The organism is Enhygromyxa salina (genome assembly GCF_000737335.2).
Lineage (GTDB): Bacteria > Myxococcota_A > Polyangia > Nannocystales > Nannocystaceae > Plesiocystis > Plesiocystis salina_C.
On sequence record NZ_JMCC02000002.1, the window covers coordinates 57,672 to 115,342 of the forward strand.

General features: G+C 67.5%; 40 protein-coding genes (2 of these 40 cut by a window edge). 22 read left to right on the forward strand and 18 right to left on the reverse strand.

All coding sequences use genetic code 11. The annotated features are described in order from the left end of the window. Both DB30_RS41155 and DB30_RS01095 read right to left on the reverse strand, forming a co-directional pair. Positions 1 to 702, reverse strand: the 5' portion of a protein-coding gene (locus DB30_RS41155) for a DUF4266 domain-containing protein (protein WP_205632878.1). 249 nt of this gene lie to the left of the window's left edge; the window shows 702 of its 951 coding nt (coding positions 1-702); it begins with the start codon at positions 700 to 702; its stop codon lies off the left edge, out of view. Then, entirely contained in the window at positions 699 to 1,175 is a 477-nt protein-coding gene (locus tag DB30_RS01095) for a hypothetical protein (RefSeq protein WP_146657783.1), read from the reverse strand. Before DB30_RS01095 ends, DB30_RS41155 begins: the two co-directional genes overlap by 4 nt. A 295-nt stretch (positions 1,176 to 1,470) precedes the next feature. Between DB30_RS01095 and DB30_RS01100 the strand changes: the two genes are divergently transcribed. Continuing rightward, on the forward strand, positions 1,471 to 2,433 hold the full coding sequence (locus tag DB30_RS01100; RefSeq protein WP_052546065.1) for a DUF3570 domain-containing protein: 963 nt from the start codon (positions 1,471 to 1,473) through the stop codon (positions 2,431 to 2,433). A gap of 120 nt (positions 2,434 to 2,553) precedes the next feature. Next, entirely contained in the window at positions 2,554 to 2,991 is a 438-nt protein-coding gene (locus tag DB30_RS01105) for a TlpA family protein disulfide reductase (RefSeq protein WP_052546066.1), read from the forward strand. Here DB30_RS01105 and DB30_RS01110 read toward each other — a convergent pair. Continuing rightward, positions 2,968 to 3,882 carry a sulfotransferase family protein gene (locus tag DB30_RS01110; protein ID WP_052546067.1) on the reverse strand — a complete coding sequence of 305 codons (915 nt, stop codon included), beginning with the start codon at positions 3,880 to 3,882 and terminating at the stop codon, positions 2,968 to 2,970. The two genes, DB30_RS01105 and DB30_RS01110, sit on opposite strands and share 24 nt — an antisense overlap. Positions 3,883 to 3,995: 113 nt before the next feature. Continuing rightward, positions 3,996 to 4,454 (reverse strand): hypothetical protein, encoded by a 459-nt coding sequence (locus DB30_RS01115; protein WP_052546068.1) that lies wholly within the window; start codon positions 4,452 to 4,454, stop codon positions 3,996 to 3,998. 127 nt (positions 4,455 to 4,581) lie between these two features. Here DB30_RS01115 and DB30_RS01120 point away from each other — a divergent pair, with 127 nt between their 5' ends. After that, a complete protein-coding gene (locus DB30_RS01120; RefSeq protein WP_052546069.1) occupies positions 4,582 to 5,448 on the forward strand; it encodes a pirin family protein in 867 nt (288 codons plus the stop codon). Between the two features lie 138 nt (positions 5,449 to 5,586). On the opposite strand, the gene DB30_RS01125 is transcribed toward DB30_RS01120, so the two are convergent. Continuing rightward, positions 5,587 to 6,033, reverse strand: coding sequence for a hypothetical protein (locus DB30_RS01125; RefSeq protein WP_165703579.1), 447 nt, complete (start codon positions 6,031 to 6,033; stop codon positions 5,587 to 5,589). 152 nt (positions 6,034 to 6,185) lie between these two features. Between DB30_RS01125 and DB30_RS01130 the strand changes: the two genes are divergently transcribed. After that, positions 6,186 to 6,611 (forward strand): hypothetical protein, encoded by a 426-nt coding sequence (locus tag DB30_RS01130; protein WP_146657789.1) that lies wholly within the window; start codon positions 6,186 to 6,188, stop codon positions 6,609 to 6,611. 39 nt (positions 6,612 to 6,650) lie between these two features. Continuing rightward, complete coding sequence (locus tag DB30_RS01135) at positions 6,651 to 7,967, forward strand: coiled-coil domain-containing protein (RefSeq protein ID WP_146657790.1); 1,317 nt, start codon at positions 6,651 to 6,653, stop codon at positions 7,965 to 7,967. 296 nt (positions 7,968 to 8,263) lie between these two features. Here DB30_RS01135 and DB30_RS01140 read toward each other — a convergent pair whose 3' ends face one another. Further along, the gene (locus DB30_RS01140) at positions 8,264 to 8,572 is read right to left on the reverse strand and encodes a hypothetical protein (RefSeq protein WP_052546073.1); all 309 of its coding nucleotides are present in this window, start codon (positions 8,570 to 8,572) and stop codon (positions 8,264 to 8,266) included. A 539-nt stretch (positions 8,573 to 9,111) separates the two neighbouring features. On the opposite strand from DB30_RS01140, the gene DB30_RS01145 reads away from it, so the two are divergent. Genes DB30_RS01145 through DB30_RS01170 form a run of 6 tightly spaced genes read left to right on the forward strand, consistent with a single transcriptional unit; the run spans position 9,112 to position 15,022 of the window. Beyond that, positions 9,112 to 10,494 carry a TIGR02270 family protein gene (locus DB30_RS01145; RefSeq protein ID WP_146657791.1) on the forward strand — a complete coding sequence of 461 codons (1,383 nt, stop codon included), beginning with the start codon at positions 9,112 to 9,114 and terminating at the stop codon, positions 10,492 to 10,494. 53 nt (positions 10,495 to 10,547) lie between these two features. Continuing rightward, on the forward strand, positions 10,548 to 11,498 hold the full coding sequence (locus tag DB30_RS01150; RefSeq protein ID WP_240480135.1) for a DUF2169 family type VI secretion system accessory protein: 951 nt from the start codon (positions 10,548 to 10,550) through the stop codon (positions 11,496 to 11,498). A 7-nt stretch (positions 11,499 to 11,505) separates the two neighbouring features. Next, positions 11,506 to 12,555 carry a hypothetical protein gene (locus DB30_RS01155; RefSeq protein ID WP_052546078.1) on the forward strand — a complete coding sequence of 350 codons (1,050 nt, stop codon included), beginning with the start codon at positions 11,506 to 11,508 and terminating at the stop codon, positions 12,553 to 12,555. Between the two features lie 18 nt (positions 12,556 to 12,573). Further along, positions 12,574 to 13,530, forward strand: coding sequence for a PAAR-like domain-containing protein (locus tag DB30_RS01160; RefSeq protein ID WP_146657792.1), 957 nt, complete (start codon positions 12,574 to 12,576; stop codon positions 13,528 to 13,530). A 4-nt stretch (positions 13,531 to 13,534) separates the two neighbouring features. Continuing rightward, positions 13,535 to 14,215 carry a hypothetical protein gene (locus DB30_RS01165; RefSeq protein ID WP_146657793.1) on the forward strand — a complete coding sequence of 227 codons (681 nt, stop codon included), beginning with the start codon at positions 13,535 to 13,537 and terminating at the stop codon, positions 14,213 to 14,215. Positions 14,216 to 14,251: 36 nt separating this feature from the next. Further along, complete coding sequence (locus DB30_RS01170) at positions 14,252 to 15,022, forward strand: hypothetical protein (RefSeq protein WP_146657794.1); 771 nt, start codon at positions 14,252 to 14,254, stop codon at positions 15,020 to 15,022. A gap of 117 nt (positions 15,023 to 15,139) precedes the next feature. Here the strand turns inward: DB30_RS01170 and DB30_RS01175 are convergent, their stop codons facing one another. Next, positions 15,140 to 16,402 carry a cytochrome P450 gene (locus tag DB30_RS01175; RefSeq protein WP_052546082.1) on the reverse strand — a complete coding sequence of 421 codons (1,263 nt, stop codon included), beginning with the start codon at positions 16,400 to 16,402 and terminating at the stop codon, positions 15,140 to 15,142. Between the two features lie 177 nt (positions 16,403 to 16,579). On the opposite strand from DB30_RS01175, the gene DB30_RS42985 reads away from it, so the two are divergent. The 4 genes from DB30_RS42985 (at position 16,580) to DB30_RS01190 (ending at position 18,506) form a co-directional block, all read left to right on the forward strand. Further along, complete coding sequence (locus DB30_RS42985; RefSeq protein ID WP_420870621.1) at positions 16,580 to 16,807, forward strand: polyketide synthase dehydratase domain-containing protein; 228 nt, start codon at positions 16,580 to 16,582, stop codon at positions 16,805 to 16,807. 156 nt (positions 16,808 to 16,963) lie between these two features. Then, positions 16,964 to 17,191 (forward strand): hypothetical protein, encoded by a 228-nt coding sequence (locus tag DB30_RS01180; protein WP_052546083.1) that lies wholly within the window; start codon positions 16,964 to 16,966, stop codon positions 17,189 to 17,191. After that, the gene (locus DB30_RS01185) at positions 17,188 to 18,003 is read left to right on the forward strand and encodes a hypothetical protein (RefSeq protein WP_052546084.1); all 816 of its coding nucleotides are present in this window, start codon (positions 17,188 to 17,190) and stop codon (positions 18,001 to 18,003) included. Before DB30_RS01180 ends, DB30_RS01185 begins: the two co-directional genes overlap by 4 nt. A 2-nt stretch (positions 18,004 to 18,005) precedes the next feature. Then, on the forward strand, positions 18,006 to 18,506 hold the full coding sequence (locus tag DB30_RS01190) for a thioesterase II family protein (RefSeq protein ID WP_052546085.1): 501 nt from the start codon (positions 18,006 to 18,008) through the stop codon (positions 18,504 to 18,506). A gap of 5 nt (positions 18,507 to 18,511) precedes the next feature. On the opposite strand, the gene DB30_RS01195 is transcribed toward DB30_RS01190, so the two are convergent. From DB30_RS01195 to DB30_RS01240, 10 genes are all read right to left on the reverse strand, one after another. Then, a complete protein-coding gene (locus DB30_RS01195; RefSeq protein ID WP_052546086.1) occupies positions 18,512 to 19,585 on the reverse strand; it encodes an AI-2E family transporter in 1,074 nt (357 codons plus the stop codon). 146 nt (positions 19,586 to 19,731) lie between these two features. After that, positions 19,732 to 19,914, reverse strand: a complete 183-nt coding sequence (locus DB30_RS01200) for a hypothetical protein (RefSeq protein ID WP_146657795.1) — start codon at positions 19,912 to 19,914, stop codon at positions 19,732 to 19,734. Positions 19,915 to 20,879: 965 nt separating this feature from the next. Then, positions 20,880 to 21,902, reverse strand: coding sequence for a formylglycine-generating enzyme family protein (locus tag DB30_RS01205; RefSeq protein ID WP_165703580.1), 1,023 nt, complete (start codon positions 21,900 to 21,902; stop codon positions 20,880 to 20,882). A gap of 265 nt (positions 21,903 to 22,167) precedes the next feature. After that, positions 22,168 to 22,998, reverse strand: coding sequence for a hypothetical protein (locus tag DB30_RS01210; RefSeq protein ID WP_052546089.1), 831 nt, complete (start codon positions 22,996 to 22,998; stop codon positions 22,168 to 22,170). A 70-nt stretch (positions 22,999 to 23,068) separates the two neighbouring features. Further along, complete coding sequence (locus DB30_RS01215; RefSeq protein ID WP_052546090.1) at positions 23,069 to 24,535, reverse strand: sulfotransferase family protein; 1,467 nt, start codon at positions 24,533 to 24,535, stop codon at positions 23,069 to 23,071. After that, entirely contained in the window at positions 24,532 to 26,475 is a 1,944-nt protein-coding gene (gene fabD, locus DB30_RS01220; protein ID WP_052546091.1) for an ACP S-malonyltransferase, read from the reverse strand. Before fabD ends, DB30_RS01215 begins: the two co-directional genes overlap by 4 nt. Positions 26,476 to 26,501: 26 nt before the next feature. Then, positions 26,502 to 40,916 (reverse strand): SDR family NAD(P)-dependent oxidoreductase, encoded by a 14,415-nt coding sequence (locus DB30_RS01225; RefSeq protein ID WP_052546092.1) that lies wholly within the window; start codon positions 40,914 to 40,916, stop codon positions 26,502 to 26,504. 181 nt (positions 40,917 to 41,097) lie between these two features. Continuing rightward, positions 41,098 to 42,246 (reverse strand): MaoC family dehydratase, encoded by a 1,149-nt coding sequence (locus DB30_RS01230; RefSeq protein WP_276204318.1) that lies wholly within the window; start codon positions 42,244 to 42,246, stop codon positions 41,098 to 41,100. A 157-nt stretch (positions 42,247 to 42,403) separates the two neighbouring features. Further along, complete coding sequence (locus tag DB30_RS01235) at positions 42,404 to 43,150, reverse strand: peroxiredoxin family protein (protein ID WP_052546094.1); 747 nt, start codon at positions 43,148 to 43,150, stop codon at positions 42,404 to 42,406. A 411-nt stretch (positions 43,151 to 43,561) separates the two neighbouring features. Beyond that, a complete protein-coding gene (locus tag DB30_RS01240; protein ID WP_165703581.1) occupies positions 43,562 to 44,059 on the reverse strand; it encodes a DUF309 domain-containing protein in 498 nt (165 codons plus the stop codon). Positions 44,060 to 44,114: 55 nt separating this feature from the next. Here DB30_RS01240 and DB30_RS01245 point away from each other — a divergent pair, with 55 nt between their 5' ends. Together DB30_RS01245 and DB30_RS01250 are read left to right on the forward strand one after the other, a co-directional pair. Further along, entirely contained in the window at positions 44,115 to 45,071 is a 957-nt protein-coding gene (locus DB30_RS01245) for a hypothetical protein (RefSeq protein ID WP_146657800.1), read from the forward strand. Between the two features lie 57 nt (positions 45,072 to 45,128). Beyond that, complete coding sequence (locus DB30_RS01250) at positions 45,129 to 46,136, forward strand: hypothetical protein (protein ID WP_052546097.1); 1,008 nt, start codon at positions 45,129 to 45,131, stop codon at positions 46,134 to 46,136. A gap of 1 nt (position 46,137) precedes the next feature. Here the strand turns inward: DB30_RS01250 and DB30_RS01255 are convergent, their stop codons facing one another. After that, positions 46,138 to 46,869 (reverse strand): hypothetical protein, encoded by a 732-nt coding sequence (locus tag DB30_RS01255; protein WP_052546098.1) that lies wholly within the window; start codon positions 46,867 to 46,869, stop codon positions 46,138 to 46,140. A gap of 201 nt (positions 46,870 to 47,070) precedes the next feature. On the opposite strand from DB30_RS01255, the gene DB30_RS01260 reads away from it, so the two are divergent. From DB30_RS01260 to DB30_RS01275, 5 genes are all read left to right on the forward strand, one after another. After that, entirely contained in the window at positions 47,071 to 48,480 is a 1,410-nt protein-coding gene (locus DB30_RS01260; RefSeq protein WP_052546099.1) for an MATE family efflux transporter, read from the forward strand. Between the two features lie 116 nt (positions 48,481 to 48,596). Next, entirely contained in the window at positions 48,597 to 49,406 is an 810-nt protein-coding gene (locus DB30_RS01265; RefSeq protein WP_146657801.1) for a hypothetical protein, read from the forward strand. 84 nt (positions 49,407 to 49,490) lie between these two features. Continuing rightward, positions 49,491 to 49,619 (forward strand): hypothetical protein, encoded by a 129-nt coding sequence (locus DB30_RS42675; RefSeq protein WP_276204316.1) that lies wholly within the window; start codon positions 49,491 to 49,493, stop codon positions 49,617 to 49,619. A 390-nt stretch (positions 49,620 to 50,009) separates the two neighbouring features. After that, positions 50,010 to 52,802: a hypothetical protein gene (locus DB30_RS01270; protein ID WP_052546102.1), complete on the forward strand. Its 2,793-nt coding sequence runs from the start codon at positions 50,010 to 50,012 to the stop codon at positions 52,800 to 52,802. 32 nt (positions 52,803 to 52,834) lie between these two features. Continuing rightward, positions 52,835 to 57,671: the 5' portion of a HEAT repeat domain-containing protein gene (locus tag DB30_RS01275; protein WP_146657802.1), read on the forward strand. Its footprint extends 1,862 nt past the window's final position; only the first 4,837 of its 6,699 coding nucleotides appear in the window; the start codon lies at positions 52,835 to 52,837; the stop codon falls past the right edge of the window.

Sequence of the window (57,671 nt, forward strand, 5' to 3'; positions counted from 1 at the left end):
CACCATCGCTATCAGCAGCATGATCACTCCGCCAAGCCCGAGCTTCCCAGCGTCGAGCCTGCCGATCTGGCACCCGCTCGCCGTCGCGCCGAACGGCTCGAGCGCCCGCACGTCCAGCACCGGGCCGTCGCCAGTCGCGTCGCCCGAGCCATCGCCCCGGACACCCGCGAGGTGCAACCACACGGTCCCCGCCGCCGGGTCTTCGGGCGCGCGCCACTGCATGCGCAGGCGGTGCGCACCGCAGTCGCCAATTGCGATCACCTGTCGCCCGTCGTCGGGCTCGAACGCAGCCGCCGCAACTGTTCCGCTGGTGCAGTGATCCTCTGCGGCAAGCAGCTGCTTGGGCGCGAGCGTGAGCTCACCGATCGCAACACCGGACGCGTCGCTGAGCTCGGCGAGCACCGCCGCCTGCTCGACGCTTGGCGACCACGCGACATCGAAGACATAGGTGACACCGGGCTCCCAGCCGGCGCTGGGCAGCCCCGAGACCTCGAGCGCGAGCGCTTCGCCGCCGCCGTGGCAAGCGTCGCAGCTCAGTCCGTCTAACCGCGAACCCGTGAAGTAGCGGCCTGCGCCGCCGCCTTCGTGGGCTGGCGCGGCGAACAGCTTGGGGCTGGAGTAGGCGTGGCTGGTCGCGGGCGCGACCGCCACGGCCAGACTGATCGCCAGCCCGATCACCAGACCGATCGCGCGCGAGCTCATGACCCGATCTCCTCGAGCGGAACGCCAGCGGCCCACACGACGAGCATGCGCCAGCGCGGATCTTCACGGGTCCACAGGTTGTGCCCCCAGCGATCTTGCCCGGCGTGGTCGTGACCTTCTAGCGGCTTGCGCAGCAGCGGCGCGTCGAGCAGCTGTTTGGAGATGAGTTGCCCGCCCGGCGCTCGATCGTGGGTCAGCGCCGCGCGGGTTCGCTGGTAGCTGAGCCACACCTCATCTTCGGTGGGTGGATCGAGGGGCTCGTCAAACTCGGGCGCGAGCCGCTGGCGACCGGGGCCCCAGACTGCGAAGAAGCGATCCGCGTCCCCGTGACAGCGGCTCAGCCCACAATCGCGGAGCAGCAGCGGGTAGATGGTCGCGCGGAAGTCATCAAAGTCGGGCGCAGGCAGCTCGGCCTCGCTTGGCATACAGCCGACGGCTAGCGTGATCAGCGACGCAGCAACGAGGCTTCGCATGTGTCTGGATTAGCACGAAATAATTTTATTATGAACAATCAATTTTAATACTATAAGGCCACTGAGGCTGATGCGAGGGACCTGGCTTGACAGCGTGGTACGGCGCAATCGCGTGATCTTCGCGATGTTCGTGGGTGCCATTTTATCCATACAGTCGATCTCCACGGCTGCGCCCGGCGAATCACCAGATTCCGATCCAAAGACCGAGTCAGAATCATCACAGTTGTCATCCAATGTCGCGTCATCGTTATATGTCCGTTCGGACAGTGATGGCACCACGGTCGTCGCCCCGCGGGTGCGCTTTCGCCAGGACTTTGGCCGGACCGGGATCGACTTCACCCACACCGCCGACGTGTGGACCAGCGCTTCGGTCGACATTCGCACGGCGGCGTCGGCTTCGGTGACCGAGGTTCGCAACGAGCTTGGCGTTGCGGTTGATCACGAGCGGGGCGCGTGGACCTTCGCGGGCGCGTATCGGTTCTCGCGCGAGTCCGACTACCTTGCCCACGGCCCGAGCCTGAGTGCCGCGTGGGAGGGGCTGGCCCGCAATGTACGGCTCGAGGGCCGCGCGTCGCTGAGCGACGATCGGGTTGGTCGCGCGGGGGATCCGGGCTTTGTCCGCCCGCTCCGCAGCGTCGCGCTGTGGCTGGGTTACACGCAGGTGCTGGGTCGTGGCACGCTGATACAGATCGCGGCCGAGCAGCGCGCAAGCGTGGGCTATCACGCGAGCCCGTATCGCTGGGTTGGGCTTGGGGGGCCGGTGACCTGCGCCGGTCAAGCCCCGCTGTGTGTGCCCGAGGTGGTACCGGGTCGGCGCATTCGCTACGCCGTGGCCGCGCGCGCCCGGCAGTCGCTGGCCCGGTGGGTGTCGCTGGGTGTCGACTATCGCTACTATATTGACACTTGGCGACTGCAGTCGCACACGCTCACCGGTAATCTGCGGTTTGTCCCGCGCGCGGGGGTGTTGCTCGATCTCGACTATCGCGCGTACCTTCAAGGGAAGGCGTGGTTCTATCAATCATCCTATTCGGCGGATCCTCCAACCGGGTTCGTGACCCGTGATCGCGAGCTGTCGCCCATGTTCGATCACGAGGTCGCAGCGCTGGCTCGCTGGACCCACATGTTCCCCAAGCGGCGGGTCGAGCTTGGCGTTGGCCTGCGCGCCGCGGCGATTGTGTACGGCTATCACGACTTCCCCGGGCTCGACCGGGTCCTTGCTGGGGAAGGCACCCTCAACCTACAGATCAACATCCACTGACGTCTAGGAGTTCCCATGATGAAAGCTCGCCACCCACATCTCTCGCTCTCCCTGCTCGTCTGCCTTGCGCTCGCGCCTGTTGGTTGTGAACGACCGCGCGCCGCGACGTCGAGCCCTGCCATGTCCACAGGCCAAGCTGCGCCAGCGCTCGCCGGCTTCGACGTCAACGGGCAACCCGTCGATCTGGCCGCGTTGGCCGGCAAGATGGTGATTATCGACTTCTGGGCCTCGTGGTGCGAGCCGTGTCAGGAGGCGATGCCTGGCCTCGATGAGCTGGCGGGGGACTACGCGGATCGGCTCGTCGTCATTGGTGTGTCCGTGGACGAGGATCCCGAGCAGGCTCGCGCGTTCGTGCAGCGCGTTGGCGTTGGGTTTCCGATCATCCACGACAGCGATCACTCGATCGCCGCCCGCTGGGCGCCGCCGAAGATGCCAACCACCTTCGTTGTCGATCCGGCCGGGGTGATCGTCGACGTTCACGACGGCTACGACGCCGCGACGCTCACGGAGCTCCGCGCCCGGGTTGCAGCGGGCTCAGGTCCCGTCCCAGCCCATTGAGCCCGGCGGCAGGCCGCCCTCGGAGCCCGGGCCAAGCTCGGCTTGGGCACCCGCGTCAGCCCCATCTTTACTCGCCGCGGCCCGTCGCTGGCGACGCGCGACCTGATCTGCCTGCACGGCCTGCTGCGCCGCTTGGATCCGCGGCACCAGCTTTTGATTGGCCTCGTTGAGCTTGCGGATGAAGCTGTGCTCGAGCCCCTTGCTCTCGTGGATTGTGTTGTACAGCTCGTCAAACAGGTCCGCGAACTCGGGCTCGATGCTGTCGGAGGTTGGCCGGGTCTGGGTTCGGTTGCGCGGCTCGACGGCGGCCACGGCCTTGTCGGCGTCGATCTCGGGATCGCCGATCCACGCCAGGGTCTTGCGGATCACCGCTTCGGGATCCGAGAGCAAGCCGTCGTAGCTTTGGACGTGAACTGGGAACCGACGGATCGCAATGTCGCGGACCAACGCGAAATTCTCACTCCACCACTCGAGCACCGGAGAGAAGCGCACCGGGTCGGGCGAGTTGGGGGCCCGCTCGCGCCGGGACTGGTCCTCCATGTTGTACAGGCGCGTCAGCGAGCTCTCGTACTCCCGCCACTCGCGGACCGTGGCGACGACCTTGCTGATATACGCGCGATCGCTGCGGACCAGCCCGGGGATGAACACCTTGACCACGTGGCGGGTGACCTGCTCCGGGAAGAAATACGCGCCCGTGCGCGGGTGCGGGTTGGTCCGCCAGTAGATGCCCTGACGCAGCAGCGACTCGTAGAAGCCCGAGGGGTTGGCGTCGCGGATCGTCTCGCCCCAGTTGGCGGGGAACGCCTCGCCGAAGGGCGGGAACCCGGCCGCGATCAGGATCTGCATCCACATCGAGGTGCCGGAGCGCTTGGTGCCAGTGATGATGATCATGAAGCGAGGACCGGCGCGACGTCCGGTGCGAGGGGAGGGTACCCAAAAAAACAGCCGCCCGGCGCGAGGCCGAGCGGCTGTGTTGGTCCGGTGCTGGTCTGTAGCCTGTAAACTCAGGAGCGGGCGAGCTGCGGAACCGAGCTCGCGGGGGCGCCATGCATTGTGTGCATCAGCGGCGGGCCGCCGATCCGGGCGACGAAGGTTCGCGCTCCAATGATGATGCGGATGCGGGCCCCGTAGGGTAGGGGTAGGCGGGCGCCGCCCACTTGGCGGTCCTCGAGGGCGGGGTCGACCAGCATGTGGGCGACGGTCATGCGGCTGACGCCGATGCGCAGCTCGCCCACCATGCCGGGCAGGACCCGCAAGATCGGCCGGCCGGTCGCGTCGATCTCGAGCAGCGCGAAGTCCTCGCGGCCGCCCAGGATCTCTGGCGGCGTGGTCTTGGGGTCGAGCACGAACCGGCTCGCGCGGTTCTGGCCGCCCAGAACGCGAAAGAGCCAGCCACTTCGCTCACGAAGCTTGGCTGGCTCTGGGGTTGCAGGGGCCCCGTCGATCAGTTCGACGATCTCCACCGGAGGGAGGGGGATTCGCCCTTGCGGTTGTGCGCGTCGTCCCACGTGCCGGCCCAAGACGCACGAGAGAAAATTTTGTTCCCACGCGCGAGATGCGGACACCCGGAGTGCTCTATCGTGGGGCTGCATGCGACGTCGGGAGATCCTCGAAGGCGCGCTGGCGCTTGGTGCGATTGGGCCTGTCAGCCAGGCGATCGGGTGTGTGCAGCCGCCCAGCGGTGCCGCGGGCCAGCAGCAGGCCGCCGCTGCGGGTGCTCGGGCGCCGGCGCGGGTGCTGCAGCGGATCGTCGCACATCCCGCGATCGACGGGGCCGGCGCGACCGTGCAGCGGGTGTTTCCCGGGCCGGATCTGCGGCACCTCGATCCCTTCGTCGTGCTCGATGACTTCGACGTGCGCCGACCCGCCGGCTTTCCTGATCATCCGCACCGTGGGTTCGAGGCGTTCACCTACATGATCGAGGGCGCGTTTCACCACCGCGACTCGATGGGCAACGACTCGGTGATTGGGCCGGGCGGGACCCAGCGGTTCTCGAGCGGTAGCGGAGCGCGGCATTCGGAGATGCCCGGCACCGATGGGGCCAACCGTGGGCTGCAGCTGTGGGTGAACCTCCCACGGCGGCTCAAGCAGATGGCGCCGAGCTACGCGGGCATCGCTGGGGCGGATATGCCTGTGTTCAACGGGGAGGGGCATGTGTTGCGGGAGGTGGTGGGGCCACGCTCGCCTGTGGTGCTGCAGACGGAGGTGGAGTACTTCGACCTCGAGCTGTTCGCGGACGCGAGCTTCGAGCATGAGGTGTTGGTGGGGCGTAATGCGTTGATTTATGTGCTCGAGGGGGAGGTCTCGCTGCTGGGTGAGCGGGTTGGTGCGGGGGAGGCGGTGTTGCCTACTTCGGGGGTGGTGACGATTGGTGGTGTGCGGCGTAGTCGTGTGCTGTGGTTGTCTGGCAAGCCGCATGGGGAGCCGATCAACCAGCGCGGGCCGTATGTAGATTAGGACGTGCGTGGCAAACCGTGGGGAGCTGGGGCAGGCCTCGCACGTGTGTCAGCGGGGGCAGAGGGCTTTTCAGACTCGCGGGACCACCTACAGGGATAGCAGCGCCGCATGACGCTGGCGGGTGTCGAGCATTCGCCGTCAGTCACAGAGCGGACTGTCGCCGCAGAGAACCGGGTCGCCGCTGACCGTCATCGCGCACAGGCAGGCGCACTCCGGCGGGACATCACCTTCTGTCGCGCACTCCGTCCATCCCTGCGGGGTCGCGCAGTCGTAGGGGTAGATCATGAACTCCAGCTGACCTACTTCGGTGCGGTAGTAGGCGTGGGGCTCGGAGGCCTGGCCGACCGGCTGTCCTTCGAGCGCGAAGCAGCGTCCGCTGCCGGCACTGGTCGTACACGCGTTGGCGTCGATCGCCAGGGTGTCGTGCCAGCGGCATCCGAGCGCCTCGCAGCTCGTGACATCCGGCTCGGCGAGACACGCCTCGGCGGTTGGCCCCGGGTCTCCACTCTCCGTACTCTCCCCGCTCTCGGCCTCGGGTTCGTTGTCGCAGGCACTCATGATCACGAGCGCGGTTGCGATGAGCATCACACGTGGGTAGCGATGTCGATGTTGCATGGTCATGTGGTTACATCCTCTCGACGTCGTCGAGGCCCTCGGCTGGCTCTCGGTCCTCCACCGTGGGCGGATGAGGGAGATGTAACTTTGACGTTGTAGGGGTTGCTCATCGAAGCCCAACCGTGCCAGACCGTCGCTGGAACGCAACCCACTTGGTCTGCGAATCGCCGGAAAATGGTATCCAACTCATCGAGTGGTCCGTCGATCAGTCGCTCGAGGGCTCGTCGGGCCTCGTCGAGAAGCCCTCCCAGGCGGCCCCCTCCAAGTTGCTCGAAGAGGGTCCGCACCCAGCCCGTGTGCGCCGCCTCGAAGTCCTGCCGGTCGGGCTGCTCGAGTACGAACATCCGCACCACGTCATGCAGGTCCCACGGGGCGTAGGAATCGGCAGCGAACTCGGCGAGACCGCGCTCATGCAGGTCATCGAGCATCTCGCGGACATCTGTTCGACGTCAATTTGTCATCGATCTGTCATCGCTCGCGTTGTGCATATGTCGGTTCCGGGATCGGCGCAGGAACGGGCTGTTGGTGTCTATGGTAGGATCGACTAGACTAGACCGCGCGTCTGGTCGATGCTAATCTTCCGGGCGATGGAGAAGCTCGCTGCCTATCGGTTGGAACATGACGTCAGCGATGATGCCGCTGCTCGGGCGGTCGAGATCGAGGCGGTTGTTGGCCTACTGAGGAAATGGTTGAAGCAGAAGAGGGCAGACGACCCTGAGGCAAGCCAAGGGGAGTTCAAGTCTGAGCGCAGCGGTGACTCGGGCTACTTCGGATGGCAGCGGGCGGGACACGGAGAGCGTTCCTGGCAGATGTTGCGTCTCGTTGAGGATCTCAGCCGAGGACGTCGCTTCGAGACGTCCGTTTCCGTTACAGACACGGGTCGATCGGTGATCGTATACGCGACCCTGGCAAGCGGGTTGAGTTCCAGCGCGGTGACGCCGGTACCGACTGACGCGAAGTGTCCGCGGCCGGTACGTTGGATTCTGGACATGCACGGCGCCTGGTACCATGGCGCGACCAAGATCCGGGGTATGAACCGCGTCGAAGGGCGCGAGGCAGGACGTCATTTTGCCGAAGAGATCCGCTTCGCCAATCGAACCCTGCCGCTAATCGTCATCTCAGAGGATGAGGGGGAGTTGTCGCTTCCCAAACTCGACCGAGAACTTGGCCGGGCGTTAATGGGGTTGGCGAACGTAACGGTGGTGGATGATGGGGCATCATGGGGTTTGACTGACGTCTTGGGGAAGGAAAACTCGTGTTATTGGGGGGCGGTGCGAGTGTACTGGCCGCGCTATGATGTGAACCGACACCCTTTTTGGCCTGTGAGGCGGTTGCTCGATAGTGCGGCCACGGCAGATCGGTTTGAGGCGCAACTCCGCAACCAGATCATGCGGATATCCGGCCGCAGCGCCGTGCGACCACCGGAGATCGATGACATCCGGCGCGAAGCCGATCGCGCACGAATGCAGAACCTCCAGGCACAGCTGAAGTCCTCCGCGGAGTGGGAGGACTTTGCCGAGACGTATTCGCGCGAGAACGAGGAGCTTCGACGGGAAAAGGAAGATTTGGAGGAGGAGAACGCACGGCTATGCGACGCATTACAGAACGCGGAAGCCCGACTCGGAGCTGAGTCGCCGGGGGATCAGGCAATCGAACCGGAGCCGCCTGACGCCGATTCGGGACCGAAGCCAGGAGATATTCGATACTACAAAAAAGTTGGATATACTCGCAAACTCGACAAAATGGTCGAGACGAGTGCATGCGGTCACTCGGCCTGGCAGGCAGCGAATAAGGCCGACAAGGCCAAAAAGGGGATTGAGCGGTATGTGGGCCGACGCAATTGGGCAATGATTCGGCACTGTGGGTCGTGCACCGGCGGCGGAATGTGGAAAGTTCGCTGGTGAGTGCTTCCTCCAAACAGAACGAGTGAAAGTGACGGGGCGCCGGCGTCATCACGGAAGGGTCACTTGCACCGAGCGCTTCGCAGAGTCTTCGGTGTCTCGCCGAGGCGAGCGAATTCATGGGGCCGAGCAGTCACCAGGGCTTCAACGACCGTCTTGGGATCTTGGGTGAGACAAACGAATTGAACGACATCTGGTGCGGTCACGAGTGCTCTGTCATTGCGGTGACCAAAAGATAGTAGCAATTCCGCATTTCGAGGACGCCGGTCGGCCGTTAGTCACGGAGCGATGCTGAAGCCCTAACAAGCGACACAGATCTTGCCCTCCTTGGGATCATTATCGAGCGCGCGCACGGTCACCAAACCACGCATGCTGTCTTCGCCGAACATGATCTGCTCGAGCAACCCGCTCTCGCCGACCTTGACCATCTCGCGGTCCACGTACAACTCGAGTTCGGCCATCCAGTACGGCAAGACCAGATCGTAGGGCGTCGCCGTTCGCACCTGATAGGTCTCTTTGGTCAAGTTGCTCGGATCGAAGGTCTGCTCGGCCTTGCCCTCGCCCCCGTACCCCGTCTTCTTCGGCTCGGCCGACCGAGCCGCGAGCAAATCCTCGACCGCGGCACCTCGAGTAGATCGCTAACCCGAAACCCGTGCCCCTCGTGGGCGCCATGGTGCTCGGCGTAGGCAACCGGCCCGACGATCCGGGCACGGACCACTGTCTTCTCGACGCTCAGCACCTTCGCCGAAATCAGCTCTTGCCGGGTCTGCGTGTAGTTGGCGACCGGCTCGTTCTCGCTCTCGACCGCGACCACGACTACGTCCTCTTGAGTCATCGCGTTATCGACCGCGTCGTCGGGCGGCTACGAATCCTGGGAACTGCTCGTTGAGCACCGCTTGGAGCTCGGGCGGCAGCTCGCCCGCGCTGAGGAGACGACCGTTAGGGTTCGAGTCTTTCGGCTCTGGCGTGGCAGCTGGACGCGGTGGCCCGCTCGGCACTGGTCCCGGCCGCGCGTCGGGTGAGCTCGACCGCATCCCGTTGTGTTTGTAACACGCACACTTCGGCCCCGGACCTGCCATGTTCAGCTTCCTGTGGAGCGGCGAGCCTGCGTAAGTGGTTGACAAGCTCCGCAGTAGCCCCGAAGATCGTGAACCCAAGCGCAGTCCTCGAGCTCAACTCAAACATCACCACCAAAATGCTGATCGCTGAAGAGAAGCTGTTGTGGGAGATCGAGCAGGAACACCTGCACGAGGCCGAGTTCTTGATCGAGGTCCACGAGGCGGCCCTCGACGCGCCTCAATACACACTCGAAGAGCTCAGCGTGGGCCCCGAACAGCGCCTGCTCGCGCACGTCGACGCCCTGGTGATTGCCGGGCCTGCTGCCGCACAGCGGGTGCTCCTGCCCACGATCGAGCGCGAGGGTGTTGCGTACGAGAAGGTCGTCGCTGCTGCGATGGCGATGCTCGCCGAGTCCGATCAAATCGCGTGTGCACGGGTGCTCGCCGTCGTCGATGATGCAGACGCAGATGAGGATCGCCGAAGAGGCGTTGTCCGAGCGCTGCAGCTCAGCGACCGCGTGGGGATTGACGATTGGCTCATCCGCGGCCTCGCTGACGCACCTGCACCCGGTGTGGCCGCTCGTCTGGAGACGCTCGCCGGTCGCCAGCATGTTCCTGGTCGGTGGCTTGCTACATATCTCACCAGCGACCATCTCCCAACCGCACGGGCGGCTGCCGCACTCGCGCGATTCGCCGCAGCCGAAGAGTCATTCACGGATTTAGACCGCCTGGCGCGATCCGAAGATCCAGCGCTTCGACGGATGACCCTCGAGACCGCCTTGATCCGCGGCGTGCCCGGTGCCTGGGAATCTGCGCTGTACTGGGCGTTCCATCCCGGCGAGTCCCCATTTCGCCGCGCGGCGCTGACGTGGGTTTCGATGCTCGGCGACGCCGACGTGCATGAGCGAGTCGCCGCTTTGGTGGACGACCCGCGCCACCGCGCGGAGGCGCTGTGGGCGTTGAGCTTTGGCGGACGAACCTCCGCTGTCGATCGCTGCATGAACCTGCTCGCCAACGAAGAATACGCACGCCTCGCTGGCGAAGTTGTATGTGCCATCGCCGGACTCCCCACGGACGAGGCTCGATTCTGGCGAGACGACCCTCCGGCCCCCGAAGGACTCCCCCCGCTCGAAGCCGACGACCCGACGGCTGATCTCGTCCCTCCGATCGAGGACAGCCTGCCGCTCCCCGACCCCGACCCGATCATCGCATGGTGGCAGGCGCGACGCGGGCATCTCGATCCCACGCTGCGCCATCTCGGCGGCCGCCCGCTCGGACGTGGTGAGCTGGTCGCCGCGTTGTGGCATGCACCGCTGCGTCGACGGCATGCGCTGGCGCTCGAGCTAGCGATCCGCAGCAGCACCAACATCCTCATCAACACCCGCGGCCTTTGTCGCGTCCAGTACAGGCAGCTGCGCAGCTTGTCCGCGCTCGGCCCCGTCGATTGCCAACGAGGCTTCCCGCTTCGGTGACACCTATGTGGTCCCTCGACAACCGCACCCCCTTTGCCGCCGAACGAACGTGGGTGCGTGATATCAGCGGGCATCACCACTGGATCGTCGCGGTCAAAGCCACGTACACGGTCAACACGCGGGGAGACTTGGTCTTGGCCGATGACCAGATCCCGCCGCTGCACGAACCCGAGTATTACGGCGAGCCGGGCGCCTCCAGTATCCGCTACGAAGCAGACCTCATCGCCGCAAAGCCCGGCACCGACGTGACCCTCAACGCAAACGCGCATACGCCAGGCGGCAAGCCTGCACGCGAGGTCGCCGTGGCGCTGCGGATCAACGGTCGTGCGAAGGTCCTCACGGTATTCGGCGAGCGCAGCTATGACGGCGTCGTACAGTTGGCCACCAGCGCCCCGGCCGAATTCACGTCGTGTCCGCTCCGCTACGAACTCGCGTATGGCGGCTCGGATACCACAGATTCAGACCCCAAGCGACATCGACTCGATCCCAAAAACCCGATCGGCCGAGGCGAGGCCAGCTCCTTGGCAGCCCTGCGGGGCAAGCCGGCCCACCGCATCGAATACCCAGGCGGGAGCCCAGCACGAAGCGGCCCCGCCGGTTTCGGTGCGCTGGCCAGCTATTGGTCGCCACGGCTCGAGCTCGCGGGGACCTACGGCCGACACTGGGAGCAAACCAAGCGCCCGCTGCTGCCCGACGACTATGACCCACGCTGCTTGTCATGTTCCCCCCAAGATCAGCGCCCGCCGGGGCAGTGGCTCATTGGCGGCGAGCGCATCGAATTGGTCAACATGACCCCAAGTGGCGCGATGTCGTTCGAGGTCCCTGGCCACGTATTCACATTCCGCAGTCTATTCGGACGCAGGTCGCGGGAGCATGTTGGGCAGATCGCCAGCGTGGTGGTCGACGCCGAGGACTCGCGGGTGATCGTGGTATGGCAATCCAGCCTCGCCGTCGAACCTGATGAGATCGACTATCTCGACAAGACCATCATCGAGGTCACGTGAGCCGCTCATGACGACAACAGCGCACGTTTGCGCGATCGGAGCCCGAACGCCGGTTGGTCTGTTGGCCGAGACCTCCGCCGCCGCCGTCCGGGCTGGCATCTCGCGTATCACCGAACACCCCGTGCTGCTCGATCGCCACGGCGAACCGGTCCACGGCTGCATCGACGCCCAGCTCGACCCCGCGCTCAATGGCACGCAGCGGCTGCTCGCGCTCAGCCGCTCCGCGCTCACGGAGGTGTTCGACAAGCTCAGCGCGAACACGCAGATCAACGGTTCCGTGGCCGTGTTGCTGGCGCTGCCAGAGCCGCGACCTGGCTGGACCACTGACGATAGCCACGCGGTGGCACATGGCCTCGCCACCACACAAGCGCCGGGCGTAGCAGCGCCTCACGTACAGGTGGTCGGCCAAGGCCACGCGGGCGCCCTGCATGCGCTCGGGCTCGCCACGCAACAGATCGAAGCCGGCGCGCTCGAGCTTTGCATCGTGGGTGGCGTCGACAGCTACTTCGATGGCCCTGTGCTCAACTGGCTCGACAAGCGCAGGCTGCTCGCCGGCAACTCGCGGGCGGGCTTCATTCCTGGTGAAGCGGCCGCGTTCACCGCTGTCGGCAGCGCCATGGCCCTGCGCGCGCTCGGGCTCCCCTCACTCGCCACGGTGCGAGGCTGGCATTCGACGATGGCAGCCGATCGTTCCAACGTCACCCCGCCCACTCCTGGCACCGCCCTCGCCGACGCGATCAACACCGCGACTCGCGGTCTACAGACACCCCACGAGCGGATCAACGATGTATTGTGCGACATCAACGGTGAGCGCTATCGCAGCGAGGAGTGGGCGTTCACGATGTTGCACACCCACGCCCGGCTCGTCGACGGGACCCGCTACATCGCGCCGACCAGCGCGTGGGGGGACACCGGCGCCGCGACGGGCTCCTTGCTGTCGATCCTCGCTGTGCGGGCGTGGGCCCGAGGCTACGCGAGCGGGCCGCTAGCGATGGCCTGGGCCGGATCACTCGGCGGCCTGCGAAGCGCGCTCGTCTTGCAGGCACCATCTAGCTAAACTGGAGCGCACGAACCCATGTCCAGCGTCAGCGTTAATTCTCCCAAGACCCCCGTGACCGCGGGCAGCAACGGCATCGCGGCCGCGACCCTCCCCAACGTCTGCAAGATGCCGGGTCCGCCGGCGCCCTTCGTGCCCACGCCACTGCCCAATATTGCCAAGAGCGGGACGAAGCCAAAGGGCTTCACCAAAGACGTGAAGATCGAGGGCAAGACGATCGCGGTCAAGGGTGCGAGCTTCGGATCCCAAGGCGACGCGGCGTCCAAGGGTACCGGCGGGGGTGTGGTCTCGGCCAACACAGATGGGCCGGCGAAATTTGTTGGCCCGGGTTCGCTGGATGTCAAGGCGGAGGGCAAGAGCATCCAATTGTTGAGTGATCCCATGGTTAACAATTGTGGGCCGAGCGGCAGTCCGCCAAACGCAGCTACGGTCGCAGGTATCATGCAACTCGCACAAGCGATGATGTATCCCGAGCAGGCCGGTAATACTACAACGGAGTGTACCAGCTCATTCAACCACACCTGGGTTCACCGCGAGGCCTGCGGGAAAAAGCGGATGAGCCAGAAGATCGACGAAGCAGCGTCGCACCCACTCGAGGGCATACGATTCGAGGCGGCTGCCGCCGCGCACAACAAGGCGACCGGCGACCTCACACGGAGCGGACAGTTGAGCCAAGAGCCTCACGAGGAAAAGGTGTTTTGGGTGTGTTCAGAGTGCGGCATCGAGCGAGAGGGGGACCAACTCCACGACGACCCCAACGGAGGCCCTCCGCACATGGTCGAGGTCAAGTTCAAGTCAGAGCTGAGCACGCGGGACGCGAAACAACTCGGGCGCAACATTCAGGCTGTCAAACAAGGCAACGCAAGCGGCCTGGTCTACAAAGTTCCGGCCAGCGGAGGCGGAGACTTCCTCTGCAACCAAATCAAACGACTCGGGGAGGTCGCTGGCCAAGCGATCCGCGTCGTGAGGATCTGAAATTATGAGTGTTTCATTCGAAGCAAGGTTTTCGACCACTCGCCTCGGACTGGCTGACATCATCACGCAACTCGATGAGGTCATCTCCGAATGTAGGATGACCTTCACTGGTTCGATAATTCAGCTCTATCCCCACAACGGCTGGCCGACGGTCGAGGGCTTCGATTTTTCCTTCGTCAACTCTCTGGCTGATGCCACGCTGGCTGCGACTGACTGGTGGGGCATCGGGATCGAATGCGTATCACAAGTCCTGATCGAAGGACTTGGACGCACCGACGCAGCCGAGGTCTATTTCAACGTGTTCACTGGGCCAGATGGCCAGTGGACGATCAGCTATAACGAATTGTTCAGGGCGTTCAACCTCCGATTGCAGCTTGCTGAAGCAGCGCAAAACTTGACATCGATGCAACTTCGCCTGTGTGAAGCCGGCGGGTTCGGCATCTCGATCTACGATGAGGAGAACCACAGCCGCGCCCCTGTGCCGACGCTTCGCAACGCCGAGGTCGCGGTCAAGCGAATCGCAAACGATCCAAAACGAGGTTACCTGTCTGTGGTTGTATCTTCCAAGTTGATGAGCTACGAACGAGCTTGCAGCCTCGCCGGCCCTCGTGCCGAAGAAGTAAAGCTCTCGATCGCAGGCTACGTGCTGTTCCCCTTTTTCGCGCCAACCGTCGGTCGCGGCTAGTCCGCCTGCACAGTGAGCAACTGTTTTGGAAAAGCGATGTCCGACTATCTGAAAACTGCATTGGTCACCGCCAGCGTCCCCATGAACGACGGTTGCACCATGCTGGCTGACGCCATCGATCTGCTCACTGAGCGGTACGAGTTCGGCTTTCGGGGCTACGGTGGCGCGGCGCGACTCTGCTTTGATGGCGACAAACTCGTTGACGAGTTGCGCCTCGATGTAGTTCAAACAATCGATAACCTTGGGCGAGCGACCCTCGAACAGCTCGTGGATCAACACCGCTGGTTGAGCGTGACGGGGAGCTTTCGGTTCGAGGGAGCCCTGCGCCTGTTCGACATCAACCTCGCGCTCTACCCCACCTTCGACCCCGAACGGCCCGTCTGCCTGATTAGCCATCTGGATGCTTCTCTCTACAAAGACCTGTCGAATGATGACGACAGCCTCAACCACGAGGCGGCTGATCGAATGCGGAGCTTGGGCATTTTACTGGGTGCACACGAACTCACGGATGGGTTCAATGCGCAAAACTTCGAGTCGTTTCACGAGGTGATCACCTTCGATGGGGCCGCTCTGAAGGAGGCGCTCCTGCATCCTGCCTCGGTCCGCGCGGCCTACAAGGGGGGTGTCATCACGCCAGGCACTATCTGTGGCATCAAGAAGGCGATGCTGACGCTGAACCAACTGCGCCCGATCTGGGGCCCAGCGGAATATTTCGAGACGATCACAGGGCACTCGATACTCAGCGATATGATAGACGACGAAGACGACGACGACGACGACGACGACGACGACGACGCGACCTCGTAGTCCCGGGCCCCATCTCGGTGCATGAGATCGATGAGTCCGATCAGCGGAATTCTCGCTTCGTGTTCGTTGATGACTGCGGGCAACATATTGCTGAAGTGCCCAGCCCGCAAGGTCCCGCTAGCGCGCGCTCGCCCGCACCTCGACCGCACGAGTCGGTCGAGTCGTCAACACCGACGTCAACCCAGGAGCCGGCCCAAGCACCTCAAACCGCAGCTCCCGAGCCCAGCAAGCAAGCGCAAGCGACATCTCAATCAACGCAAACCGCATCCCAATACAAAGATGCGGCCCCGCCCCAAACGGAAACCACGCAAACCGCACCCGCTCACGCTCCCCCAACCAGCGCTCCGGCCGGAACTCGAGCGCATCGTCCCCCCACCAGCGAACCGAGCGCTGAATCACCCACGCCGAGGCGATCACATTCGTGCCCGCCTCAACCCGATATCCTCCGATCTCGGTCGGCTCGGTCGCCTCGCGGGCGACGCCCCAGATCGGCGGTATCAGCCGCAGCGACTCGTGCACCACCGCCTCCAAGAACGGCAGGTTGGCGAGATCGTCAACGGTTGGCGGGCGCTCGCCAAGCACGGCGTCGAGCTCGTTGGCGAGGCGCTCGCCGACGTCGCGGTGGCGCATGAGCAGGTCGAGGGCCATTGTGAGGCCCATGGCGGTGGTCTCTTGGGCGGCGAGGATCAAGGTGGTGATGTCTTCGCGCAGCTGCTGGTCACCCAGTTGACCTTGGCTGTCCCAGCCGCGGACCAGCTCCGAGAGCAGGTCGTCGCGGGGGTGGGCGCGGGCCTCGGTGGCGAGATTGGCGATGATGCGATCAAAGTCCGCGAGCAGTCGGAGCTGGCGTTTGCGGCGAGGGGTCGTGACCCGGCGGTAGGGCTGGCCGTCGAACAGCAGGGTGAGCAGCATGAATTCGCGGGATGAGAAGTCGTCCCAGAACACCTCGAAGCCGCGGCGAAGCTGCTCGCGGGCGGGGCCGAGCGGGGCGGCGGTCAAGACGTCGATGAGCACGTCGAACATGAAGTCGAGCATCTGGGCGTGCAGATCGAAGCGAGGACCGGTGGCCCAGCGCTGGGCGTAGGCCCGGGCCTGGGCAACGATGACGCTGGAGTAGCGAGACACGCCGCCCTTGCGCAGGGCCGGCGCGAGGAGCCGCCGACGAGCGGCCCACGGCTGGCCCGACAAGGTCACGATGCTGTCCCCGATCACGCACGACATGCCGCGGGTCAGTCCCGGCTTGCGATAGCTCGAGGCCCGCCGGACCAAGAGCTCGTGGACGAGGGCCGGATCGAACAACAGGTAGCCGGACGTGCCGAGCATCTGCATCTGGACGATGTCGCCGTGCTGCTCGGCCCAGCGGGTGGACGCGCGGCGCAATCACGATGCGAACGGGCGCCGTCAAATGACGTCATCGCCGCTCCAACACGATGAACCAGGCGATCGACGAGCGCGTGGGCGTGGTGACGATCACCCACGCGTGGCGCCAGCTCGCGGCGAGGGTCCGCATCCGGGCGCGGTGATCCACGAGACGTCTGGCCCCAGCTAGTCGCGGCGCTGCGCCAGCGCTGCACCGACACCCTCGACTGCGGCGCCTTCTATGCGCAGTGCGTCCGAACCGGCGAGCACGAACTTGGGCCAAGCTTTCAGACCATCACCACGATCCACCAACGCGACAGCGAGGCCCTCGCCGAGCCGCGTTCGCGCCCGCCGATGCCGATGACGACCTCGACCCAACCCTTGCCCACGCGATCGCCCTGTCCGAGGTCCACGGGCAGATCCTAATGCCGGCGATCCCCGACTACGCGTCGCGCTCGGCCCGCTCGAGCAAACCTTCTTGGGTCAGGGGATCGATCGGGTGATTGATTACGCCGCCGCGTCGACCCGCGCCCGCTGGGCACATGCCACCGCGTCGGCGCGGACCCGCGCCGCTACGCCCTGTTGGGGATCGGCGAGCCCACGCCGCTGCGTGGGGCCTTCGCCAGCTTCGAGATGAAGATCGTGCTGTCCGAGCTGCTCAACCACGCGTCGTTGCGCGTCGAGCCTGGCTATCAGCCCGCGGTCGCCCGCCGGGCCATCACCTTGTGCGCCAAGGGGGGCGTGCCCGTGCAGCTCGTCGCCCCCGTCGCTGCCCCCGATCGTCCGCTCGCTCCAGAGGCCACACCATGACCACGCTGCTGCCCCGCCTGCACCTGTTCGAGTTTCACGATCAAGCCTGGTGCCCCGCGCCGCTGCGCGAAGCCCTGACCGACTGCGTCAACGCGGCGTGGAGCTTCACGGGGTTCTGGCGCAACGCGGTCCCCCACATCGAGGACCTGCTCGATCGCACTGGCGAGCGGACGATCCTGGATCTGTGCTCGGGCTCGGGTGGCCCGGTCCCGCGGATCGTCCACGCCGTCGCGCAGCAGATGCCCGAGCTGCGCGCCGAGCTCAGCGATCGCTTTCCCAAGCCCGGCAGCCTCGACGCGCTGGGCCCCGAGCTGCGGGCCCGCGTCCGCTACCGCGAGCAGCCCGTCGACGCGCTCGCGGTGCCGGCCGAGCTCGCGGGTCTGCGGACCGTGTTTGGTGCCTTTCACCACTTTCGTCCGGCCCAGGCGGTTGCGATGTTGCGCAGCGCCAGCGGCAGCGCGCGCGCGCTCGCGGTGTTCGAGTTTCAGCGCCGGGCGATGTTGCGGAGCCTGGTCCCGCCGATGGGCTTGGTCGGCCTCTCGCCGCTCCTTGCTCACTGGACCGCGCCGCGTCGCTGGTGGCGCCCGGTGTTGACCGCGATTCCAGTGATCCCCGCGATGTGGGCGTGGGACAGCTTTGCGACGATCATGCGGACCTACACCCCCGCCGAGCTCGTCGAGCTCGCCGAGCAAGCGCGCGCGCCTGGCTACCGCTGGGAGGTTCGCGAGGCCCGATCCGATGGACCCGAGCGCATCACCTGCCTCGCCGGGTTTCCAGATCCCCGCGGCGGCGTGGAGCTGATCGAGTACTGAGCATGAACACGTCATCCTGGCTACCGGATCCTGGCTTCGAGGGCTTGGCGACCCGCTCGCGGCTGATCTGCTGCGCCCACGCGGGCGGGGGCCCAGCCGCGTTCGCCGACTGGGCCACGGCCCTGCCGCGATCCGTGAGTCTGTGCCCCCTGCGTCGACCCGGCTGTGACCCGCCACAACAGGCGCCACAACAGCCGCCACAACGGGCCGACGTCCACATCCTCGCCCACCAGGCCGTCGAAGCGCTGTGCACCCTGGCCACGCGACCGTCGATCTTGTTTGGTCACAGTCTGGGCGCCGTGATCGCCTTCGAGATCGCACGACTGCTCGACGCGCGTGGCCTGCCGCCGCGCTTGCTGATCGACGCGGCCAAGCTCGACGGGTGGCAGGAGCTGACGTGCGCGGGCGTACAGCGCATGGAATTTGATGGGGGCCACTTCTTTCCGTTCGAGCGCGCGTCGGGGTTTCTCGCGTGGCTGGGGCAGCGGTTGCAGCGAGCTTGACTCGATCATGGGGCTGTCTCAACGCCAGTCTTCAGGTCACGCCGGGCGAACCGGATCATCGCAAGAAAGAACGCGAGCGCCAGCGGCCCGATGATCAACCCAATGCCACCGAACATCAGCAATCCACCAACGAGCGCGAAGAAGATCGCCACTCCGTTGAGGTGCATGCCGTCGCGGATCAGCCATGGGTGGACCAGATTGTCGATCAGCCCGATCGCCACCAGCGACCAGATCGCCAGGAAGATCGGCTGCCACACCGAGCCCGACAAGATCAGCAAGCCGACCATGGGGAAGGTCACCAGCGCGGTGCCAACCGACGGGATGAACGCCGTGAAGAACGTGAGCACGCCGAAAAACATTGGGTTGGGCACCGACGCGATCGCAAACCCGAGCATGGCCACGAGACCCTGGAGCAGCGCGGTCACGAAGCTCGAACGGAGCGCGAAGCCAGACACCCGCCGCGACTCGGTCAGCAACTCACCGGTCTCGGGCAGCGGCGAGATTTGCTCGAGCCACCTCACCAGCCGCTTTCCGTGCAGCAGCAGCGTGTGCAGGGCGATCAGCGTCAGGACCAGATCGAAGGTGAGGCTGCTGGCCTGCGAGAGCACCGAGCCGAGCACGTTGGCGGCGACCTTCCCGCTCGCCATCGCATGATCCCCAAGGTCGGCTCCCTGCGGTATCAGCACGAACACCTCGCGGATCGGCTGCTCCATCCAGTCGGGCAGCCGCGCGAACAACCCATCGGCGAGCCCCGACACGCCACCTTGCTCGAGGGTCGCGCGCAGAAACATGTAGGCATCGATCGCCTCGCCCGCGATCACCACGCCGATGATCGTGAGCGGGATCATCAGCATGATGACGACCAAGAGCGTGGTGATCGTTGTCGCGAGCTTGCGTCGGTCACCGAGCTTGCGCGCCAGCCATTCGTTGGCGGGCGACAGCGCGGCGGCCAGGACCGCAGCCAGAAACAAGGGCTTCCAGATCGGCCAGATCACAGCCGCGAGCAGGAGCGCCGAGGCACCCAGGAACAACCCGAAGGTGACGCGCGCGGCTCGAGTGCGCGGGATCGTGGAGGACATGCGCGCAGGCTAGCGCTCGCGGGTGCGGAGGCCCGCCGCATCGCCTGCGCCGGACTGCCGAGTTGCCCGAGTTGCCCGAGTTGCCTGGAACTCCCTGCCACGCACCAAGCTGACCGGGCTCGGCGCCGAGCCAGCAGCTCATGGACTCAGCCGAGCTCTCGGCGGCGACGACGAAGCACCAGCTCGACGATTGCGCTGAATCCCAGGCTCAGCACCCCTGCCACCGCGCCAGCGGTCAGCGGTGACAGGTCCAGGTACGCCACGACGACGACAAGGGCCACATTCCAAAGTACCACGAGCTCATGGATGCCGGCGTCTCGCCTCTGCAAGGGAAACAGCCTCGAGCGACCTGACTCGGCCGGGGACAGGTCCTGGGACTCTCGACCGGCTGTCACTCGCAATACCCCTCGAGTAGATCCGTCCCGACGGCCGTTGCGACGGCACCCGCGACACCGCACACGGGACAACCTACGGCTGTCCCACAGCACGCCGCGACGTTCGCCGCCACCAACCCCACATATATGTATTTGCCGGCACGCAGGACACCCTTGCCGAAGTCGCTGCACTTGAAGGCCTGAGACTCACCGGCGAACGCGTCCAGCAGTTCGTGACCAGCTTCGTCTGAGAGTTCAACCAGGGCCGCTCGAGCCAGCGCGTCGGCTCCCGGGGGCCGATGATGACCAGTTTGAGAGGCCGGTGGCATCGTCGTAGCTCGCGTGTACGAGGGCCTCGCCTTCTACATATATGTATGCGTTCGCACGATCTGCGTCGTCGGCAACCAGGAAGACTTCGGCCATTTGACCGTTCGGCAGCGTGTATGTCACCGATGCCCACCGTGTGCGGTGGCCAGCCTGTGTGACGTACTCGTCGACGACCGCTTGCGGTGGCGGCCGGTAGGTTGGTGAAGCGGAGAGCACGTGTGAAAACACTGCGTGGGTGAACTTGGAGAAAAGCTACTGAAAGTTGGGGTCGCGGCAACGCGCAGGGTCTTCGCCCTTGCGTCTCTCAGGTCCGCAAGTTTTCCCGTTCAAACACCAACTCATCCACCACGTCGATGATGAGTCGGAGCCAGTGTCGGAGGTGGACGCGACGACGGTGGTGTCGTCGGCACAGGCGATCGTCAGCGAAGCGAGCAGGGTGGCCGTCGCCACCCGTGAGCCAAGGTAGTGGGTATGCATTCCGGGATTTGAGCCGATTTCAGATCCCGGCGTACGACGAAAATCGACCGGCCGCCCCACGCCTGGGTCAGACGGGGGCGGCGCGCGTCAGCGCTTCGTCGTTCAGACCTCGGCGGTCAGTTCGTCGCGCAGCAGCGGAAGCCGGTGCTCGAGTTCCGCGTGTTGCGAGGCCGCTTCGAGTCGATCGCACACCGCAGGTCACTCGGGACCGAGAAGTACGAGCCCCCGCGGCGACGGCAGTCCTGGTCGGCGTCATCGACGTTCTGCATGGTCCCGCACGCGCTGGTCCACTCCCACACGTTGCCGCTCATGTCGAACAGGCCCGGCGCCCCGCCTTCGCAGGTGTCGATCGTCCCGACCGGCGCGAGCTCACCCAGCCCGAACTCCATCCCGTTGCAGGCCATCGCCTGATAGGCATCCGCGTAGGGATAGGTCATCGCGCCGTCCATCGAGCAGGCCCGGTACCACTCGTTGGTGTTCGCGTTGTTGACGTCAGCCAGCCCGGCAGCTTGGCCGCCGACGAGACCGCAAAGGTGCTCGCCGGACCAGTCACAGTAGGCCCAGGCGTCGCACCAGTCCACGCCGCCAACCGGCAAGTTTGGATCGCCGTTGCCTTGGCCCACCCAGGAGTCCGGAACGAAGCTGTCCTTCCACGAGCACGTTGGGGGCAGCACCTCCAGCCCGACGTTCGCGTCGAGGAACGCGGCGTACTCCATGACCGAGGTCTCGGTCGCGCGGATCGAGAAGTCGCCGAGGTTGATCAGGCCGTCGCCGTCGCCGTCGCCGTCGCCGTCGCCGTCGCCATCGCCGTCCCCATCACCGTCCCCGTCGCCGTCGCCATCCCCGTCTCCGTCGCCGTCGCCATCGCCATCGCCGTCGCCGTCGCCGTCGCCGGTTGTGTCGCCGTCGCCATCGCCGTCACCATCGCCGGGATCGCCGTCGCCGTCGCCGTCGCCGTCGCCGTCGCCGGTGGTCGTCGTGCCAACGGTGTCGTCGGTCTCCCCGGTGTCGAAGGTATCGAAGGTCTCCGCGGAGGTGTCATCGGTGGCCTCGGACGAGGCCTCGATGACGCCCCGATCGGCGCAGCCAAGGGGCAGGGTGAGAAGGCAGGTGAAGGTCAGGTAGCGCAGTGATCGCATGCTCGAGTGCTCCGCAGCGGCCATCGAGTCGAGGCCGGGGCCGCCAGTATGCGTCGAACCACCTCGCCAACGCACGAAAGTCGCGGATCGAGAGTTGCCAACTGTCCGCCACTTGCGCCCCACCTGCGGGCGTGAGGGGCATGTTTGCGCAGTGGCGATCGAATTCGAGCGGCTGCGCGAGCGCGGGCGCACAGCAGTTCGAGCAGACCGCGAGCGCCGCGTGGAAACGGCAGGAGCGGCTCCAGATGTGCCCGGCGGCGTGAGTTCAAACTGGTGACCGCTCGCGTGGATCCTCATCTCGAGCACGCTCGAACAACGCGTGGCCCCGAGCTTCCCAGGCAGCGCGCAGGACCGAGTGGACTTCGAACCGTGCCAGCTGTTTGTCCAGCCAGGAAGTAGACGCCCCCGCCCGTCCCGCGCATAGCCACAGCGCGCGATGGGAGAGCCAGTCATTTGAGCACATCGCCAGCTCTCGTAGCTCGGACAGAGGGAGCTCGTCTGCGAGCAAATATGCAAGCGTCGGTGTTGTGGCAGGGTGCGTCTGGATCGTCTCGGCGAGGTGCGTGCGGAGCAGCGGCAGCATCGGCCGTGGCGCACTCGGCCATACCCCCATGAGCTTGACCTGCGCCCATGCTTGACCCGCCCAGGCGGTGCCGATGATCGCGGGCAGCTGATCCTCGAGGGCAGCGCGGAAGGAGGCGTCGTGCCGGGCGAGCCTGGCGAGGTGTTCGGCCGCGTGCGGCATCCACCGAACCCCCTTCACCCAACGGGTCTGATCGAGCAGCTCGGGGTGGCGCTTGAGCCGGGTCACGACGAAGCTGACGTCTCGCACGCTCGCCGCCCATGGTGCGTCCAGTATCTCGTCGCATATCTTCAGGAAGGCGTTGGCTTGGTCAGGGGCCAGCTCAGCCTCTCCGTACACCTCACCCGACGCCACCTCCAAGCGCGCGTTCGTGAAGACCTGCATCGCCGAAGCGCCCACGCGGGTCTTTGTCGACGAGAGCCGCAGGCCAAGCCCACTCAGTGCTTCCTCGAGCACCTGCAAGCCTTTGCGAACGGTTTCGAGGTCGCGGCCATGGATCGCGTAGTCATCCACCCATCGCGCTCGCGCCCACTCGAGACCGGGGACGCGCAGCGCTCGGCCGCCGCCGCTGCTTCCCCGCGACTCAGCCGCCGCGACACCAGGCGACGTAGGCCGCGAGCCGACCCTCGAGCGCGGCCTCGTCGATGCCCAGCTCGGCCAGCGAGCGGTTGATCGAGTAGTGCTTACGCTCGCGCGGCGGGTGCTCGCGCGGGACGAAGTCCGGCAGCGTCGGGCTGTCGAGGCACTCGCGGTAGACCCTGGTCATCGCGCCCTCGAGATCGCGCACGTACGCGTCGAAGCGCAGCACGCAGCGGTGCGGACCGCCGGGCCGGGTGAACCACTCGTGCTCGTGCTCGCAGTAGCTCAGCTCCGACGCCAGCGCGCCCTCGGCCACCCACGGCCAGGGCACGTGCCCGAGCACCGTGTCGACCGCGTTGACGTGCAGGAAGTTGATCGCGCTTTGCAATCGCGGGCCGGGCTCGCGGATCATCGCCAGGAACCGCGCGTCCGGGTAGCGCCCCGCGAGCGCATCGGCGGCGGCGAGGAAGTGGCCCTTGACGAAGAACCGGCGCGGTTGGCCGTCGGGTCCAAGCCCCGCATGGATCAGGGTCTTGCGCGCGACGGTGTCGAAGAACTCGACGAACTCGCGCTCCCATAGCTCGCGGTTGTCATTGTGGAGCGCGCCGGGCCCAAACTCGTGGGCGAGCAGCTCGGGCCCAAGGTACAGCGCGAGGTGGTTGAAGTGGGCGAGGTACACCGCGCCCTCGAAGGTGTCGGTACGAAACGGATCGCCCTCGTGCCGCTCGAGGAACTCGGGCGGGATCCGGGTCAGGATCTTCGTCCGCACCTGGTCCTCGCTGATCAACCGGCCGAGCGTGCGCGGGACCAGCCGCCACAGCCACAGATACGGGAACAGGGCCTGAACCAAGCTCGGCGCGGCGAGCTGGGCATCCTCCTCGAGGTAGCGGGCGAGCTGGGTGCTGCCGCTGCGGGCCGCGCTGAGCTCGATCAGCGGCGCGACCACGGGCGTCGCCCGCAGCTGTTCAGCGTAGAGCAGCTCGTCGAGGAACCACGCCAGGGCCCAGACCGGCGTGAACGCGAGCGTGCGCATGACCGTGAGGCTCAGCCACACCCGCGTGCCGAGCCCGAGCCCGGGCGCCGGCGGATGCGAGGTCCAGATCAGCCGCAGGTAGCGACCGGCCCGAGCGAAGCGCGGCACGTTTGGAGGCCGTCCCCACGCCCACGCCGCGAGGGCGTAGATCGGCCACAACCAGGCCGTGAGCGCGACCAGCAGCGCCAGCGCGAGGGTCCGCGCGAGGATCTTCAGGGCCATCACCGGCGCCGACGGGGGCGGACGGTGCAGCTCGCCGGGGAGCTCGCCTGCGATCGCGCGACCGTCGAACAGCGGAGTCTTGGCCTTGGCTTGCTCGCCGACGGCAGCTTCGCCCTCGTCTGCGAGGCCATCGACCGCGACCTCGCTCGTCTCGTCGGTCGTCACGTCGCGCTCGAGCTCGGGCGACGGCTTGGGGGGCAAGGGTGAAACTTTCATGTGTGCTCCAGTGCGTGAGTGGTGCGAAGGGTGGGGGCGAAGGTCGTGGACGAGGCATGTCGGCCGGCGCTCACTGGGCTCCGACCGAGGGTGTGTTCATTGAGCTTGGTCAAGACCGTCCCGTGTCCAACCTCCTCGAAGCGCTCGACGCCGCGCTCGACGAGGCCGGTGATCGTCTCGGTCCAGCGAACCGGCCGCGCGATCTGTTCGACCAACAGCCGTCCGATCTCGCTGTCGGGATGAGGTCGGGCGAGGACGTTGGAGATCACCGGGATCCGCGGTCGGAACAGCTCGAGCTCGGCCACGTGCGCGGCGAAGCGCTCGGCCGCCGGCCGCATCCAACGCGAGTGAAACGCACCGCTGACCGGGAGGATGACGTAGGCGTGGCAGCCCTCGCGCTCAAACCGGGCCTGAGCCGTTCGCACGGCCGCGCGTGGACCCGAGACGACGACTTGGGTCGGTGCGTTGAGGTTGGCGATGTCGAGCTCGAGCCCGTGACGATCAATGAGGCCGCGAACCTCAAGCTCGCTCATTCCGAGCACCGCAGCCATCGCGCCACCCTCGGCGCGGGCCATCAGCGCGCCGCGTTGGCGGACCAGGCGTAGGCCGGTCGAAAAGTCGAACACGCCCGCGGCGTGCAGGGCGTTGTACTCACCGAGGCTGTGGCCGGCGAGGAAGTCGGGCTCGGGCTCGCCATCGTCGATCCGCGCCCGGTGAGCGAGGGCGTTGACGACGTAGAGCGCCGGTTGAGTGAACGCGGTGTTGCGCAATCGGCCCTCGCGGTCATGCAGGCAAAGATCGACGACGCTCCACCCCAGGATCTCGTCGGCGAGCGCCGTCAGGGCTCCGAAGCGCTCGAACAGCTCGCGGCCCATGCCCCGCTGCTGGGCGCCTTGTCCCGGAAACAGCCAGGCCGTGCACGGCCTGCGTCGTGCGGGGCGCGTCCGACTGATCGCTACAGCTCCGAAGGTCTGCGTGACATCGTGGAGCCTGCGCAGCTCTCCCCCGAATGGCGTCATGACTCGCGCGACCCTGGGCGTGGGCGCCCCTGACTCCTCGCTCCAACCACGGGCGGCGAGGTGGCGCTCGACGAGGTTGGCCATCGTGCCGCTGGGTCCGACGTCGATGAAGTTCAGGGCGCCCTCGTCGACGGCTGACGGTTCGGAGCGAAGGCTGTCGACGACGCGGCCGAGGCGTATCGGCGCGCGCAGGGCCTGCCAGAAGTGCGCATGATCGGCGAGCCGCACCGGGCCCGGCTGCGCGCAGGACAACATGGGGATCCTCGGCGGACGCGGGCGTTCACCGTCGAACAGGCGCGCGACCGCGGATCGGGCCCCGTCGATGCCGGCCGAGTGGGCAGCGTAGGCGACGGGCAGCCGGGCGTAGGCGATCGAGCACGACTTCAGACGCTGGGTCACGACGGCCATCCCCCCCGCGGTCCCGGCGATCACGAAGTGCTCGTTGGTGTCGGCGAACACCAGCTCGGCGTTGGCCTGCAGCGTCGGGTCTCGATGAAAGCGATCCGCAGGCGCGAGCACGGCGACGACCTCGCCGGGCTCGCCGTGGCGCTCGAAGCAGGCCGCGTGCTCGATCACGAGGCGCAGGGCCTGGGCCACGCTCAGGGCACCGGCGACGACTGCAGCTGCGAACTCGCCGAGGCTGGCCCCACACACGAGATCCGGCTTGACGCCGCGCTCGATCAGCGTAAACGCGAGGGCGCACTCGCTCATCACGATCGCGGCGCTGCTGGGCTTCGGCGCCAGGAAGTCCTCTGACTTGCGCCGGCTTGGATCGTGAACGTGGGCGAGCACCGAGCCGTCGAGGAGCGGCCGCGCGATCTCGTCGAGCGCGAGCAGCCAACCCCGGTACGCGGGATCTGCATCGAGCAGGGACCGGCCCATGTGAAAGTACTGGGAGCCCTGTCCGGAAAACAGGAACACGTTACGCCCCCGGTCGCCCCCGGGCTTTACGATGACTTCAACCATGATCGCAGCTTTTCGTTGATTGCTTCGAAGCAGAACAAGCTCAGGAAATGGAGACCGCCCGGAACCTCGTGGTACTCGGATCCCTGGATCTCGCGGCTGAGTCGGCGGGCGAATTTTGCAGGCATTAATTCGTCGTTCTCGCCGCTGATGAGACAGGTCGGCTGGGTAATTGAGCGTGCGGCGTCCGAGTGGCGAAAGCGTGCGATCATTCGGAAGTAGCGATTGATCACCCGCCGGTCCACGCTGCCGACCACGAACTTCTCGAGCTGCCCCCGCGCCTCGAGGGCGCGAACCTGGGGGTGCTGCCGGATGAACTCCGGCAGCTTGTCAAAGCCGGCATGAAACTCCGCAGCGCACAGCCGCGAGAACACCTCGGGCGAGACCTGGTACTCGTCGGAGGACCACGAGATGGTCGTGGTGCTGATCAGCACCAAGCGCTCGACGAGCGCGGCGTGCCGAGTGGCGAGGATCTGGGCGATGAAGCCGCCGAGCGACCAGCCAACCCACTGGGCGCGGCTGCGGGTGACGATGCCGTCGCGCTGCAGCTGCGCAAAGCTGCGCGCGACGGCGTCCGCCACGTCGTCGAGGCTCTCGACGCGATCGTCCCAGTCGCTGCCGTCGATCCCCGGGTAGTGGGGGACGATCAGCTGGTAGTCGTCGCTGAGGTGCAGGAGCTGTTGAATCCAGATGATCGCGGTGGAGTTGAAGGGGGGCAGCAAGACGACCGGCGGACCGTCTCCGCAGACCACAGCCTCGAGGGTCCGCCCGTCGCCGACGTCGACCGCGTGCACGGACATCGCGGCCGCGCTCGAGCTCGACGACGCATGGGCGCGCAGGTATTCGCGGATCGGAGTCCGCTCTTGGCCGAACTCGAGCGCGGCGATGGCCCCGGACTCACGCAGCTCGACCGGCTCGGGGTCGTTGGGCGCGGCCGCACCCTCGAGGTGTGCGCGCAGCTGGGCGACCGAGGGGTACTCGAACAAGGCGTAGGCTTCGAGCTGGGGGAAGCTGGGCGCCAGGGCCGTGTGGATCTGCGTGCTGAGGATCGAGTCGATGCCGAGCTCCGCGAAGTCCATGTCCTGGTTGAACGAGGGCGGGAGCACGCCAAGGACCTGCCGCAGCGCGGCCTCGATGCGCCGGCCGGTGTCGAGCTCGGCCGCGGGACTGCGCGAGCTTGGTGCACGCTCGACGGCTCCCCGGTCGTCCCCTGCCAGCGACAGGGCCGTCACGCGGGTCGGCCTCGCGCGTGCGCTGGGCAGGTAGAGCCGGACGAAGCTCCCGGCGATGGCGGCCCACTCGACGCGCGCACCGGCGACCCAGCGCTCGGCCAGCTCGCGGGGGGAGCCGGCGTCCACCGTCGCGCCCGCGGGTCGGGCGTTGGCGTCGCCGCGGAGCAAGTAGCTGGGCGCGGCCCCGCCGAGGCGCCCGGCGAGGAACTCGGCGCTGTCCCGGAGGCGGCGGATCAGCTCGGGTATCGACTCGCCACAGAGCACAGCCAACCGGTGAACCCGATGGGCACGGCCTGTCTGCAGCGTCCCGGCGACATCGCGCACGGACAGCCGCGCGTTGAAGCGAGACCAGCTCGGGCTGGTCAGGAAGGTGCGCATGCCCTCGACAACGCGACGCAGCTCGTCCTCGGTGTCGGCGCTGAGGACCACGGCGTACTCGCGCGCCGGGTCGATCGGCGGGTGCTCGCGCGGGGGCGCCTGCTCGACGACGAGATGAACGTTGGTCCCGCCAGCTCCGAACGAGCTGATCCCCGCGCGCCGCAATTCCACGCCTTCGGGCGTCGTCCAGTCGCGTCGCCGCGTCTCGACGTGAAACCGACCGCTGGCGAGGTCGAGGATCGGGTTGGGCCCCTCGCCGTGAGTCAGGTTGGGGAACAGCGAGCGATGGCCGAGCTGGAGGACCATCTTCGCGACCTGCGAGATCCCGGCGGCCGCCTCGAGATGGCCGATGTTGGACTTGATCGAGCTCAGGGCGCAGCTTGGCGAATCTGTGGGGCCTGGACCGAAGGCGTCACGCAGGGCCGCGACCTCAATTGGATCGCCGAGCGAGGTCCCGGTCCCGTGGCATTCGACGCAAGTCACGGTTTGCGCGTCGACGCCTGCGTCGCGCAGGGCCGCGACGATCGTGTCACGTTGAGCGTTCGGGTTGGGGACGGTGAAGCCGTGGGTGCGCCCGTCGTTTCCCGCCGCGCCGCCGCGGATCACCGCCAGCACCGGGAGCCCATCGCGGAGCGCCTCGCTGAGCGGAGCCAGCAGCACCAGGCCGACGCCCTCACCGGGCACGTAGCCGTCGCCACCTTCGGCGAAGGCCCGACAGCGACCGTCAGTTGCCAGGAAATTGCGGTCGTTGAGAAACGCGTACTTGCTCGGGTGGAGGTTGAGGTTGGCGCCGCCGGCCAAGGCCATGCGGCAGTCCCCGCGGCGCAGCGCCTGGTAGGCCGCGTAGATCGCATACAGCGATGACGAGCAGGCCGCGTCCATGACCACGCTTGGGCCCCTTAGGTTGTAGAAGTGGGACAGGCGGTTGGCGTAGCTGAAGGTCTGCGTCGAGCAGGGCAGCTTGGCGCCAGTCTTGCGGTTGAGATCGGCGATCACGAGCGGGTAGTCGTGGAACGAAGCGCCCACGTAGACGCCGATCTCCGCACCGCCGTCCGGGCCGGTGTTCTCGGTCCACTTCAGCGGATCGAGGGCCGCAGACTCGAAGCAGCTCCAGGCCTCCTCGAGCAGCAGGCGCTCCTCGGGATGGATCAGGGCGGCGTCGCGAAATGAGAGCTGAAAGCGCTCGTAGTCGAAGGTGTCGATGCGATCGAGGAATCCGCCCCAGCGGGCCTCGGACCGGCCGTGCTTCGAGTCGTGACGGTGCGCGGCGGGATCCCAGCGATCGCCGGGGATCGTCGAGATACAGTCGACGCCGTCGGCCAGGCGATCGAACAGCTCGACGAGATCCCTCGCCATCGGGAACCGGCCTGATAGACCGACAATGGCGATCGAGTCCTCGCCGGCCGCTGCAAGCCCCGAGTCCGAGACCGCCGAATCGCGGAGGCGCCCGGCTCGCGCCTGCGACTTGGCCTCGACCGTGAACCGGGTCGTTGCGAACGGGTAGCCGGGCAGCGAGAGCAGGCGCGCGTGCGGGTGTGAAGGCTCGCGTGGCCACTCGATGCCGCGTCCACTCGCCGCGGTCGCCCCGTCTGCGAAGTGCTCGAGCTCGCGGCGTAGCTCGGGCAGGTCGCGGGCGTGGAAGACGACGCGTTGGGCCAGCGGCTCGCGCCGGGCGAGGGTGTGGGCGAGATCGTGAGTCGACAGCGATGGGTGCTCGCTCAGGTGCTCGGCGAGCGCGCCCGCGCGTTGGCGCAGGACCTCGAGGGTCTTGGCTGCGAGCGGGAACGCGAGCGGGCGCGAGGCAGGATCCGCCGGCGCGCGCGGACCCACGTCGACGTACTCCTCGAGGACCACATGAGCGAACGCGCCGGTGAAACCGAACGAGCTGACGCCAGCGCGGCGGAGGCCGTGCTCGGACAGCCATGGCTCTCGCGCCGTGTTGATCCGCAGCGTGCCATCGGACAGATCAATACGTGGATTGAGGGTCTGGAAGCCCGGCATCACCGGGAGCTCGCGCGCGCGCATCTGCAGCAAGACCTTGACCACGCCGACGAGACCCGCCGCCCCTTCGGTGTGACCAAGGCTGGCTTTGGCGGAGCCAAGGGTGCAGCGCTGGGCGGGCGCGCCGGCTTGGGCGAAGGCTTTTTGTAGGGCGCGGACCTCGATCGGATCGCCCAACGCGGTTCCGGTGCCGTGCGCTTCGATGTAGGAGAGCGTGGCCGGATCGATGTTCGCGTCGCGCCAGGCGGCGAGCAGCACATTGACCTCACCGTCGACGCTGGGGGCGGTCAGCGTGGCCGTGCGTCCGCTGTGACGCACCGCGGTGGCCTTGATCACCCCGTGGATGCGATCGCCGTCTGCGATCGCTTGGCTGAGCGGCTTGAGCAGGACGGACACGACCGCCTCGCCAGGCACGTAGCCGTCCGCGGCGGCGTCGAAGCTGTGGCAGCGACCGGTGCGAGACAGGGCGCCGAGGCTCGAGAAGTACCGGTGCCGCGTCGGCGACAAGATCAGGTTGACGCCGGCGACCAGGGCCATGCCGCAGTCGGCGGCGCGCAGGGCTTTGCAGGCGGCGTCGAGGGCGAACAGCGCCGATGAGCAGGCCGTGTCGAAGGGCAGGCTGGGACCGCGCAGATCGAAGCAGAACGACACGCGGTTGGCCAGGGAAGTCGCCGCGATGCCGGTGAGGTAGTGGGGATCGATCTCGACATCGGCCGCCTGCAGGCGTTCGCGGTAGTCGTGGAAGCAAGCGCCCACGAACACGCCGGTGTCGGTTCCGTGCAGGCCCCCGGCCACGCCGGCGTCCTCGGCCGTGTGGTAGGCGCTCTGCAAGACCAAGCGCAGCTGCGGATCCATCCACGTTGCTTCACGCGGACCGACCTCGAAGAAGCCCGCGTCGAAGCCCTCGGCGTCGGTGATGAAGCTGCCCCACGGGCAGTAGATCGCGTCGGCGCCCGGCTCCGCGTCCGGATTGTAGTAGGGCCGAACGTCGAAGCGCTCGACCGGGATCTCGCGGATGTGCTCGCGCCCGCTCACGAGGTTCGCCCACAGCTCGTCGACGTCCTTGGCGTCGGCGAAGCGTCCGCTCATGCCGATGACGGCGATATCTGCGGGCGAAACCTCGGCTTGGGTCGTCGACTCGAGCGGCTCGCTCGTGGCTGACGTCACGGGCGGAGCCGGCTCGGCGCGCGGCGTGACGGCGTCCAAGGCTGGCAGCGCGGCGTCGGCGAAGTGTGCGGCGAAGTGCTGGCCGTACGCGTCGATGAGGTGAGCCTCGAGGGACGCGAGCGTTGGATACTCGAAGAACAGCGTGGGCATCAGCTCGAGCCCGAACCGAGCGCCAAGCAGCTTGGCGAGGCGGACGAGGGCGACCGAGTCGAGGCCGAGCTCGCCGAACGACAGCCGGGCCTCGATCTCGCCTGCGGGGATCTGCGTGAGCTCCGACAGGACCTCGCGCAGCTCGGTGGCCAGCGCTTCGTCGACCTTCACGGCGCTCGCGGTCCGTGGGGGCAGCCCACGCGTCGGCTCGCGCTGGGACTCTTGTCCGGGGGCAGGAGCCGAGCCGCCGGTGTACGGCTGCGCGGCCGCAGCCGTCCGCAGCGTTCGCGTGCGCATGGCCTCGAGGTCGCCGTAGCCGACGAGCAGCTCGGGGCCGTCGAACTCGAGCGCGCGGTCGAAGGCCTCGAGCCCCAGCTCGGCGGGGAGCGGACCAAACCCGGTCCGCGCCTCCAGGCTGGCGCTCGCAGCCTCGCTCATCGTCATTCCGCAGTCGCTCCACAGCGGCCAGTGGACACACACACAGCGTCCCGACCGGAGCCCAGCGAGCTCGAGCCGGTGGCGCTGGGCCGCGAAGCCGGCCATGAACGCGTTGGCTGCCGCGTAGTCGGTCTGGCCCGGGTTGCCGGCCACCGCCGCGAACGAGCCGAACAAGATCATGAACTCGAGCGCCTCGGCCTGCGTCGCCTGCTCGAGGTTCACGACGCCGCGCAGCTTCGGCGCGAGCACCTCCTGCGCTGCCTGGCGGTCGCGGGTCGCAAAGAACCCATCGCGCAGCACCCCGGCGGCGTGGACGATCCCGTCGAGACCTCCGAACCGCGCTCGGGCCCGAGCCACAGCCGCCTCGCAATCGACGAGCTCTCGCACGTCAGCGCGCAGATACTCGACCTCGGCGCCAAGCTTGCGAAGCTCGTGCAGGAACGCCCGATCCTCGGGTCGCGGCTCCGAGCGGCCCGACAGGAGCAGACGAACGCCCGGCTGGCGCGCGGCCGCGTGGCGAGCGAGGAGCCGACCGAGACCACCGAGGCCGCCGGTGATCCAGTAGCGCCCGCCCGCGCGCAGCACCGGGCTCGAGGGGCTCGCGGCGGGGCTGGGGACGCGTTCGTTCCAACCTCGCACGAGCCGTCCGGTCGCACCCTCGAGCCGAACCTCGAGCGCCTCGAGGTGGGTCAGCTCGGCCTCCACGCGCCCGACGAGCCCGGACTCGAGGGCCTCGGGCGCGAGGAGCACGACCTTGCCGCGGAGCGAGGGGTGCTCCAGGCTCACGCTGCGCAGCAACGCGGCGAGCGCTTCGGCGACGGGCGCGAGGCCGTCGGCGAGCGTCACGACCAGCCCGCGCCGCTCGGCAGCGGACGCTTCGAGCTCGCGTCGGAGCTGGTCCTCGACGGCAGCCAGCGCCACCCGGGTGAGGTCGTCGAACAGGTCGAGGCGATGCGTGTTCGTGCTCCGCTCTTGCTCCCAACTCGCAGGCAGGAGCTCCACGGCGCCGAGCTGTGTGCGTAGGTCCACGCGCGAGCCGAGCCCGCAGGTCAGCAACCTCGCCACGGAGCCTTCGTGGACGGCAGACCCATGCTGACGATCGATCCAAGTCGGCACCGCGTAGACGACCTGGCGCGGGTGATCGTCCGGCCGTGGGGGCGCCGCAGGCCGGGTGCTCGAGGCCGGCGCCCGGTCCGTGTCGAGGCTGACGCTGGCGTCGCGGGTGACGATCCCGAGCACGCGAGTGATGACCCGCCCCGCGTTGTCGGTGATGACGCCCGCAAGCCGACGCGAGCGAGCCGTCTGCTTCTCGGTCGTCACGTGAACCCAGCCATTGGCGACCGCCGGACCGAACAGCTCGACGCGAGCGATCTCGAACGGGATGAAGCTGCCTCCTTCGGGGCTGAGCATGCCCGCGAGCTGCAAGACGGCGTCGCGCTGGGTCCACGCGGCGCGCTCGAGGCTCATGCCGGCTGGCGTGGAGATCCGTGCGAGGGCGCTTCGGTCATCTCGCCAAACCTCCTGGATGTTGCGCAGACCTGGCCCAAGATCGACGCCGCGATCGCGCAGCGAAGCGTAGAACCGCTCACCGGAGAGGCTCTGTCCGTAGCGGGCTTCGAGCGCCGCAGTGTCGATGCCCGGGGCAGACTCGCCGGCATCCGCCGCGATCTGCCCAGCCGTGTAGACGATCCGATCCTCTCCGGTTCCCGAGCTCAGCTCGAAGTTCAGCTCCGCGCCCGCGCGCTCGAGTCCAACCTCGATCTCACAGGTCGGGCCCTCCGCCGTGATCGGGCGGATCAGCAGGACCCGACGGAAGCTGCCGACGCGAGCGCCCGCGAGCTCGACGGCGTGGCGCACCATCTCGAGCTGGACGACCGCGGGCAAGACCGCGCGCCCGCGGATGTGGTGGTCGGCGAAGATGAACTCGGCGCTCGACAGCTGGCTACGGAAGGCGCAGCGGTCGACGCTCGAGACGTTCTCATGGACCAGCGGATGCAAGGTGCGCGGCGAGCCAGGGATGTCGGCCGGCAGCGCGGGCAACCAGCAGCGCAGGCGCTCGAACGGGTAGGTCGGCAGGCTCACCGGCTGCGGCCGCTGGCCAGCGAACGAGCGCCAGTCGAGGTCGAGCCCCTCAACCCACGCGCGCGCGAGCTCGCGGACCTGTCCACGTTCGAGCCATCGCCCGGCCATCTGCTGCAGCAGGTCGGCGTCGAACATCGACGTCGTCCCCGTTGCGCCGACGAACACGTCGTCTTGGGCCTCGCCGGCGCCCAGGGCTCGCAGCGAGACAACCAGCGCGTCAAAGTCATCGACGACCACGGCCGCCCGCTGGGTCTGCGCGGTCCGACCGGTCTGCAGCGTGGAGGCGATCTGCGCGAGGCTGTAGCGCTTGTCGGCGGGCTGACCCGCGAGCGCATCGGCGAGGCGGTGAGCCTGGCGCTGCAACTGCTCGGGCCCACGCGCGGACAAGACGAAGACTCGAGCCAGCCCCGCGGGGAACTCCGCCGGCGTCGTCGCGGCGTTGTCCACCGCTTCGGGCTCCGAGACCACGGCGTGTGCGTTGCTGCCCCCGGCTCCGAACGAGCTCAGCAGCGCCACGCGGGGCAGCTCGTGAGCGCCCTCGGCCTCCTCTCGCGGCCGGACCCAGGCCTCGCGGCGTCGCTGCACGCGAAAGGGGGTGCGCTCGAGCTCGAGGTTCGGGTTGAGCCGTTCGGCGTGGAGCGAGGGAACAAGGACGCCGTGGCGCAGCTGCAAGACGAGCTTGGTCAGTCCGGCGATCCCCGCAGCGGCCTCGAGGTGACCGATGTTGGACTTGACCGATCCGATCGCGCAGGCCCGCTCGGTTGGAGCGTCTGTGGTGGCGCGCTCGAACGCCTTGGCCAGCCCGGTGATCTCGATGGGGTCGCCCAGCGAGGTTCCAGTCCCGTGCGCCTCGACATAGGAGACAGCCCCGGCGTCGAGCTGCGCGGCGGCGAGCGCCTCGGTGATCAGCTCGGCTTGCTGGTTGGGGTTGGGCACTGTGTAGCCGCTGGTGCGGCCGCCGTGATTGACGCTGGTCGAGCGGATGATCGCGTCGATCCGATCGCCGTCGGCTCGCGCGTCAGCGAGGCGCTTGAGCAACACGGCGCCGACGCCCTCGCCGGGCACATAGCCGTCGCCGCCCTCCCCGAAGCTCCGGCAGCGCCCGTCGCTAGACAAGAACCGGTTCTGAGACAGGAACAGGTACTTGCTGGAGGACAGCGAGAGGTTGACACCGCCGACGACGGCGCCGTCCACCTCGCCACGCAGGAGGCTCGAGACCGCGTAGTGGAGGGCCGTCAACGAGCCCGAGCAGGCCGTGTCAATGGCCAGGCTCGGGCCGGTCCAGTCGAAGAAGTAAGAGACGCGGTTTGGAATGTTGTAGAGCAGACCGCTCGGCGCGATCGCCTGGCCGTGCTCGCTCCGCTCGACCCCAAGGTTCACGTAGGGTTGCCACAGCGCGCCAACGAATACGCCGATCCGCCGGGAGCGTGCGGTCAAGCTGGCCGGTGTGTGGCCGGCGTCCTCGAGCGCCTCCCAGACGACCTCCAGGAACAGGCGCGCCTGCGGATCGATCAGGCCGGCATCTCGTGGCGTGATGTTGAAAAGGCGCGGATCAAACTCGTCGACCCCGCGGATGAAGCCACCCCAGCGGGCGTAGATCTGCTCGGCGTCCGGATCAGGGTTGAACAGGCGCTCGTACTCGAAGCGGTCGGGGGGAATCTGCGTGATGCAGTCACGCCCCGATTCGAGCGCGCGCCAGAACTCCTCGAGGTCGTCCGCGCCGGGATAGCGCCCCGCCAAGCCGATGATCGCCACGCCATCGTCAATGGGCTCGACGCTCGCACGCGTCCGACCCTCGGGGGCGCGGCGCGGTGCCGGGGGCTCGGCGGCCGCGACCGGGGGCGCCGCGTCGACGGCCGCGACCGGAGGCACCGGCGAGGGGATCGCGGGGGCTCCGAGCGCGGCGACCCGGGCTCCGTGGGCCTCGACGAAGTAGGCCGCGAGCTCCCGAACGTTGCGGTACTCGAAGAACAGCGTCTTCGACAGCCGACCAAAGCGCTGCTCGAGCCGACGGTTGAGGTCCACGATCATGATCGATGAGATCCCGTAGGCCTCGAACTCTCGCGTCGCTTCGACCTCCGCAGCGGCGAGGCCGACCGCCTCGGCCACGATCTCGCGGAGGATGGTCTCGGCCTGGGTTTGGCGCGCGCGCGGAGCCTGGCTCGCGGTCGTCGAGGCAGGTGCAGGCATGGCATCCGCAGCGTGATCGGCCTTGCGAATTCGACGCAGCGATATGCCCGTGGCCCGGGCGACGACGCGCCCGTCGAGTCGCGCGATCGCGGCCTCGAATTTACGCATGCCATCGCCGCCGGCTTGCGGTCGGCAGTGGACATAGCAAGCACTTGGCAAGGGCCCGTCGAACTCGATCACGTCAATGCCGACGGGGATGTATTGACTGCCATCCGATCCGTGGGGCTTGTTGAGCAGCAACGCCGCCTGCAGCACACCTGTGAGCATGGTCGGATGCAGCGTGTAGTCCGGCGCGGTGCTGGCGAGCGAGGGCGGGAGCTCGAGGCGGGCGAGGGCTTCGCCTGGGCCGAGGTGCAGCTCGACCAGCGGCATGATGCTGGGTCCGATGTGTAGGCCCTCGTCGATGATCTGGGGATAGACCTCGTCGGGCGCACGCCGGTCGCTACAGCGCTGGCGAATCGCCGCGAGGTCGAGGTCGCCCAGCCCGTCCTCGCTGAGCTCGCCGAACTCGCCGAGCTCGAGCTCGCCGACGGCGTGGATTGTCCGCTGGCCTGCGCGAGTCCGAGCGATCTCGTAGCCGAGCGCCGGCTCGCCCCCGACGAGCGAAATCTCGATCTCGATCGGCGCGTCGGCCGACGACAGCTTCTCGATCCACAGGTTGTTGATCGCGCGCCGGGGCAGGCGGCCGTGCTCGAGCGCTGCCGCCTGGACGGCCAGCTCGACGAAGCAGGCCCCCGGCAGATTGAACTGGCCATCGACGACGTGGTCGCGCATGAAGAACACCTCGTTGTGCAGGCGCTTGCGGAACCGCGCCGTGCCGTCGGCACCGGCATCGGCATCGGCATGGCGGCCGTCGATCAGCGCCGCCGCGCGGGGTTCAGAGATCGCAGGCTTCCGCTGCGCGAGGTAGGCGACGAGCGAGGGCACGGTCGCGTACTCGAAGAAGATCGAGGGCTTGATCTCGAGCCCGAGCTCGCTGCTGAGTCGGTCGGCGAAGCGGATCATGCCGAGCGAGTCGAGGCCGAGCTCACTCAGGGTTGGCGCCCCGCGTCCGTGTCCGCGAGCCGGCGCAGCTTCACGGTCGACGAGCGCGGCGAGCATCCGGTCGATCCGCCCAGACAGACTCGAGCTCGAGGTCGAGGTTTCGTCGACCTCGACGACGGCGCTCGCCGCCGCGATCCGCAGGTGCGCTTCGATCTTGTCGCGATCGCCTTCGATCGGCGCGTAGTGGGGCGATGAACCGGCGTCACACGTGAGCCTGGCGAACAGCTCGACGCCGACCGCCGTGGCCATTGGGTGCATGCCAAACTCGGTCCACAGGTGCTCGCGCTCCTCCGGCGCGACTGTGATCCCACCCTTGGCCCACAGCGGCCAGTTGATCGCCAGCGTGGCGCCGCGACGACGCCCGGCCTCGCGCAGGAGCTCGCGCTGCGCGGCGAAGTGGTCGAGGAAGGCGTTCGCCGCCGCGTAGTCACACTGGCCCTGGTTGGGCATCAGCGACGCGACTGACGAGAACAACACGAACAGCCCGAGCGGGTGGTCCGTGCTCGCGGCGTCGAGGTTCAAGGCGCCGGCGACCTTCGGTGCGAGGACCCGATCGAGCGACTCGGGGCGCTTGCGAAGCACGAACGCGTCCTCGATCAGCCCCGCGGCGTGAATGATGCCGTCGAGCTGGAGATCGCGGCGCCCGAGCTCGGCGAATACCGCCTCGACCTGCGCGCGCTCGCTGACGTCGGCCTGCATGTAGATCGCGTCGCCGCCCGCGGCCGAGAGGCTCTCGAGCCGCGCCCGGATGTCCGCGGTCATCGGCGAGCGTCCGAGCAGCACCAAGCTGGCGGCGTGGTCGCGGGCGAGGTGTTGGGCGACTGCCAGGCCCAGCGCCCCCATCCCCCCGCTAATCAGATAGCGACCGTGCTCACGAATCATTGATTGTGTCTCTGTGTAGGCGCGCGGCGTCGGCACCTCGACCATCTCTCGGACCAAGCGCCGGCCACCGCGGTGCTCGACCTCGGCCATCGCCGCCTCGGCGTAGTGGCCCAGCTCGGCGCGCAGGACCGCGTCCTCCGTGTCTAGGTCGCAGGCGATCGCGACGAGCTGGATCTGCGGGTTCTCGCGCGCGAGCGTGCGTGCGAAGCCGCCGACCATGGCGTGGACGCCGTCCGCCAGGCCGCGCGCATGATTGCGCAGATGCAGCACGCGTACGCTCGGCAGCTTCGCGCGAACCAGGGCGCGGCACAGGTACAGCAACGAGTGCAGATGATCCGCGCCGACGTTGTCCTCCCCGCGCGCGTCGAGCACGACCGTGTCGGGCAAGCGACGGACGCGGGCCAAGTCTTCGAACAGGGCGTCGACGTCACCCTCGCAGGTCAAGTCGAGCTCGAAGCGGTCGGCCTCCAGGCGCGTGGATCGGGCCGCGCTCTTGCGCAGCGGACAGGCCCGGGTCAGCCGCGCGGCAGCTCGCTCGAGTCCGCGCGCGAGCCCGTCGTCCGGCGAGATCAGCAGCAGCTCTTCGGGGGTCTCGCAGTGGATGCGCAGCGGTGCCGGTACGCGGCGCGAGGTGTAGCCGTAGATGGGTCGGGAGGGGTCGGGCTCGCGAGCGGGTCGCGTCGTCGCCAAGGCTCGTTTGACGAACCCGTTGAACGCCGCGATGACGTTCCCCGCTTCGGTGCACAGGCGCATGTTGAATCGCGGCTCGCCCTTGGCGCTCGGGTCTCGACGCACGTAGGCGTAGGCGACCCTTGGGAGCTCGCGGTGCACTTGCAGCGCGTCGAGGCTGTACGGGACGCGTTGCTCGCGGGGCTCGCCGCCATCGAGGAGCTCGAGCGCGACGACGCTCTGCATCACCCCATCGAGCAGCGACGGCTCCCAGCGCGCCGGGCCCCCAACCTCGACGCTTGGACCGCCAACGAGCTCGCACAGCAGCTCCCCTTCGGCGTGGACGCACGACGTGATCACCCGAAAGCGCGGGCCGTAGTCCAGGCCGTAGGCGGCGAACCGACGGTAGAGCTCGCGCGGGTCCTGACGTCGCTGGCAACGCTCGCGAACGCCGGCCAGGTCCAGGACCTCGGGGCTCCGCTCAACGCCAGCGCCCAAGGTGGGCGTGGCCGTCACGTGGGCCGTTGCTTCGTGGACCAGCGTCACGTCATCACCGGTCTGCGCCGGCTGCAGCTCGAGCTCGACGCGCGCGTCGGCGACCGGTCGAAGCGGACGCATCCAGTAGACGTGCGCGAGCCCGGTCACGGCCTCGCCGCGCTGCGCCTCCACGAGCGCTCGAATGGCCTCGAGCAACGCGACGCCCGGCAACATCGGGGAGCCGGCGACGACGTGGTCGCTCAACACCGGGTCCGACGGGCGAAGCACCAGCACATCCCGCGGCCCGGGCTCGCGCGGCGGCTCGAACCAACAGCGGCGGCGCTCGAACGCGTGGGCCGGCAGCGAGACGCGCCGCCCAGGTGCTGGCGCGGGCCCCTCTTCTACGATCACGTGGGCGTTGACCCCACCCATTCCGAACGCGCTGAGCCCCGCTCGCCTGGGGCCGGCCGACTCCCACGCGCGGGTCTCGTCGAGGATGAAGAACGGCCCGTCGTCGAGCTCGATGAAAGGGTTGAGCTCGCGAAAGTGAAGCAACCCGGGCAGGGTCCGGTGCTCGAGACACAAGAGCAGCTTGATCAGGCCCGCGATGCCGGCCGCGCTCTCGAGGTGCCCAATGTTTGTCTTCACCGTTCCGATCCCGCACCAGGGCCTTGCCTTGGTCTGTTCGGCGTCGGCGAAGGCCTTTCGAAGCGCACGGATCTCGACCGGATCCCCGAGCGGGGTACCGGTCCCGTGCGCCTCGATGAAGGTGATCGACGCGGGGTCGACGTCCGCGTCTGCGAGCGCCTGCCGGATCACCTCGGCCTGTGCATCGACGCTGGGCGTTGTCAGGGAATTGGCTCGACCGCCATGGTTGACCGCGGAGCCGCGGATCACTCCGATGATCCGGTCGCCGTCCTCGCGCGCGCGGGCGAGGGGCTTGAGGAACACGAAGCCAACACCCTCACCCCGAACGTAGCCGTCGGCGCCGCGATCGAAGCTCCGGCAGCGCCCGCGCGGTGAGAGCATGCCGGACTGCGCGTGAGAGATATACATCGTCGACGACAGCAACGCGTTCACGCCACCCACGAGGGCCGCCTCGCACTCGCCGAGCCGAATGTCGCGGATCGCGTGGTCGAGCGCCACGAGAGCACTCGAGCACGCTGTATCAATGACTTCGCTCTTGCCCCGCAGATCGAGCAGATACGAGATGCGATTGGCGATGATCGAGTGGACCGTTCCGGTCGAGATCGCCGCGGGGATAGGCGCTTTTCGCTCCCTCATTAATTCGGAATAGTCGTTCTTGGACACGCCGACGTAGACGCCGATCCTTTGGCCCGCCAGCTGAGCGGCTGGATAGCCGGCGTCCTCGATCGTGTGCCAGGCGCACTCTAGCGCCAGACGTTGCTGTGGGTCGATGAACGCTGCCTGCTTGGGTGCCATCCCGAAAAACAGCGGATCGAAGTGTTCGATCCCGTCGATGAACCCGCCCCAGCGGCTATTGGTCTTGCCCGGATCGCTGTCGGGGTCGCCGTAGACCTCCCGCCAGTCCCAGCGGCTCGCCGGGATCTCGCGGATGCAATCTCGTCCGCCGACGATCTGAGCCCAGAATTCCCTGGCGTGGGTCGAGCCTGGGAATCGACAGGCCAGACCAATAACCGCAATTGGCGCGATATCATAACGTTTCATGTCGTACCTTTGGATGAGCTACACCGAAGATTAAAAACTACTCGCCTCCGCACCGTGAGCCGCCGGGTAGCGCTGCGCACTCTGACACGGAGCGATTCTGGCAACGGGTCGAGTCCGCACCATCCTTGGCGCTGGACTCGACCCGTTGGCCCCACGGCCGGCGCGAGACGACCGTGCCCGCTTACGAGATCCCGCTTGCAGCACAAAACCGTGCTGCCGGCGACTGCCCCGTGCGTGAGGGCAATTCCACGACGAACGTACCCCTGCAATAGGGGACAGCGCTCCATGTCTCTGACGAGAGCTCGAGATCAACCAAGTGGCGATCACCATCACGACGCTTCCCTGTCACCCGACCGGTGGTGCGGCTAATCTCGCCAAAAAGAAGCGCCGAGTGAATTTTCATGTCGGCCTCGCAGATAAAGCCTAGATCAGACATCCAATTTGATACAGCCTGACACATGATCTGCTCGAGTTGAGTCCCGAACGCCATGGAGTGCCGGAGCCCGCGGCTTTGCGCGATCCACTCCTCAAAGTGGATGTCCACCAGATGCCGCGGCGCTCCAGTCTCGGGATCGCGGGGGAACTGGGCCATCGCGGGCTCGATCTCCCGCCACTTCAACGCGCCAGCCGTTGTCACCCCAATTGCACCTGCGAAGGTCACGGCGTCGCTCATGTCGTACGGGCCGAACAGCAGCTCCGGCACGACGTCACCGATCTCGACGTCCTCCCAGTAGCGCGGCTCCGCCCCCCGGCGCGCGTCCCCGCGGAGCACGCGTCGGTAGCTCGCGCGGACCTGCGCGAGCTCTTCCTCGGAAAACCGACGTCGCTTGCGCTGAGCAAAGTCCAGCGCAGCCGCGACATCTTCGCCAGGATCTTTTGGAAAGATCATTGCAATCCGGCAGTGTGCCGACGCGGCCATCCGATCAACCTGGTTGATGTAGACGCGCTCAGACTGATTGATGAACAGACGATAGGGCTTTTCGGGGCGGGTTTTTTCCGCGATGCCATGCCAGATGTCGTCCGAGCGTATCACGTCCCCAGGCCGAAACGGCTCAAAGTACCGACGGAGCACGCCTCCTTGCATCGCGACCATGCCTGGCACAGGCGGAGGTCGCGGGACAGAGCCACACTCCGAGAGCGCGGCCTCGAAGACTGGAGGCGCAATATTCGTCCCCCAGGGCGACGTCGCGCCATAGGCGTCGTCGCTCCACAGCGGGTTCGGGTCTCCCGATGCTCGCGCGGCCGCGCGAATCAGGTCTGGCGTGACGTGGGACGCGTTTGTCGCAAACCTGTACGGACTATCGGGGAACAGGGGAGCCGGCGCCCTCATCCCAATCTTGGAATTGGCATCTGACACCCAGGCGTCAATCTGCTGCAACCAACTACGCAAGGACAACCCCTCCAGGGTTCAGGCCAATTGCAATGTGCATTTTCCTCAGCATGACGATTCTCTTCTGTTCGCTGGCTCGTGCGCGACTGGATGGAGCCTACGGCTTCTCGAGCCCGACACCATCGATCGCAGCGAGCAGGCTGTCCGTCGCCGGCCGAACCTTGTAGTCCTTGTCGGCGTGCGCCCAGCGCACAGCCCCTTGGCTGTCAATCAAGAACATCGAGGGGATCGCTATCGTGTGATGCGTGCGACCCGAGGCTGCCTCGAGATTAATGCCGAAGCCACGCAGCTTCTCCAGCTCCGGTTGCGAGACCTCGTGCGTCACGCGATACGCCTGATGGGCGTCGAGGTCCGGGTCGGACAAGACTGGAAAGGGAATGGTGTAAGTCGCCTTGGTCTTCGCTGACTCGTCGGCACGGTCGACGCTGATCGCGGCGATTGTGATACCTCGCTCTTGAAACTTGGGGTATGCCTTGGTCAGCTGGTGAATTTGTGAGTTGCAGAATGGACACCACCCGCCCCGATAGAACACCACTAACGTTGGCTTGCTGCCAACGACGTCGAGCAGCTGCATGGGCTTGCCCTCGAAGTCGAGGATCTTCGCGTCGGGGGCCGGCTGTCCGACCGCAACGCCGACGCCTTCGGGCAGGGTGCCAAGGGATGTGTCGGCGGTCGGGGTTGGTTCCATCTTCATGGTTGGCTTCGCTTGGTCGAGAGGGGCTTCATCGCTCACCTGTGGATCGCGCTCGGCTTGGGCCTGCGGCGAAGGCTTGGAGCAGCCGGTGCTGACAACGAGCGAGCTGAAGGTGAGGATCGCTAGAATGTTGAGTGGTGGAGCTGACATGTCTGGAGTTGGGTCGACGGGTGAATTGGCAGCGACCGCTACGGGGAGCAGGAGCTATAGTTACGGTTGACCAGCTTGCGGCAGAACAACAGGAGGCGGAGGCTCGAACAAGCCGTTGGTTTCGGGGTCTCTCGATCAATCACGTGCGTTGTTCGCTCCTTCGCATGGCGCACGCGGATCGGCGCGGGGCATGCGAGACTCGAGCCCAACGGCACGGTTCCCCGTGACGTTACCGGCTGGGTCGTCGGTTGCTGGGCGTGTCGTCGACAACCCGCACGTCCCCTCGCCACACGCCTCCTCGACGCCCAAATCATCGACCTCGAGCGCGACTGTCGACCGAGCGGGCAGCCCCGCCACCTGCAGCCCTGGCTCGCCTCGGTCTGGCGAAGACCCGCTGATTGAAGGCGACGCTCAGCGAGCGACGAGGTGCAGTTGGGGCGGCTCACTCGAGCCCAGCGCGAGCTCGACAAACCCGCGGAAGTCGGCCGTGAAGGCCCGAAGATCCAGGCCCGCGTAGCGATCACCCCCAACGGAATCCAGGGCGCCGTGCAGCTTGGCGAGCCCTCGATCCGCGAGCGCCCGGCAGGCCGCGGCCTGGCCCATGTGCGCCTTGAGGGCCGCCGCTGCGCATTGAATCAGCCCCTGCAAGAACATGTGCGCGGCCGTGTCTTGGGTGGCCTGGCGCCACAGCGACTCCCACGACTCGTGGGCCTCCCAGTAGCAGCGGTGATTGTAGAGGTCGACGCCCCAGCGGTAGTCGGGGTGTGCTCGCAAGCTGTGCTCGCCGCCCGCCCACGCGCTTGCTGGGTGCTGGGGAGCCGATGACGCCGACGGATGCGGCCCGCGGCCTGGTATGTACGGGCGAAGCGGGAGCTCACGCTCGGGGCAGTAGCGAGGACGGGGATCCATGGGCGCCGGGCTCAAGGTAGCGCGATCGTGGGTGGTCGCTGGTAGCATCTGCGTGATGATGCTCCACGCGCGAACGGGTGCCTCGAAACGCAGCTTCTTGCTCGCCTTGGCGCTGTTGCCCGCGTGTGATCGCTCGGACTCCAAGCCCGCGGTCGAAGTGGACCCGCCCGCGACCAAGACATGCGAGGCACAGCTTGCCCAAGCCTCTGCGCCGCTCACTCAGCTGGATGTGATTTCGAAGCGCGAGTGGCTAGGCGACAGTGCGCACTTGGTCGCGGCCGAGCTCGGCTCGGCTCCCTTCTCGCAGGTGATTCGGGTACGGCCCGAGGGGGTGAGTTGGGGCCCCCTCGGCGTTGTGTGGGAGTTCGAAGAGGGGTCCGAGCCGCTGCACGAGCAGACGGTCGATAGGCTCGGCGACGAAATTGGGCGTCACAGCGACGAGACGATCGCGCTGGCCATCGCGCCCGATGTACCGTGGGCCCGCGTGGTGGCGGTGGCCGATGTTGTTGTCGACGCGGGCGTCACTGAAGTGGTGTTGCTCTTTCGCGGCCCTGCCTTCGTGCCCGCCTCAAAGCTACAGCTGCGCGCGGCTGGGTCTCCCATGTGGGAGCACGCGAAGCAGCTCCTCGCGCCGTGCCCAGAAGCGACCTATGCCTTTGGCGGTCTGGGCTACCCAGCACAGCCGGTCTACCCGGACTTTGGCCGCGACCTTCTCGAGGCGCTCGGACACTGCGGTTGCGCCATCGACATCCAAGCCACGGTCGAACTCGCGGTCTCGGTCGCGATGCCGAAGACCTCGGTCGACGGTGTGGTCGTGAAGTGGTCGCCAGATGCGGAGACACGAGTGAGCTATCCAGCGCAGCGGCCTTGGGGTGAGGTCGCGGTGGCGCTTGCAAAGCGGCGAGGCACCGTGCGCTGGGCCATGCCGCCGCCACCGCCAGAACTCCCGGACGACGAGTTCCTCGACGAGGAGCTCATGCAGCCCAAGGACGAGATCAAGCGGCTCGATTAGGCGGGGACGCTCCTGCTCGGACTTGGTCAGGCCAGCCTCTGTGCTAGAGTTGGCTCCATGGTTACGCCTCGTGCCGTCTCGCTGACAATTGGGTTTGGGTGGTTCGCCATCGCCTGCAGCAGCCCCGCCCCGCGTGAGGACAGCGGCACGAACGGTTTCACGAGCGCGAGCTCGGGCGCCACCACCACCGAGGACTCGACCAGCGCGGGCACGACCGTGAGCGAGACCAGCACCGAGACCGAAGACTCCGCTGACAGTCACATCAAGTTCGACCACATCGACTCCGATCATCCCAGTGGCGGTTGCGATCCCGATCAGATCCCCGACACGAACGGGTTTACCTTCGTCAAGACGATCGAGCTCGGCATCGACACATTGCAGGCCGGCTTCTACGACAGCACGCGGGATCGAGTCGTGGTGTTCTCTTACTTCGGTGAGGGTCGCGTACTGGACATTCAGGGAAACATCCTCGAACAGGTTCAAGCCCCGCCCGAGGCCCTGCCCAAGCTCGATGGAGGCGCCTACGATCTCGCCAGCGACCTCGCGCTGCTGATCAACCAAGACTGCGATCTGGTCGAGGTTGACCCCGAGACCTTTGCGACCCACGCGGTCATCCCTCTGGGCATGGCCCACAACATGTCGATCTGTGCCGGGCTCGCGATCGATCCAATGTCCAACCTCTACATTGCCAGCCACGGCACCGATGAGCTGGTGGTGCTGGATCGCAGCGGACAAGTCGAGCAATTCCGCGTCGACATGTTGGGCATCGGCATGCCTGGCTTCGACGGTATCGCCGAGATCGCGGGCAGCGAGAACTTTCTGATCAACTCGACGACAAACTTGACCGCCGCGATCATCGCCGCCGATGGGTCGCTGATCGCTGGGCCTGGGCTCGTTGGCGACGCGCCGATCATGGGCGGCGGCGCCGTTGGTCAGCCCGACAGCATGCTGACAATCTGCACCAACGGCCACACCTGGGTGTGCGACGCGTACGAGACCAGCTGCTCCGACTTTGCCCCGGACGACGGCGACAAGATGGCCTGTGGCTGCCTGGTCGTGGGCTGAGCTACTGGTCGTAGACGCAGATCGGATCAATCCCAACGTTCTCCGATTGGCACTTCATTCCCATCGGACAGACTTGGTTGTTGTCGCAGCTGATGAAGCAGCGCTTCTGGAAGAAGTTGCCGTTCACGAAGATGCACTTGATGGTGTGCTCCGGGACCGCGGGGCAGTCGTTGACGTTGTTGCAGTTCTGCGAGCAGACCTGATAGTCGTCGAAGTTGTCGACGAAGCAGTACTCGTCGGGCAGGCACTGGGCGTCTTGATTGTTTGGACAGTTGCCGTAGAAATCGTCGCCGTCGCCGTCGCCATCGCCGGTTGTGTCGCCGTCGCCGTCGCCGTCGCCGGTTGTGTCCCCGTCACCATCGCCGGTTGTGTCCCCGTCACCATCGCCGGTCGTGTCGCCGTCGCCGTCACCAGTCGTGTCGCCGTCCCCGTCGCCGTCGCCGGTCGTGTCGCCGTCGCCGTCGCCGTCGCCGGTCGTGTCCCCATCCCCGTCGCCATCGCCATCGCCATCGCCGGGATCTCCATCGCCCGAGTCGCCGTCCCCAGGGTCGCCATCGCCGTCGCCGCTGGACATCGAGGCGCTGCCTGACTCTCCGGCCCCCGACTCGGAGGTTGCGCCCGTCGAGCCGCTGTCCTCTGTCGCCGCGCCGTTCCCGCTGCCCACCCCGTCGAAGCTGCAGGCAAGCACGAGGGTGAGGCACGTGAACAGACCGAGAGTCCCGAGGCGATGCATGTGCAGAGCATGTCAGCGGACATGCTCGCGGCGCAATGGCTCTCGATCCAGGCTGAATTCCGACGCCCGATCCGCGATCCACGGGCGCGCAGCCGGGCGCTGCACACGTGAGCATGCGCGTTCATCCACGGCCCGAATGCACCTGGAAATACGGGTATCGCAGACTAGCCTCCCGCGTCCCCGCGTAGGGACCCAAGATCAATGCAGTCGCAGGGACCAGAGCGGCCGTCGCCAGACGCGTCCGAGTCGGGCTCGGGGTTCGCCTCGACGCTCGTGCTGGTGCGCAAGCTGCTGGCGATCGCCGGGCCGGTCGTGCTCACGCAGCTGGGCATGATGGGCTTTGGCCTGGTCGACACGCTCATGCTCGGTCGGGTTGGCGTCGCGCAGCTCGACGCGGCGGCGCTCGGCAACGTGTGGCTGTGGGGCACGATGATGTTTGCGATGGGCGTGGTGTTTGGGCTCGACCCGATCATCGCCCAGGCCCACGGCCGCGGGGACAGCGAGCGCACGGGGCTCGCGCTGCAGCAGGGCATGGTCGTCGCGGGGTTGCTCTCGGTCCCGCTGATCGCTTCGGCGTGGGTCGCCGAGGAAGTGCTGCTGATGTTCAGCCAAGAACCCGAGCTCGCGCGCATGGCCGAGACCTACCTGCGCACGCAAGCCTGGAGCCTGCTCCCGCTGCTTTGCTTCTACGTGCTGCGGCAGTACCTGCAAGGTCGCGAGCTGGTCGCGGCCGCGCTGTGGGTCACCTTGCTGGCCAACGTCTGCAACATCGTCGGCAACGAGCTGCTGATCTTTGGCGTGTCAATTGGCGGGCTCGAGCTCCCGGCCATGGGCCTGAAGGGGGCCGCGCTCGCCAGCGGGATCACCCGCGCATGCTTGGCCGTTGGCCTGGTCGCGTGGACGTGGATCAAGGGGCTGCACCACGGCGCCTGGCAGCCGTGGAGCACGCGCGCCCTGGATCCGCGCGGACTGCTCGAGGTGCTTCGCTACGGGGTCCCCGTTGGCCTGCAGTACACCCTGGAAGTCTGGGCGTTTCAGGCTTCAACGCTGCTCGCGGGCGAGCTTGGCCGCAACGCGCTGGCGGCTCACACGATCGTGCTCAACCTCGCGTCCGTGACCTTCATGGTCCCGCTGGGCATCTCGTTTGGGGTCAGCACCGTGATCGGCAACCTGCTTGGATCTGGGCGGTTGAAGTCGGCCCAGCGCACCGCCTGGATCGGGTTCGCGCTCGGGGGTGGCGCGATGCTGGTCTCGGCCTGCGTGTTGATCTCGCTGCGGCACGTGCTGCCGGGTGTGTACACCGACGAACTCGCGGTCTTGACCCTCGCGGCGGGGATTCTGCCGATCGCCGCCGCGTTTCAGCTGTTCGACGGCCTGCAGGTGGTGGGCGGCGGGATCCTGCGCGGGACCGGCGACACCTTGCCCGCCGCGGTGTTCAACGGCGTGGCCTACTACGGGGTCGCGCTGCCGCTGGCGGCCTACTTCGTGCTGGTCCGTGGAGCCGGGCTCGAGGCGATCTGGTGGTCGTTGGCGCTGGGTTTGGCGCTGGTCGCCGGGACCTTGCTGATCTGGGTGCGCCGGCGCGGTCCGGCGTTCGCGGCCGAGGCCTGACCCGCTCTCGAGCACCGTTCGCACCCGGGCGAGAAGCCCCCCGTGAGCTGAAAACCGACCCGATCGAGCCAGACGCATGATATGAGAGTCACGCTCCTGCTCTTGGACGCTCCATCATGCTCGCGCCTCGCTGCTCCCTTCGCCGTGTCTGTTCATCCTCGCTCTTGCTCGCGGGCCTGCTGGGCTCGCTTGGGTGCAGCGACCTCGGCACTCACGAGCTGGCGATCGAAGGCAACGAAGCGATCACCCAGAGCATCGAAGCCAGCGCAACCGACGGCTGGACGATCACCTTCACCAGCTTCGTCGTGGTCGTGCATGATCCCGGCCTGATCGAGCGCACCGACAACAAGCCAACCTGGGTGCGCGTCAACGGGGTCACGGTGTGGGAGCTCGTCAGCGATCTCGCCGAGGGTGAAGCGCTCAGCCGGCAGATCCGCGCGACCAACTACGACGGCGCCGACTTCCGCATCGCCCCGGCCAGCGCAAGCAGCTACGACGCTGCGACCGGCAACGCAACCACCGAGCAGGTCGAGGCCGCCGTCGATGGTGGGTGGTCGATCCACGTGATCGGCAGCGCCAGCGACAACACGCGCTCGGTCGACTTCGACTGGACCTTTGACACGAACACGCGCTACCGCTGCAAATTCGAGGGCGATGACGTTGTGGAGCTGACCGCCGACGGCACCGAGACCTCGGTGATCGAGATCATGGGCGACGTCCTGTTTCGCACGGCAGTAGAGACCCCCGAGGCGCCACTGGTGTTTCAGCCGGTCTACGACGCCGACGTGAACGCCGACGGGCAGGTCACGAACGAGGAGCTCGAGGCGGCCGGGCTGATGGATACGATGGTCGAGCTGACCCGCGAGCTCGGTGGCGTGCGCGGGGCAGGGGCGTGCGCGGGGTTCGAGGGCGGCGCGAACGACTGAGCCGTGTGTCAGCGCCGGAGTCGTTTGTGGAACTCGACCGGCGCGGCACCAAGCGCGCGAAAAACCTCAATTACGGACGAAGACATGAGCGATGCGCCTCACTTTCTCTGCGACCACCACGTGGTGCTCGAGATCGGATTTCCGCGCCTCGTCAGTTGGCCAAGTCGGCTCGACGAGGCGGGCGTGCTCCCAGAGCGCCGCGCCAGCGAGTAACCCCGCCATCGGCCCACGGACGCGCGTGTCCTCTGCCCAGAACGCTTCTTTAGACGACCGCACGCGCGCCCACCCACGGTCGCGAAAGGCCAACAAGGATGCCCGTGTCAAACCCTGAGCCACGATCGCCAAGCTAACACGCCGCCGCGTCGCCGACCCCGAGGTCATCCAGGCCGCGCCGTCGCGCGCTCGCGTCTGCACACCACACCCAATCCCCACGCCGACCCCCGCAACCCCGCTCCCCGGGCCGGTCTCCGCGTGCGCGAAAATCTTGCTTGCGGCCGCCGCGCCGGTTGATCCATAGTCCCGCTGCGGCTCGCTGGCGTCCAACGTCCAGTACGCCGAGGCGCCCGCAAGCGGGCGAGAGCCTCGACCGAGCTGAAAACGGTCATGAATCGGGAAGTCACCTACGAGGACATCACTGGGGCGGTCGAGAACCGGGATCCGCAGCTCGCCGATCTCGTCGTCCGCTACCTCCTGTTGCCGGACCCACCCGAGGACCGGGCGGAGGAGGCGGAGCAGAGCGAGGCACGCCCGCTGTCGCAAGACGCGTGGACGCTGCAGAAGCTCCGCAGCACGCTGGCGCCCTACTCGCTGTGGGGCAAGAGCGCGGATGAGGTCAAGAACATCCGGCTCGACGCGTGGGAGCAGCTGATGGCCGCTGCCCACCCGCCGCCGCGGCTGCGCTTGGGCGACCTGCTGATCTCGATCTACGAGCGCGGCGAAGAGTCCGATCGCTCGGCCCTGGTCGACATCTTCCGCAGCGCCAAGCTGGGCTGGGGCGTGTGGCGGGCCGCCAAGCACATCTACAAGCAGGCGGAGCAGCGCCACGACGCCGAGCTGTTTGGCGTGCTCGCGTGGCGGCTGGACGTCTACCACCGCAGCCCCAACCACCCCAACGAGGTCTCGCAAGCCACGACCACGTACATGCGTCGGCGGGCGTGGCGATACCTGCGGCAGCTCGGCAACGCCGTCCCGGAGCTGTACCCGCAGTTCGCCGTGCAGGTGCTGCGTCACTACGAGCGCGACTTCAACCCCTACGGCTGCTGGATCATCCAGCAGATCTGGAATCACCAGGCGCTGATCGGCCGCCGCAACGCGGGCTGGAATGCACAGCCGCCCGACAAGCTCAGCAACCGGGCCTACGACAAGGCCTGGAAGATCTCGGCCGAGCCGCTGCTGCGCCTGATCGAAGACTCGGAGAACGACGGGGTCCTGCGCTTCGCAACCCGCTCGCTCGAGGCCGACTTCCCCGAGACCCTGCGCGAGGTCGACCCGGCCTGGCTCGGGCGGCTTGGCAAGAAGCCCGCCGGCTCGGTCCACGAGTTCGTGGTCTCGCTGCTCGAGGGCAGCCCGGAATTCCACCAGAGCAAGCTTGCGGGCTTGGGGCTGCACGACATGGTGCTCGAGCTGCTTGGCTCGCCCAGTGAGAAGGCGGCCAAGTACGCGATCGACTACGCCAACGCGCACGGCGGCAAGATCACCGCGGCCCGCTTGATCGAGCTGTTGCGCACGGGGACCAAGGCCGCGCAGAAGTTCGCAGAGGCCCGGCTCGAGAAGCTCTCGCCCAAAGACATCGGGCTGGTCGGGCTGGTCGGGCTGCTGGGCACGTCGGCCCAAAAATTTGCGATCAAGATGATCGAGTCGGGCTTCACCCCGGCGGATCTGAGCCCCGAGCTCTACACGGATCTGCTGGTGGGTGGCTGGCAGCAGCGCCGCTGGGTCGAAGAGTTCTTCAACAAGCACAAGCAACAGCCCTCGGCCGAGCTGCTCAAGTTCGCGGCCCAGAGCCCCAAGCTGGGCTACTGGGACAAGCGGGCGGCGTTCCAGGCCCTTGGCTCGCGCAAGGCCAGCGAGATCGGCGTGGAGTGGATCAAGCAAAAGCTGCTCGACCCCGAGTTCTCCGACGAGGTCGGCGGGTGGCTGAGCAACGGCATGCTCAAGGGCGATCAGCTCGACGTGGAGTGGCTCAAGGGCCTGAGCATGAACGCCCGCCTGCGCGGCGTGGCGCTGCGGGTGCTCGGCAACACCAAGCTGGTCGCGCCCAAGCGGGTTGGCCTGGGTTGGCTGCTGGTGATGGCGCGGCAGTCGGATCCCGAGCTGTACGGGTTCGCCCGCAACCACCTGCTCGAGCACTTCGAGCCAAGTGACTTTGGCGTGGGCTCCGAGCCGGGCGCGGGCTTGGATCGGCTGTGGTCCATGGCGGTCGGCAAGCAAGAGCCAGAGTCGGTCCGCAAGGTCGCGCAGACCTATCTGTTGTTCCACCACCCGCAGATCGGGCCAGATCGCGAAGACCCGCTGCACGGCGTGCTCGAGCCCAAGCTCAGCTCGTCGGACTACGCGCTCGAGCGGGTGGCCGCGAGCTTGGTCGACCCGCGCCCCGACGTGCGTCGGTTCGCGGCCGAGGTCGGTAGCCAAGAGCTGGTCCGCTGGGGCGACCGCGAGCTGGTCTATCGGCTCGCGGCCAACGAGTACAAGGAGCCGCGCAAGATCGGCAGCGAAGCGCTGCTCGAGATCGGTGAGGTCCACGAAGGCAAGCCGGCCGCGCCCGTCGAGTGGCTGGTCGCGTCGCGGGTGTTTGCGCTGGCCGAGAGCTCGGTCAAGTCCAGCCGCGAGGTCGCGTCGGCGTTGATCCGGCGTCACTATCATCGCCTGGGCGGCGCGGCGAAGCTGGCGTGGCTGATGGAGAGCCCCGACCGCGAGGTCCGGCTGTTCGCGGTTCGGCTGCTGTGGGATCAGCATCGGCCGCTCACGATCCCGGCCAGCTGGAAGCCAAAGAAGGGCCCCGGCGCCCGGCCCGGCGCGGGCTCCGACCAGGATCCCTTGCCAGAGGGAGCCGAGCGGTTCGAGACCGGCGAGGCCCTGCGCCAGTTCCTGCGCACGGTCATGTTTGGCCTGCCCCCCGGCCGCGTCGAGCGACGCGAGCCGATCGAGGGCCTGCCCACGCGGCGGCTGTCCGCCAGCGAGGGCAAGCGGCGGCTGATCGGTGTGGTCCGTGAGCTCGCCGTGGAAGACCGAGAGTTCGCAACGATCGCCGTCAGCGTGCTCGACGAGTTCATGCACTCGCACGCCCGCGGCGAGTGGCAAAGCTGCGTGGCCGCGATCGCGCGGATCCGCCAGGCTCACCCCGACATCAGCACTGCGCTGCCGGCCGCCATGCAGGACGAGCGGCAGTCGGCCTGAGCCACGAGATCGACACAGGCACGAGATCGACGATGGGTACGCAAAAAAACGGGACGCACCTCGAGCACCTCTGGGCCGTAGCCGGCTCTCGCTCCGGGCGAGTGATCGCCGTCGCGGGCGAGCGCGACGCGGAGACGGTCGACAGCTCTTCGGTGCATGTCTACAGCAAGAGCAAGCTCGACTCGCTGGCCTCGCTCGAGGTCGCGGGGTCGATCCACGCGCTGGACTTCGCCGACAACGATCTGCTGCTCGCGGGTGGCGATCGCGGCGAGCTGCACGGCTTTGATCTGAGCGGTGAGACTGCCAGCGAAGTCCTCACCCACGCGCACGGGATCAAGCTCGACATCCGGGCGATCGCCAGCGACGACAAGGGCACCACGATCGCGGTCGTTGACGACGCGGGGCAGCTCGCGATCTATGCGCTCGAGCGGCCCGAAGGCGCGGCGCCCAAGCTGACCCAGACCCATCGCGCCCGGCTCAGCGCCCGGCCGCTGCGGACCGCGGCGTTCGACGCCAGCTCGGGCAAGCTCGCCGTTGGCGGCGACGACGGCATCGTCCGGGTGCTCGCGTTCGACTCGAGCGGCGCGGTCACGGGCGAGGTCCACGAGCTGCCAACCGGCGACAAGGGGATCACGGCCCTGACCTTCACCGGTGACGGGCGGGTGATCGCAGGCTGCGGCGATGGCTCGATCCGCGTCAGCTACCTCGAGGGCGCCGCCGACGAAGAAGATCGCTCGGGCGATCAGGCCCACGTGGGCCCGGTCCGCGGCTTGGTGCTGGGCCTGCAGCTGCAGGACGAGGCCGGCCGCGAGCTGACCCGCCGGCTGCTCTCGATCGGTCAAGACGGCAAGCTCAAGGCGTGGATCCACGACACCCGGCGGCAGCCAAAGACCGTCGAGATCGGCTCCAACCTCGAGCTGCGCGCAATGGCCTGGCTGCGCCCGTATCGGGCCAAGGACGACAACAAGGGCGGGACCTTGCTGATCGTCGACGCCAAGCGGCGCCTGCACCTCGTCAAGCTCGACGCCGAGTCTTCGCCGAGTGACGACATCGATCGGGTGTCGTCGCACTTCGCGACCTTGCGGGCCAACCTCGACGCCCGCAAGGACGAGCTGCGCGAGCAGGCTGTCAACGAGCTCGCGTCGCTGCCCGAGGACTCGGCGCGGGTGCTGCTCGATCGCGTGATCGCGCGTGACCGCAAGCCCGAGGTTCGCAAGCTCGCGTGCGAGGCGGTCGCCAAGGGCCAGCGTCGCCGCAGCCGGCCCGCGCTTCGGTCCGCGCTCGACGACGGCGACAAGACCGTGCGCTTCGCCGCGCTCGAGGCCCTGCGCGCGATCGAAGGACCGCGCGCGCTGACGCCGGTTCGCGCCGCGCTCGGGTCCAAGCACGCCGATCTGCGCAAGTTCGCGGTCGAGCAGCTGCCGGCCCTGCGCGCCGTCTCGCCGCTGGTCCCGGGGCTCGTCGCCGAGCGCCTCAACGACAAGGACAACACCGTCCGCGCCGCCGCGCTCGAGGCCCTGTGCGCGCTCGAGCCCACGGGCTCGCGGGTGCCGCTGCGGACCGCGTTCGAGCAGGGGCCACCCGACATTCGGGTCGCCGCGCTGCGCAAGCTCTATGCCTTGCGCCGCGGCCAGATCGAGGGCGCCGCCGATCCAACCGGCCGCGATCTGTTCGAGGACGCGCTCGACGACAAGCACGCCGACGTGCGCGAGACCGCGTTCTTGCTGTCGGTTGGCACCCACCCCAAGCTGCTGGCCAAGCTTGGCGAGACCTTCAAGGCAGAGATCGGCAAGCTCGCCAAGCTCGGGACGGCGCTGTCGCCCTCGGGCGGCGAGCCAAGCGAGGCCGACCTCGAGCCCCTGTTCGCGGCGATGGCCTGCCGCGAGGCCGACACCGCGCTGCGTGGGGCCAAGAGCCTCGCGGTGCTTGGTGACGCGCGCTCGACCGGGGCGCTGCTGCAGCTCTCGCGCGAGAGCGACGCTGGCGTCCGGCGGCTGGTCGTCGACGCCTTGTTCGTGGGGATCCTCGCGATGCCCCACGACGATCGGCTCGCGGCCCGCTTGCAGTGGCTGCTCGACGACGCCGACAGCACCGTGCGCAACGCGGTGTTCGAGAACCTGCAGCTGCTGGCTTCGGACCGCAAGGACGCCGGCGCCCTCGATCTGGCCGAGCTCGCGCTCGGGGCCGCGAGCGAGGACATGCGCGTGCGTGCGCTGCAGGTGCTTGTCGAGTTTGGCGGCAAGGGCAAGCGCGCCAGCGACGAGTCCCTGGCCCGCCGCGCGGATCAGCTGCTTGGCGACGCGCTCGACGACGAGGCCCAGAAGGTCCGCAAAGAGGCGTTCCGAACCCTGTGGGCGTGGCACAGCAAGAACCCCGAGACCCCGCTGACCCGCGGCGCGCACTCGCGTCACGCCGACATCCGCGAGGACGTCGTCAAGGAGCTCGATCGCCAGCAACACAGCTGGGCCGACGAACTGCTGCTGGGCCTGATCACCGACCAGCACGTGGCGGTTGGCAAGGCGGCGTTCGAAGCCCTGACCAGCTCGAAGTCCAGCAAGGATCGGGTCGCGCGATTCAAGGAGCGCGCCGAGGTCTACCTCGCGGCGATGGACTCCCCGCGCCCGCAGGTCCGCGCGCTCGGGGCCCACGGCGCGCGCAAGGCCGACCGTGACTTGGTTCGCAAGCGCCTGATCGAGCTGCTCGACGACGAGCACCTCGAGGTCCACACCAAGGCGATCGAGAGCATCGACAAGCTGCTCCCCAAAGATCAGCACGCGTGGAGCCAGGCGTTTGCCAGCAAGTTCTGGGCGCTGCGGGTCCGGGCGGCCGAGCTGTGCGGCAAGCGGCGTGACGATCGGGCGATCAGCCCGATGCGGGCGCTGCTGACCATTCCGCAGACCGACCCCAACCACCCCAGCGCCGAGCTGCGCCAGCGGGGCGCGCGGGCGATGGCCGACGTCGGGGATCGCGGCAGCATCTCGTTCTTCGTCGAGCTGCTCGAGGATCCCGATCCGATCGTGCGCGAGATGGCCAGCCGCGGGCTCGCAACCGCTTGCGAGAAGCGGGACACCCAGATCCTGCTGGCCGCGCTGTCCCACAATGATCTGCCGGTCCGCAGCTGGATCGCCGAGGGCCTCGCGCGGCTCGGTGACGTGCGCGCGGTCCCAGTCTTGGTCGGGACCTTGGCGAATACCCACCGGCCGATCCGGCTGGGGGCGATCCTCAGCTTGGCCGCGCTCGGCCCCGACGGCTCGCGCGGGCTCCTGCGTGGGCTCGAGGACACCGACCGCGAGGTTCAGGATCTCGTGTTCGCGATCATCGTCGCCCGCGACGTCTCGCGGGTCCGCGCCAAGCAGGCGCCGGATCTGATGCTCGCCGCGCTCGCGTCGTCCCAGCCCGAGATCCGCTACGTGGCCGCGCGCGCCCTCGAGGAGCGGCAAGACGGCGAGCAGCTGATGGCTTTCGCGACCGAGCTGGTCGGTCCGCCCAAGCCCGACCGCGCTGCAGATCTCAAGAAGTGGCCCGACGAGGATCAACGCAACGCGCGCCTGCGGGTGATCGTTGACTCGCTGGCAAGCGACGATCCTTCCTTGCGCTACGCGGCCGCGCGGGTGCTCTCGCTGCGGACCCAAGCGCTCGCGTTCTGGCGCGAGTCGGGCCGGCTCAAGGGCCCGCAGACCTCGGACGCTCCGCCCACGCCGCAGACCAACTGGGAGGACGGCGAGGCCCCGCAGCCACGCCGCAGCGGGTGGATCCGCCGCCTGATCGGCAACGCGGTCGAGCTGGCCAAGACCGCGACCGCGGCCGCGACCGGCGACAGCAACGTCACGCAGCTGCATCCGCGTGCGGCCGGCGAGGCAGCAGCCCCGGAGCTCGGCGAGATTCGCCGGCTGGTGTTCGGCACCTACGCCGGCCTGGTCCGCCAGGCGCCCGCGCCAGGGGCCGCCGACGAGACCCACCGCGTGCGGCGGGACAGCATTGATCGGCTTGGCAAGCTGGGCGACTCGCAAGAGGTCGGCCGCGACTCGGTGCTGCCGGTCCTGCGCCGGGCGCTGAGCGATCCCAACCACCTCGTGCGGCGGGCCGCGGTCACGGCCTTGCGGGGTCTGTACCAACCCGGCGCCGTCGAGCCGCTTGGCTTGGCGCTGCAGTCTTCGGCCTCGGACGTGGGCCGCGCAGCGGTCGACGAGCTCGTGCAGCAAGCGCTGTCGGGCACCAGTGAGCAGGCCCAGGCGGCCCGGGCGTTGGCGCTCGAGGGCGTCGACGCGCCCAACGCAGAGGTTCGGGCCCACGCGCTCTTGCAGATCCAAAAGCTGTTTGACGCCGAGAGCCTCGAGCCTTGGTTTGTGGCGCTTGGCAGCACCCACGCGGATCTGCGGCTCTCGGTCGTCGATCGCCTGGTCGACGCCCGCGATGATCGGGTCGGCGAGGCGCTGATGCGCGCGATGGAGAGCGACCACGAGGATCTGCGCCTCAAGGCCGCCAGCGCGCTGGCGCGGCGCGGCGACCTGCGCACGATCGACGTGCTGTCCGCGTTCTTGCGGGCCGAAGATGCCCGCGTGGCCTCGCGCGCCGTCGAGGCCCTGGTCGCGCTCGCCAAGGTCCGCCGACCGGTCGCCGGGGGTGAACCCGGCGAGACGGAAGCCGTCCCCGAAGCCAGCGCGGCCGCTGCCGAGTGCATCGCCGCGCGGATCGAGGACGACCCCGATCGCACCGCAGATCGCAACGCGCTGATCAGCGCGCTCACGCGGATCGCCGATCCCAAGGGTGCGCCGGTGCTGCTGACGCTGGTCGAAGGGGACGACGCGGCCCTGCGCTCGCGCAGCTTCGACGCGCTGGTGGCGATCGCCCGCGATCCATCCCGGCCGG

Bases quoted from the DNA above. Each gene is read 5' to 3' on its own strand.
- DB30_RS01195 (WP_052546086.1), bottom strand. From the start codon at position 19,585: ATGTCCTCCACGATCCCGCGCACTCGAGCCGCGCGCGTCACCTTCGGG.
- DB30_RS01255 (WP_052546098.1), bottom strand. From the start codon at position 46,869: ATGCATCGCCTCGGGACTCTCGGTCTGTTCACGTGCCTCACCCTCGTG.
- DB30_RS01250 (WP_052546097.1), top strand. From the start codon at position 45,129: ATGGTTACGCCTCGTGCCGTCTCGCTGACAATTGGGTTTGGGTGGTTC.
- DB30_RS42675 (WP_276204316.1), top strand. From the start codon at position 49,491: ATGAGCGATGCGCCTCACTTTCTCTGCGACCACCACGTGGTGCTCGAG.
- DB30_RS01205 (WP_165703580.1), bottom strand. From the start codon at position 21,902: ATGCGATCACTGCGCTACCTGACCTTCACCTGCCTTCTCACCCTGCCC.
- DB30_RS01155 (WP_052546078.1), top strand. From the start codon at position 11,506: ATGACGACAACAGCGCACGTTTGCGCGATCGGAGCCCGAACGCCGGTT.
- DB30_RS01125 (WP_165703579.1), bottom strand. From the start codon at position 6,033: ATGCTCATCGCAACCGCGCTCGTGATCATGAGTGCCTGCGACAACGAA.
- DB30_RS01095 (WP_146657783.1), bottom strand. From the start codon at position 1,175: ATGCGAAGCCTCGTTGCTGCGTCGCTGATCACGCTAGCCGTCGGCTGT.
- DB30_RS01185 (WP_052546084.1), top strand. From the start codon at position 17,188: ATGACCACGCTGCTGCCCCGCCTGCACCTGTTCGAGTTTCACGATCAA.
- DB30_RS01225 (WP_052546092.1), bottom strand. From the start codon at position 40,916: ATGAAACGTTATGATATCGCGCCAATTGCGGTTATTGGTCTGGCCTGT.
- DB30_RS01265 (WP_146657801.1), top strand. From the start codon at position 48,597: ATGCTCGCGCCTCGCTGCTCCCTTCGCCGTGTCTGTTCATCCTCGCTC.
- DB30_RS01230 (WP_276204318.1), bottom strand. From the start codon at position 42,246: ATGAGGGCGCCGGCTCCCCTGTTCCCCGATAGTCCGTACAGGTTTGCG.
- DB30_RS01170 (WP_146657794.1), top strand. From the start codon at position 14,252: ATGTCCGACTATCTGAAAACTGCATTGGTCACCGCCAGCGTCCCCATG.
- DB30_RS01240 (WP_165703581.1), bottom strand. From the start codon at position 44,059: ATGGATCCCCGTCCTCGCTACTGCCCCGAGCGTGAGCTCCCGCTTCGC.
- DB30_RS01235 (WP_052546094.1), bottom strand. From the start codon at position 43,150: ATGTCAGCTCCACCACTCAACATTCTAGCGATCCTCACCTTCAGCTCG.
- DB30_RS01260 (WP_052546099.1), top strand. From the start codon at position 47,071: ATGCAGTCGCAGGGACCAGAGCGGCCGTCGCCAGACGCGTCCGAGTCG.
- DB30_RS01105 (WP_052546066.1), top strand. From the start codon at position 2,554: ATGTCCACAGGCCAAGCTGCGCCAGCGCTCGCCGGCTTCGACGTCAAC.
- DB30_RS01215 (WP_052546090.1), bottom strand. From the start codon at position 24,535: ATGAAAGTTTCACCCTTGCCCCCCAAGCCGTCGCCCGAGCTCGAGCGC.
- DB30_RS01110 (WP_052546067.1), bottom strand. From the start codon at position 3,882: ATGATCATCATCACTGGCACCAAGCGCTCCGGCACCTCGATGTGGATG.
- DB30_RS01135 (WP_146657790.1), top strand. From the start codon at position 6,651: ATGGAGAAGCTCGCTGCCTATCGGTTGGAACATGACGTCAGCGATGAT.
- DB30_RS01270 (WP_052546102.1), top strand. From the start codon at position 50,010: ATGAATCGGGAAGTCACCTACGAGGACATCACTGGGGCGGTCGAGAAC.
- DB30_RS01160 (WP_146657792.1), top strand. From the start codon at position 12,574: ATGTCCAGCGTCAGCGTTAATTCTCCCAAGACCCCCGTGACCGCGGGC.
- DB30_RS01120 (WP_052546069.1), top strand. From the start codon at position 4,582: ATGCGACGTCGGGAGATCCTCGAAGGCGCGCTGGCGCTTGGTGCGATT.
- DB30_RS01245 (WP_146657800.1), top strand. From the start codon at position 44,115: ATGATGCTCCACGCGCGAACGGGTGCCTCGAAACGCAGCTTCTTGCTC.
- DB30_RS01165 (WP_146657793.1), top strand. From the start codon at position 13,535: ATGAGTGTTTCATTCGAAGCAAGGTTTTCGACCACTCGCCTCGGACTG.
- DB30_RS01190 (WP_052546085.1), top strand. From the start codon at position 18,006: ATGAACACGTCATCCTGGCTACCGGATCCTGGCTTCGAGGGCTTGGCG.